The 57,076-nt window shown below is 68.0% G+C and carries 44 protein-coding genes and 2 tRNA genes; 27 read left to right on the top strand and 19 right to left on the bottom strand.

Annotated elements, in window-relative coordinates:
* Positions 1–187 precede the first annotated feature (187 nt).
* The gene (locus tag RIV14_RS04980) at positions 188–652 is read left to right on the top strand and encodes a CPBP family glutamic-type intramembrane protease (protein ID WP_309324959.1); all 465 of its coding nucleotides are present in this window, start codon (positions 188–190) and stop codon (positions 650–652) included.
* On the opposite strand, the gene RIV14_RS04975 is transcribed toward RIV14_RS04980, so the two are convergent.
* Positions 591–1,175: a methylated-DNA--[protein]-cysteine S-methyltransferase gene (locus RIV14_RS04975; RefSeq protein ID WP_309324957.1), complete on the bottom strand. Its 585-nt coding sequence runs from the start codon at positions 1,173–1,175 to the stop codon at positions 591–593. The genes RIV14_RS04980 and RIV14_RS04975 overlap by 62 nt on opposite strands.
* 193 nt (positions 1,176–1,368) lie before the next feature.
* On the opposite strand from RIV14_RS04975, the gene ettA reads away from it, so the two are divergent.
* Positions 1,369–3,051: an energy-dependent translational throttle protein EttA gene (gene ettA, locus RIV14_RS04970; RefSeq protein ID WP_075372533.1), complete on the top strand. Its 1,683-nt coding sequence runs from the start codon at positions 1,369–1,371 to the stop codon at positions 3,049–3,051.
* A gap of 145 nt (positions 3,052–3,196) precedes the next feature.
* Positions 3,197–3,901: a M23 family metallopeptidase gene (locus tag RIV14_RS04965; protein WP_075372532.1), complete on the top strand. Its 705-nt coding sequence runs from the start codon at positions 3,197–3,199 to the stop codon at positions 3,899–3,901.
* 341 nt (positions 3,902–4,242) lie between these two features.
* Here the strand turns inward: RIV14_RS04965 and RIV14_RS04960 are convergent, their stop codons facing one another.
* The gene (locus RIV14_RS04960; protein WP_075372531.1) at positions 4,243–5,223 is read right to left on the bottom strand and encodes an acyl-CoA thioesterase; all 981 of its coding nucleotides are present in this window, start codon (positions 5,221–5,223) and stop codon (positions 4,243–4,245) included.
* Positions 5,220–6,917: a phosphoenolpyruvate--protein phosphotransferase gene (gene ptsP / locus RIV14_RS04955; protein ID WP_075372530.1), complete on the bottom strand. Its 1,698-nt coding sequence runs from the start codon at positions 6,915–6,917 to the stop codon at positions 5,220–5,222. Before ptsP ends, RIV14_RS04960 begins: the two co-directional genes overlap by 4 nt.
* A 349-nt stretch (positions 6,918–7,266) precedes the next feature.
* Between ptsP and RIV14_RS04950 the strand changes: the two genes are divergently transcribed.
* Positions 7,267–7,527, top strand: a complete 261-nt coding sequence (locus tag RIV14_RS04950) for a PTS sugar transporter subunit IIB (RefSeq protein WP_256277323.1) — start codon at positions 7,267–7,269, stop codon at positions 7,525–7,527.
* 435 nt (positions 7,528–7,962) lie between these two features.
* A complete protein-coding gene (malQ, locus tag RIV14_RS04945) occupies positions 7,963–10,176 on the top strand; it encodes a 4-alpha-glucanotransferase (protein WP_075372529.1) in 2,214 nt (737 codons plus the stop codon).
* Positions 10,177–10,318: 142 nt separating this feature from the next.
* Here malQ and RIV14_RS04940 read toward each other — a convergent pair whose 3' ends face one another.
* The 3 genes from RIV14_RS04940 to RIV14_RS04930 all read right to left on the bottom strand — a co-directional run bounded on the left by RIV14_RS04940 (position 10,319) and on the right by RIV14_RS04930 (position 11,944).
* Positions 10,319–10,780 carry a PTS sugar transporter subunit IIA gene (locus tag RIV14_RS04940; RefSeq protein WP_075372528.1) on the bottom strand — a complete coding sequence of 154 codons (462 nt, stop codon included), beginning with the start codon at positions 10,778–10,780 and terminating at the stop codon, positions 10,319–10,321.
* Entirely contained in the window at positions 10,777–11,007 is a 231-nt protein-coding gene (locus tag RIV14_RS04935; protein ID WP_070659182.1) for a PTS sugar transporter subunit IIB, read from the bottom strand. Before RIV14_RS04935 ends, RIV14_RS04940 begins: the two co-directional genes overlap by 4 nt.
* A 193-nt stretch (positions 11,008–11,200) precedes the next feature.
* Positions 11,201–11,944 (bottom strand): GntR family transcriptional regulator, encoded by a 744-nt coding sequence (locus RIV14_RS04930; protein ID WP_075372527.1) that lies wholly within the window; start codon positions 11,942–11,944, stop codon positions 11,201–11,203.
* Between the two features lie 259 nt (positions 11,945–12,203).
* Here RIV14_RS04930 and RIV14_RS04925 point away from each other — a divergent pair, with 259 nt between their 5' ends.
* Complete coding sequence (locus RIV14_RS04925) at positions 12,204–13,652, top strand: PTS transporter subunit EIIC (protein ID WP_075372526.1); 1,449 nt, start codon at positions 12,204–12,206, stop codon at positions 13,650–13,652.
* 120 nt (positions 13,653–13,772) lie between these two features.
* Here the strand turns inward: RIV14_RS04925 and pepN are convergent, their stop codons facing one another.
* From pepN to RIV14_RS04900, 5 genes are all read right to left on the bottom strand, one after another.
* Positions 13,773–16,373: an aminopeptidase N gene (gene pepN, locus RIV14_RS04920; protein ID WP_075372525.1), complete on the bottom strand. Its 2,601-nt coding sequence runs from the start codon at positions 16,371–16,373 to the stop codon at positions 13,773–13,775.
* Positions 16,374–16,566: 193 nt separating this feature from the next.
* A complete protein-coding gene (locus tag RIV14_RS04915; protein WP_075372524.1) occupies positions 16,567–18,153 on the bottom strand; it encodes an LPXTG cell wall anchor domain-containing protein in 1,587 nt (528 codons plus the stop codon).
* 225 nt (positions 18,154–18,378) lie between these two features.
* Complete coding sequence (locus RIV14_RS04910; protein ID WP_075372537.1) at positions 18,379–19,482, bottom strand: LCP family protein; 1,104 nt, start codon at positions 19,480–19,482, stop codon at positions 18,379–18,381.
* A 157-nt stretch (positions 19,483–19,639) separates the two neighbouring features.
* The gene (locus RIV14_RS04905) at positions 19,640–20,590 is read right to left on the bottom strand and encodes an LPXTG cell wall anchor domain-containing protein (RefSeq protein ID WP_075372523.1); all 951 of its coding nucleotides are present in this window, start codon (positions 20,588–20,590) and stop codon (positions 19,640–19,642) included.
* Between the two features lie 208 nt (positions 20,591–20,798).
* Positions 20,799–22,982 (bottom strand): M13 family metallopeptidase, encoded by a 2,184-nt coding sequence (locus tag RIV14_RS04900; RefSeq protein ID WP_075372522.1) that lies wholly within the window; start codon positions 22,980–22,982, stop codon positions 20,799–20,801.
* 98 nt (positions 22,983–23,080) lie between these two features.
* Between RIV14_RS04900 and RIV14_RS04895 the strand changes: the two genes are divergently transcribed.
* The 3 genes from RIV14_RS04895 to RIV14_RS04885 are packed head-to-tail and all read left to right on the top strand — an operon-like array spanning position 23,081 to position 25,930.
* A complete protein-coding gene (locus RIV14_RS04895) occupies positions 23,081–23,587 on the top strand; it encodes a ribose-5-phosphate isomerase (protein ID WP_070659042.1) in 507 nt (168 codons plus the stop codon).
* A gap of 2 nt (positions 23,588–23,589) precedes the next feature.
* Entirely contained in the window at positions 23,590–24,591 is a 1,002-nt protein-coding gene (locus tag RIV14_RS04890; RefSeq protein WP_075372521.1) for an Fpg/Nei family DNA glycosylase, read from the top strand.
* Positions 24,592–24,631: 40 nt separating this feature from the next.
* Positions 24,632–25,930 carry an alpha/beta fold hydrolase gene (locus RIV14_RS04885; RefSeq protein WP_075372520.1) on the top strand — a complete coding sequence of 433 codons (1,299 nt, stop codon included), beginning with the start codon at positions 24,632–24,634 and terminating at the stop codon, positions 25,928–25,930.
* A 74-nt stretch (positions 25,931–26,004) separates the two neighbouring features.
* Here the strand turns inward: RIV14_RS04885 and epsC are convergent, their stop codons facing one another.
* The 3 genes from epsC to RIV14_RS04870 all read right to left on the bottom strand — a co-directional run bounded on the left by epsC (position 26,005) and on the right by RIV14_RS04870 (position 28,985).
* Positions 26,005–26,580 carry a serine O-acetyltransferase EpsC gene (epsC, locus tag RIV14_RS04880; protein WP_075372519.1) on the bottom strand — a complete coding sequence of 192 codons (576 nt, stop codon included), beginning with the start codon at positions 26,578–26,580 and terminating at the stop codon, positions 26,005–26,007.
* A gap of 126 nt (positions 26,581–26,706) precedes the next feature.
* A complete protein-coding gene (cysK, locus tag RIV14_RS04875) occupies positions 26,707–27,636 on the bottom strand; it encodes a cysteine synthase A (protein WP_070659046.1) in 930 nt (309 codons plus the stop codon).
* A gap of 560 nt (positions 27,637–28,196) precedes the next feature.
* Complete coding sequence (locus tag RIV14_RS04870; protein WP_075372518.1) at positions 28,197–28,985, bottom strand: IMPACT family protein; 789 nt, start codon at positions 28,983–28,985, stop codon at positions 28,197–28,199.
* A 155-nt stretch (positions 28,986–29,140) separates the two neighbouring features.
* Here RIV14_RS04870 and rpmF point away from each other — a divergent pair, with 155 nt between their 5' ends.
* From rpmF to tig, 4 genes are all read left to right on the top strand, one after another.
* Positions 29,141–29,305: a 50S ribosomal protein L32 gene (rpmF, locus tag RIV14_RS04865; protein ID WP_065362189.1), complete on the top strand. Its 165-nt coding sequence runs from the start codon at positions 29,141–29,143 to the stop codon at positions 29,303–29,305.
* Positions 29,306–29,339: 34 nt separating this feature from the next.
* Positions 29,340–29,410, top strand: a tRNA-Gly gene (locus RIV14_RS04860).
* Between the two features lie 48 nt (positions 29,411–29,458).
* Positions 29,459–29,532: transfer RNA gene (locus RIV14_RS04855), tRNA-Pro, on the top strand.
* 280 nt (positions 29,533–29,812) lie between these two features.
* Positions 29,813–31,177, top strand: a complete 1,365-nt coding sequence (gene tig / locus RIV14_RS04850; protein WP_075372517.1) for a trigger factor — start codon at positions 29,813–29,815, stop codon at positions 31,175–31,177.
* A 177-nt stretch (positions 31,178–31,354) separates the two neighbouring features.
* Here tig and RIV14_RS04845 read toward each other — a convergent pair whose 3' ends face one another.
* Together RIV14_RS04845 and RIV14_RS04840 are read right to left on the bottom strand one after the other, a co-directional pair.
* Positions 31,355–32,488, bottom strand: a complete 1,134-nt coding sequence (locus RIV14_RS04845; RefSeq protein WP_075372516.1) for a glycosyltransferase family 2 protein — start codon at positions 32,486–32,488, stop codon at positions 31,355–31,357.
* 576 nt (positions 32,489–33,064) lie between these two features.
* The gene (locus tag RIV14_RS04840; protein ID WP_075372515.1) at positions 33,065–33,433 is read right to left on the bottom strand and encodes a cupin domain-containing protein; all 369 of its coding nucleotides are present in this window, start codon (positions 33,431–33,433) and stop codon (positions 33,065–33,067) included.
* A gap of 326 nt (positions 33,434–33,759) precedes the next feature.
* Between RIV14_RS04840 and RIV14_RS04835 the strand changes: the two genes are divergently transcribed.
* The 4 genes from RIV14_RS04835 to RIV14_RS04820 all read left to right on the top strand — a co-directional run bounded on the left by RIV14_RS04835 (position 33,760) and on the right by RIV14_RS04820 (position 36,953).
* Positions 33,760–34,398, top strand: a complete 639-nt coding sequence (locus tag RIV14_RS04835) for an ATP-dependent Clp protease proteolytic subunit (protein ID WP_003786603.1) — start codon at positions 33,760–33,762, stop codon at positions 34,396–34,398.
* A gap of 1 nt (position 34,399) precedes the next feature.
* A complete protein-coding gene (locus tag RIV14_RS04830; protein ID WP_070659051.1) occupies positions 34,400–35,074 on the top strand; it encodes an ATP-dependent Clp protease proteolytic subunit in 675 nt (224 codons plus the stop codon).
* A 254-nt stretch (positions 35,075–35,328) separates the two neighbouring features.
* Positions 35,329–36,630 (top strand): ATP-dependent Clp protease ATP-binding subunit ClpX, encoded by a 1,302-nt coding sequence (gene clpX, locus RIV14_RS04825; RefSeq protein WP_070659092.1) that lies wholly within the window; start codon positions 35,329–35,331, stop codon positions 36,628–36,630.
* Positions 36,627–36,953 (top strand): chorismate mutase, encoded by a 327-nt coding sequence (locus RIV14_RS04820; protein ID WP_075372513.1) that lies wholly within the window; start codon positions 36,627–36,629, stop codon positions 36,951–36,953. Before clpX ends, RIV14_RS04820 begins: the two co-directional genes overlap by 4 nt.
* Before the next feature lie 379 nt (positions 36,954–37,332).
* Here the strand turns inward: RIV14_RS04820 and RIV14_RS04815 are convergent, their stop codons facing one another.
* Both RIV14_RS04815 and RIV14_RS04810 read right to left on the bottom strand, forming a co-directional pair.
* Positions 37,333–39,234 carry an AMP-dependent synthetase/ligase gene (locus RIV14_RS04815; protein WP_075372512.1) on the bottom strand — a complete coding sequence of 634 codons (1,902 nt, stop codon included), beginning with the start codon at positions 39,232–39,234 and terminating at the stop codon, positions 37,333–37,335.
* Positions 39,235–39,281: 47 nt separating this feature from the next.
* The gene (locus RIV14_RS04810) at positions 39,282–41,111 is read right to left on the bottom strand and encodes an AMP-dependent synthetase/ligase (RefSeq protein ID WP_256699294.1); all 1,830 of its coding nucleotides are present in this window, start codon (positions 41,109–41,111) and stop codon (positions 39,282–39,284) included.
* Between the two features lie 372 nt (positions 41,112–41,483).
* On the opposite strand from RIV14_RS04810, the gene RIV14_RS04805 reads away from it, so the two are divergent.
* From RIV14_RS04805 to RIV14_RS04780, 6 genes are all read left to right on the top strand, one after another.
* Entirely contained in the window at positions 41,484–42,776 is a 1,293-nt protein-coding gene (locus RIV14_RS04805) for an ABC transporter substrate-binding protein (RefSeq protein WP_075372510.1), read from the top strand.
* A gap of 105 nt (positions 42,777–42,881) precedes the next feature.
* Entirely contained in the window at positions 42,882–43,919 is a 1,038-nt protein-coding gene (locus tag RIV14_RS04800; protein ID WP_075372509.1) for a carbohydrate ABC transporter permease, read from the top strand.
* Positions 43,916–44,779 (top strand): carbohydrate ABC transporter permease, encoded by an 864-nt coding sequence (locus RIV14_RS04795; RefSeq protein WP_075372508.1) that lies wholly within the window; start codon positions 43,916–43,918, stop codon positions 44,777–44,779. Before RIV14_RS04800 ends, RIV14_RS04795 begins: the two co-directional genes overlap by 4 nt.
* A gap of 194 nt (positions 44,780–44,973) precedes the next feature.
* Entirely contained in the window at positions 44,974–46,758 is a 1,785-nt protein-coding gene (locus RIV14_RS04790) for a glycoside hydrolase family 13 protein (RefSeq protein ID WP_075372507.1), read from the top strand.
* Positions 46,739–47,752: a LacI family DNA-binding transcriptional regulator gene (locus tag RIV14_RS04785; protein WP_075372506.1), complete on the top strand. Its 1,014-nt coding sequence runs from the start codon at positions 46,739–46,741 to the stop codon at positions 47,750–47,752. Before RIV14_RS04790 ends, RIV14_RS04785 begins: the two co-directional genes overlap by 20 nt.
* A gap of 79 nt (positions 47,753–47,831) precedes the next feature.
* Positions 47,832–48,752, top strand: coding sequence for a hypothetical protein (locus RIV14_RS04780; protein WP_075372505.1), 921 nt, complete (start codon positions 47,832–47,834; stop codon positions 48,750–48,752).
* Positions 48,753–48,820: 68 nt separating this feature from the next.
* On the opposite strand, the gene valS is transcribed toward RIV14_RS04780, so the two are convergent.
* Positions 48,821–51,637 carry a valine--tRNA ligase gene (gene valS, locus RIV14_RS04775; protein ID WP_075372504.1) on the bottom strand — a complete coding sequence of 939 codons (2,817 nt, stop codon included), beginning with the start codon at positions 51,635–51,637 and terminating at the stop codon, positions 48,821–48,823.
* 192 nt (positions 51,638–51,829) lie between these two features.
* Between valS and arc the strand changes: the two genes are divergently transcribed.
* From arc to RIV14_RS04755, 4 genes are read left to right on the top strand one after another with little or no spacing between them, the layout of a single operon-like run.
* Positions 51,830–53,479: a proteasome ATPase gene (gene arc, locus RIV14_RS04770; protein ID WP_075372503.1), complete on the top strand. Its 1,650-nt coding sequence runs from the start codon at positions 51,830–51,832 to the stop codon at positions 53,477–53,479.
* Between the two features lie 5 nt (positions 53,480–53,484).
* Positions 53,485–55,260 carry a proteasome accessory factor PafA2 family protein gene (locus RIV14_RS04765; RefSeq protein WP_256699293.1) on the top strand — a complete coding sequence of 592 codons (1,776 nt, stop codon included), beginning with the start codon at positions 53,485–53,487 and terminating at the stop codon, positions 55,258–55,260.
* Positions 55,257–55,445, top strand: a complete 189-nt coding sequence (locus tag RIV14_RS04760) for a ubiquitin-like protein Pup (protein WP_003786115.1) — start codon at positions 55,257–55,259, stop codon at positions 55,443–55,445. The genes RIV14_RS04765 and RIV14_RS04760 overlap by 4 nt, the downstream gene beginning before the upstream one ends.
* Entirely contained in the window at positions 55,442–56,986 is a 1,545-nt protein-coding gene (locus tag RIV14_RS04755) for a proteasome accessory factor PafA2 family protein (RefSeq protein ID WP_075372502.1), read from the top strand. Before RIV14_RS04760 ends, RIV14_RS04755 begins: the two co-directional genes overlap by 4 nt.
* The last annotated feature ends 90 nt before the right edge of the window (positions 56,987–57,076 follow it).

The raw sequence follows: 57,076 nt of genomic DNA, 5'->3' as shown, positions 1-57,076 counted from the left end.
GGCACTCAGCCCGGTGGTACACTTCACGGCGATGGCTCGTTTCCATAGGGGTTTTGTCTGGCGACAAGAATTCTTCCACAGGAACGAGCCATCACCCCTGCGTAACACACCCACCCAAACCCCCAACACCCTCCCCTGAATAACCTTCATTGTCCGCGCCCTCGGTCTTGCTGGTGGGAATGAGGGGATGCCGAATAGGCCTTGGTGGTTTATTGCTGCGGCGATCTTCTCTCAGGCTTTTTTTCTGCAGGGTATTCCTGAAGAGATAATCTGGCGAGGCTGGCTCTTCTCCTCACTGGGTGAGACGCGTTTCGCGGCGGTATCCAGTGTCCTCGGATTTACCGTTCTTCATCTCTTATCCCAAGGAGGTCAGCAGAATCTCTTCGAGCACCTCACGTATCTCGCCTTGCCGTGCGGATTTGCGGTGACAGCATTGATTGTTCGAATGATCTCCGGGTCGACCTGGGCGGCCATCGGCGTGCACGGAGGAATTCATGTGGCGAACGACGTGTTGTCGGATCGGCTGCATCTCCCCGTCGGGTCGATCACCTGGATTCTCCAAGGCCTGCTCTGGGCCGCGGTCGGCCTTCTCATTCTTGCCTTCCACCGCCGTCGTCAGCGGCAGGTGGCGTTAACAGACTGGACACGTTGACCCCCTCCATCTCCAGGAGCCGTTCCTTACGGTCGACCCCTCCCGCGTATCCGCGCAGGCTTCCGTCGGAGGCGAGCACGCGGTGGCACGGCACAATGAGAACGATCGGATTGCGCCCGACCGCGCCACCCACGGCCTGGGCGGACATCTGCTTGCGGCCCATGTGATGCGCAACCTCGGCAGCGATACGGGCATAGGTGCTGGTGGCGCCGAAGGGGATGGAGAGCATGATGGAGGTGACCATCTTCTTGAAGTCGGAGCCCTCGACCCTGATCGGCGGGGTGAAACCCGGGTCGGCGCCCCCGAAGTAGGTGTCGAGCCACTGGGCCGTCTGTGTGAAGACGGGCAGGTGGGGCCGGAGTACCGCGTCGTCGCTGATCGTCGAGCGGTTGTACTTCTGACCGTCGAACCACAGACCCGTGAGGTACTCGCCGTCGCCGGCCATGGTCATGGCTCCCAACGGGGACTCGTAGCGGCTGAGGTAGTGCATTGATTCCTTCTTCTTGTTCCTCTTCCTGCTCATGGTGTCACGCCCGGGCACGGTTCTGCCTCTCACCGGCTCGCTGTGGAGCCGCGTGCACCGTCTCACCTCCGCCGTCGTCGCCATTGCTCCGGGGCTCCCTTAGGCTTGGCCACGGTGCGCAGGGCGGGACCGGTCGGTTGCCGTCGTCGCGCGGAACCTCCGCTCACACCCTGACGAAAGGCGCAGACGAGCAGTGGCTGAGTACATCTACCAGATGATCAAGGCGCGCAAGGCCCACGGTGACAAGGTCATCCTCGACGACGTCACCATGGCCTTCCTCCCCGGAGCCAAGATCGGCATGGTCGGCCCCAACGGTGCCGGCAAGTCCTCCATCCTCAAGATCATGGCCGGCATCGACCAGCCCTCCAACGGTGAGGCCCGCCTGACCCCCGGCTACAGTGTCGGCATCCTCCTGCAGGAACCCCCGCTCAACGAGGACAAGACGGTGCTCGGCAACGTCGAGGAGGGTGTGGCCGAGATCAAGTCCAAGCTGGACCGCTACAACGAGATCAGTGCCGCCATGGCGGATCCGGATGCCGACTTCGACGCCCTCATGGCGGAGATGGGCGCCCTGCAGGACGCCCTGGACGCCGCCAACGCCTGGGACCTTGACTCCCAGCTCGAGCAGGCCATGGACGCCCTGCGCTGCCCCCCGCCGAACGCCGAGGTCAAGCACCTCTCCGGTGGTGAGCGCCGCCGCGTCGCCCTGTGCAAGCTGCTCCTCGAGGCCCCCGACCTCCTCCTGCTGGACGAGCCCACCAACCACCTCGACGCCGAGTCCGTCCTCTGGCTCGAGCAGCACCTGGCCAGCTACCAGGGCGCCGTCATCGCCGTCACCCACGACCGCTACTTCCTCGACCACGTCGCCGAGTGGATCGCCGAGGTCGACCGCGGCCACCTCTACCCCTACGAGGGCAACTACTCCACCTACCTGGAGACCAAGGAGAAGCGCCTCGAGGTCCAGGGCAAGAAGGACGCCAAGCTCGCCAAGCGCCTCAAGGAGGAGCTTGAGTGGGTGCGCTCGTCGGCCAAGGGACGCCAGGCCAAGTCCAAGGCCCGTCTGGCCCGCTACGAGGAGATGGCCGCCGAGGCCGAGCGCACCCGCAAGCTCGACTTCGAGGAGATCCAGATCCCGCCGGGGCCCCGACTGGGCAGCCTGGTCCTGGAAGCCACCAACCTCAAGAAGGGCTTCGACGGGCGCACCCTCATCGACGGGCTCTCCTTCACCCTGCCGCGCAACGGCATCGTCGGGGTCGTCGGCCCCAACGGCGTCGGGAAGTCCACCCTGTTCAAGACCATCGTCGGCCTGGAGCCGCTCGACGGCGGAGACCTCAAGATCGGACAGACCGTCAAGCTCTCCTACGTCGACCAGTCCCGAGCCGGCATCGACCCCAAGAAGACCCTCTGGGAGGTCGTCTCCGACGGGCTGGACTACATCCAGGTCGGCAACGTGGAGATGCCCTCGCGCGCCTACGTCGCCTCCTTCGGCTTCAAGGGGGCCGACCAGCAGAAGCCGGCCGGCGTGCTCTCCGGCGGCGAGCGCAACCGCCTCAACCTGGCCCTGACCCTCAAGCAGGGCGGCAACCTCATCCTCCTGGACGAGCCCACCAACGACCTCGACGTCGAGACCCTGGGCTCCCTGGAGAACGCCCTGCTGGAGTTCCCCGGCTGCGCCGTGGTCATCACCCACGACCGCTGGTTCCTCGACCGTGTGGCCACCCACATCCTGGCCTGGGAGGGAACGGACAAGAACCCGGCCAGCTGGTACTGGTTCGAGGGGAACTTCGCCTCCTACGAGGAGAACAAGGTCGAGCGCCTCGGCCCCGAGGCGGCCCGCCCCCACCGGGTCACCTACCGCAAGCTGACCCGCGACTGAGCGGAGCCCGCCCGGTCGGCCGCATCAGAAGGAGAAGCGCCATTCCCCCAGCCATCTGGCTGGGGGAATGGCGCTTCTCGTCCTGCTTCAGACGGCGAGTTCACGCGTCTTGTCGGTTGGTGCCGATCGCACTTAAGGTGTTGTGATGAGTAGGAACACCCCAGGGCTCATCCCCGGAGGCGGCGTCATCGGGAGGCTCCCGTTCGAGGGTGAGTGGCTGACCGAGCGCAGTCCCACACGCCGCGTTCCCAGCCATGGGACTCACCTGTTCGCCACCACGTACGCGTTTGACTTCGTCGCCGTCGACGACGATGGTCTCACGGCTCCAGCACGCAGCCTGCGTGCGCTCTTCACCCCCGAACCGCCAGAGCTCTTCCACGCCTTCGGCCGTCCCCTCTACTCGCCCGTTGCGGGAACCGTGATCTCCGTTCACGACGGCGAGCCCGACCACGTGGCGCGCCGTTCCGTCCTGACTCGCATCCCGTACGGATTGAGTCAGCCCCAACGAATTCGGCAGGGACTTACCGCCATCCCTGGAAACCACATCATCATCCAGGTTGCCGAGGGGCCTCATTGCGTGGGACTCGTGCACCTTCAGCGAGGCTCCGTCCAGGTGTCGCCCGGCGACCGGGTGAGCGCAGGCGATCAGATCGGTCGATGCGGCAACTCTGGGAACTCCACGCAGCCCCACCTTCACATCCAAGCGATGGACAGCCCAGATCTCCGTACCGCGAAGGGGGTTCCGCTCCGTTTTGAGGAGTTCCGGCAACGCAGCCCGCAGCAGGGTGCTCCCTGGGCACTACGGCGACAGTCATGCCCCGAGCAGGGGGCGGTCGTCGCTCAACCTTGATATGACGTCATGGAATGAGCCTCAGAGCTGGCAAGCGGTGTCCCCTCGTCGGTCCGCGGCGACCCGATCGTGACGAGAAGCGGCTGGCCGAGATCAGCCCCACGCGCCGCGTCCCGAGCCACGGGACCGACCTGTTCGCCACTACCTACGCGTTTGACGTCGTCGCCGTCGACGACGACGGCCGCACGGATCCAGTGCGCTGCTCCTGCTCGGGGACGTACTTCTCCGGCGAGGACTGCGTTGTCCTGCAAACCTCAGAGATCCGGATGCAGTCGTTTGCAGGAGAAGTAAGTTCTGGACGGAGAACGCAGTCCTCGATCCGTGTCCTCAAGGGGCGGGCGTCAGCCGGGGATGGCGCTGCCGTCGTCGCCCTCTCCCATGCGGATCCGCCAACGTCCCGAACCACCGTCGGACTGAGAAGCAGCGGGCACGCGCACCATCCCCTCCTGGGCGATGGTTGACACCAGCCGGCCGGATGAGTCGAAGACCTGCGCGCGAGCCATGCCGCGGCCACCCTGTGAGGAGGGGGAGTCCTGCACGTAGAGCAGCCAGTCGCCCATGTTCACGTCCCGGTGGAACCACTGGGCGTGGTCGAGGGTCGCCAGGCTCATGCCCTCGCTGCGCCAGGACAGTCCCTGGCTTCGCAGGACCGGTTCCAGCATCACCTGATCACACACGTAGGCCAGCAGCGCCCGGTGCACGGTCTGGGAGGTCTGCTCCGGGATGCGGCTGCGCGAGCGCATCCACAGGTGCTGGCGACCGGTGCGCTCCTGGGCGGGGCGCAGGTAGAGATTGCCCTCCACATGCCTGAGGTCGAAGGCCGCCGTGCGCCCCAGGAAACGCGCCACCGGATGGTCGATGGTACGGAAGATCTCCAGTGCGCTCGTCAAGTCCTCAGGGCGCGGAACTGAGGGGGCTGCGACATGGAGGTCGGCCCCCTCCTGCTCCTCCTGGAAGGAGGTGAGCATCGTCAGGATCGGCGTGCCCTCCTGGGAGGCGGCAGTGCGACGTTGGGAGAAGGACCGCCCGTCGTGCAGGCGCTCGACGGTGAAGGTGATCGGCGTATCGGGCTGACCGCCCCGCATGAAAAAGGCGTGAACCGAGTGCGGCAGGCGCTCACCGTCGCCGTCGTCCTCCACCGTGGCGGCCGCGGCAAGCATGCCCTGGGCCACCACCTGACCTCCGTAGACCCGCCCCGAGAGCTGGGGCAAGGAGGCCCCGGAGAAGACATCCTCCCCGTCACCCGCCGCCAGGCTGAGGATTCGGGTCACCGACCCGAGGGGCTCCTCCGTGGCGACGGGGACGGGGTATGGGGTTGTCACAGACCGAGCTCCTCCAGGATCGGAAGCTTGGCGCGCACTGCTGCACGCGCGTCCTCGGCCGTCGCCGCGTCCAGGGCGATCCTCGCCAGCTCCTGGCACTCGGCGAGCGTGACGGACTTCAGGACGGCGTCGACATCCGGAAGCGCGCGTGCCGTCATCGACAGGGAGGCGACTCCCAGCCCCACGAGGACGGCGGCCAGTGCCGGGTCCGCCGCGGCCTCACCGCACACGCCCACCGGACGTCCCCTGTGGGAGGCCCCCTTGCACGCGGTACTGATCAGACGCAGAACGGCCGGCTGCCAGGCCGTGGACAGATCCGCCAGCGAGGACAGCAGGCGGTCTGCCGCCATGACGTACTGGGTGAGGTCGTTGGTGCCCACGGAGGCGAAGTCGGCGTGCTCGAAGAGCTTGTCGGCCATGAGTGCGGCCGAGGGCACCTCGATCATCATGCCGGCCGTCTTCAGACCGTAGGAGCGGGCCTTCTGCGTGAAGGCCTCGGCCTCCCCGGCCGTGGAGATCATCGGGGCCATGACCCACACCTTGGCCTCGGTGGCGGCCTCGGCCTTGGCCAGGGCCTCGAGCTGGTGATCCAGAACCTCGGGGTCGCGGCGCGTCGTACGGTAGGCGCGCACGCCGAGCGCCGGGTTGGCCTCGGTGGCGTCAGTCAGGAAGGGCAGCGGCTTGTCCGCGCCGGCGTCGAGAGTACGGACCACGACCTTCTTCCCGGGGAACGCCTCCAGGACTCCCTGGTAGGCCTCCACCTGAGCCTCCACCGTGGGCTCCTCAGGCTGGTCCAGGAAGCAGAACTCGGTGCGGAACAGGCCGATGCCCATGGCTCCGGCCTCCGCAGCGCTACGGGCGCCGGCTGCGTCACCGACATTGGCCAGCAGCTGGACCTCGTGGCCGTCCTTCGTGGCTCCGTCGCCGTTGAAGACGCGCACGCGGGAGGCAAGCTCCCGCGCCCGGCGCAGAGCGTCCTCGGAGGGGTTGATGGTGATGCTTCCCTTAGTGCCGTCAACCAGGACGATGTCGCCGTCGGACAGCGCGTCGGTGACCTTCTCGCCGGTGCCGACGATCGCCGGCATGCCCAGCGCGCGCGCCAGGATCGCGGTGTGGGAGGTGGGGCCGCCCTCGGAGGTGATGAAGGCGATGACCTTCTCAGGGTCCAGCAGCGCGGTGTCGGCCGGGGCGAGGTCGGCCGCCACGAGCACGAAGGGCTCAGGCAGGCGGGGGATCCCCGGCATTGGGGACTCGGTCAGGACGGCGACGATGCGGTCGCGGACGTCCTGGACGTCACGAGTGCGCTCGGCCATGTAGCCGCCCAGGGACTCCAGCATGGCGGCCAGCGTTCCCGCGGACTCCCACACGGCGCGCTCTGGGACCAGGCGCTTCTCGCGCACCATGGCCTGCGCCGTCGAGGTCAGGGTGGGGTCGGCGGCCATCTGCGCGGTGGTCTCAAGGAGGGTTCGGGCCTCGGCCTTGGCCTCGGCCGCGGACAGCTCCAGGCCTTTCTTGACCCGTTGGGCCGCCAGCGCGATGCGCTCGCACTCCTTCTCGATGTCGCGACTGGGCTCGAGGGTCGCGATCTCGGGCTCAGGAATGGGAGGTGCCATCCTGGCGACGGGGCCGGCCACAAGGCCAGGGCTCACACCGATGCCGGACAGGGTTGTGGAGGTGGTGTCGGACACTGTCATGTGGTGCTCCTCATCGGAGACGAATGGGGATCATCGCTCATTGTGCCCCGATTGTGGTCGGAAAGAGACATTTCCGCCAGGGGAATAACGATCTCCTCTGCGGCGGCGTCGAGGCATCTATCGCGTTCTCGTAAGGTTACGTGAGTGAGCGCCGTCATGCGAGGAAGATTCTCCGGCGCTGCCGTCCGCTGCCGTCTCCCGTGCGGCAGGCGCCCGCGGCTTCCGTCTCCGTACGCGTGCGTCTTCCTCCCGACCGGAGCTCTTCGCCGCGGATTCCGCGGAGGTGGGATAAAGTGATCGTGAGCACGAAGGACCTCAGCTGCCCGACCACGCGCATGACAGACGGGGATTGCACGAGGACGGGAACCGGGAAGGAGAAGCCATGAGTACTGCATCAGACATCGTCGCCGGTCTCGGCGGCCAGGAGAACATCACCGACCTCGAGCCGTGCATCACGCGCCTGCGCGTCGAGGTAACCGATCAGACGAAGGTTGATGAGGAGGCGCTGCGAGCGGCCGGTGCCTTCGGCGTGGTGCGTTCGGGCCGCGTCGTCCAGGTCGTCGTGGGGCCCACGGCGGACAACCTCGCCTCAGAGATCGCAGCTCTCTAACTGATCGCCTCCGTTCCCGGACGGTCTGCATGGTCGCCCGGCTCCAGTGCCTTCAGCATGGAGCCGGGCGATCTGCCTTCGCCCGCACGGCGGTCGGGCGCATGCCGGCAGCGGGACCCCGGTCTCGTCGCCTGCTCAGCCGCCTGCCGACCGGCTGTGGGGTCTTGGGCACGCGTTCCCCGAGCTGCTCATCGGTAGTGGCGCCATCGTGCGGCCTCATGGTGAAACAGTTGCAGCAAAACGTCAGGAGATACGGTGCGGCGGGTGCACAACCCTCAGCCGTTAGGGCACACTTGGACACTGCTAGTCCTGCTAGCGCCCGCGTTCCGATCCGACCCATCCATCCCCAGGGGTGATGGCGGAGGGCAACCCTGCTCCACGCCCGCTCCATGGCGCTCCATCGCACATCTGCTCACGCAAGGCTGACCCACGCACATGAACGAGTTCAACGACGACCTGTTACCTGCTTCCGAGAGCCTCAAGCAACTGGCTGAGGCGCACGGTGTCTCCACCGAGTACTGGGACTATCACGGCAACCTTGCCTCACCCTCAAGCGCCACTCTCAGGGCCGTACTAGCCGCGTTAGGGGTGAACACCCACTCCGAGGAGGAGATCGGGCGCGCTCTGCGAGAGGTCGAGGACGCCCCTTGGCGGCAGGCGCTTGCCCCCACAGTCGTCACGCGCGGCGGTGTGGAGTCCACCGTCCCCGTCTACGTGCCCGACGGCGCCAAGGTACGGGTGCGCGTCGAGCTCGAGGACGGGGAGGCCCGTGAGCTGACTCAGACTGAGGACTGGACCGTGCCCCGGGAGGTGGACGGCGTCAAGCGCGGCCGCGCCTCCTTCATTCTCGGAGCCGATCTGCCCCTGGGGTGGCACCGCCTCATCGCCGAGGTCAGCCCCGGCTCCACTGACCAGGCGGCCCCGCAGGGGGCTCATGCCGCGGCGCCCGCCGACGGCGAGGCGGAGACCATTACCGTGACCTCGGCGCTGGCGGTCACCCCCAATCACCTTGATCTGCCCGAGTCTCTCGGCGATCGAGGCTGGGGAGTCATGGCCCAGCTGTATTCGACCCGCTCGCGCGGGTCGTGGGGGACCGGTGACACCGACGACCTCACCGAGCTCGCCGCCTTCCTGGGGGACCAGGGGGCCGACTTCCTGCTCATCAACCCGCTGCACGCGGCTGAGCCGGTGGCGCCGATGACCTGCTCGCCCTACTTGCCGGTGACGCGCCGCTTCGTCAACCCCCTCTACATCCGGCCGGAGAACATCCCCGAAGTGGCCCGCCTATCCGGCCCCAAGCGCTCGCTGGTGCAGTGGGCCTTCGAGGAGGTCAAGGACAGTGACCTCAGCGCCGAGCCGATCGACCGCGACGCGGCGTGGAAGGCCAAGCGCGAGGCCCTCGAGGTCATCTTCGCGGCCGGTCGCTCCTACTCCCGCCAGCGGGACTTCGAGCGCTTCCGTGCCGAGCAGGGCGAGGGACTGGAGCGCTTCGCCCTGTGGAGCGCACTGGTGGAGAAGCACGGGCCCCTGGACACCTGGCCCGCCACGCTGCGGGAGGCGGACTCCGCCTACGTCGCCAACGAGGCGCACCAGCTGGCCGAGCGCATCGACTTCTTCGCCTGGCTGCAGTGGATCGTCGACGAGCAGCTGGCCCGTGCCCAGGCTGAGGCCCTGGCTTCGGGGATGGCCCTGGGCATCATGGATGACCTCGCGGTGGGAGTGCACTCGCAGGGAGCTGACGTGTGGTCCAACCCGGAGGCCTTCGCCTCCGGAGTCACCGTGGGGGCTCCGCCGGACATGTACAACCAGCAGGGGCAGAACTGGTCCCAGCCGCCGTGGAACCCTCAGTACCTGGCGCGCAGCGCCTACGCCCCCCTGCGTGACATGGTGCGCACAGTCCTGCGCCACGCCGGCGCGCTGCGCGTGGACCACATCATCGGCCTGTTCCGCCTGTGGTGGATCCCTGAGGGCATGGGGGCGGACCACGGCGCCTACGTGCGTTACGACCACGAGGCCATGCTCGGCGTCGTGCTCCTGGAGGCATACCGGGCCGGTGCCGTCGTCATCGGTGAGGACCTGGGAACCGTGGAGCCCTGGGCGCGCGACTACCTGGCCAGTCGTGGTGTGCTGGGAACCAGCGTCCTGTGGTTCGAGAAGCAGCACGACGGCTGGCCCCTCCAGCCTCAGGACTACCGCAGGCTCGCCCTGTCCACGGTCAACACCCATGATCTTCCTCCGACTGCCGGTTACCTGGCTGACGAGCACGTCGATCTGCGTGAGCGCCTCGGCCTGCTCACGGAGCCGGTCGAGCAGGTGCGCACCGAGGCGCGCATCGAGCGCGACCGGATGACCGCCCGGCTGCGCGAGCACGGCCTGCTGGGGGACGCCCCCACCGAGCGTCAGGTCGTGGAGGCCCTGCACCGTTACGTGGTGCGCACCCCCTCGGTCCTGGTCGGCGTCGCCCTGGTTGACGGCGTGGGGGAGCGGCGCGCTCAGAACCAGCCCGGCACCGACCAGGAGTACCCCAACTGGCGGATCCCTCTGGCCGACGGCGCGGGCGAGGTCGTCCTGGTCGACGACCTGCCCGAGAACGCACGCCTGGGCAGCCTGCTGAGCGCCGTGCGCGACGAGATGGCTTCTCAGGACTGATGTCACTCGGTCAGCGCCCGCCGGATCGGGCGGGCCGGAGTCGGGTGAACTGCTGAGATGCTGTGGTCCCGGCCGTCGTACTGGCGGCCGGGACCACACGTTGTTGCGGGCGAGGTCCGATGGGGCGGACCCGCGTTCGGGTCTACGCCCAGGTCATGAGCGTGTCGCCGGCTGCGACTGTGCGGTCGGGAGACACCGGCTCCAGGTCGGACTCATCGCCCTCCAGAGCGATGACCGGGACGATCGGGTTGAGCCCACCGGCCTCGATCTGAGCGGGGGACCAGCTGATGACGGGGCTGCCCGCTTCGACTCTCTGCCCCTCATCGGCCCGGAGAGTGAAACCGCTGCCCCCCAGACTCACGGTGTCCAGCCCCAGGTGGACCAGGACGCTGCGGCCGTCATCGTTGGTGATGACGTAGGCGTGGGGGTGAATCTTCATGACGGTTCCGCTGATCGGTGCCAGGGCGCTGACCTCGCCCCCGCCAGCGGGGTCCGGGGTGATAGCCACCCCGGGGCCGACGATCTTGCCGGAGAAGACGGGGTCGGGAACATCGCTGAGGGCGACGACGACGCCGGATACCGGCGACTGGACAGTCAGGCTCACCGCAGGTCCTCGATATCCTCTGCGATCGTGTCCGCGTTGGGGCCGACCACGACCTGCACGATATCGCCGAGCTTGACGACCCCGTGCGCTCCTGCGGCCTTCAGGGCCGCCTCGTCCACGAGGGAACCGTCCTCCAGCTCGCAGCGCAGCCGCGTGATGCAGGGCTCGATCTCCACGATGTTGTCGAATCCTCCGAGGGCGTCGACGATGCTCTGTGCCTGAGACATGGGTTCCTCCTGGGTCTGCCCGGGCGTGTGCCGGGTTCGGTGGGTGATGGTGCCGAGATGAGGCGTCAGGACGCGGGGGAGGTGCAGTCAGGTGCGGCACCTTCGCCGGTACCGGACTAATGGTCCATACCAGTACCCATGGTACAGGGCGCTTGGAGGTTGTCCAGTACTGACCTGCAACAGCCCGATAAGGCTACGAGCGGTCGGGGCGGAAGGCGGGTTTGGGGGTGGCCACCGGGACCCACAGGGTGTAGCGGTCGGCGCGGAACAGGGTGCGCGAGTAGTCGATGGCACAGTGCTCGTGGAAGGTGCGCCGGGTGATGTCCAGGGTCGGGGCTCCCTCCTGGACGGAGAGCAGCGCTGCTTCCTGGGCCGTGGCCGCGTGGGCCTCGATCACGTCCTCACCCCACTGCGGAGCCAGGTCGGCCTGGGTCAGTTCGGCGTAGACCGAGAAGTTAGGGTTGGTGCGCAACAGATTGGGTAGGAGTGCTGCGGGAATCCAGTTCTCCTCGATCGCCATGGGGATGGCGTTGGCTGTCAGTAGGCGACGCAGGTGATGGACCTCGGCCCCGGCCTCGAGCTCGAGCGCCTCCGCCACGGTCTCACTGGAGGTGATGGTCTCGGCCTGCAGCATGACGACGCCGGGCTCCATCCCACGGCGTTGCATCTCCTGGGTGAAGGAGGTCAGCCGGACCTGCAGGTCGAGCTTCGGGGGTGCCACGAACGTCCCCTTGCCCTGGTGGCGCTCCAGGACACCGTCAACGACGAGGGTGTCGATGGCTTGGCGCACGGTCATACGGGAAACCTCGAACTGTTCGCACAGCTCGCGCTCGGAGGGCACCGGGCTGCCGGTGGCGAGACCGTTCCTGATCAGGTCCAGCAGGTGATTGCGCACGATGACGTACTTGGCCTGCTTCTTACCTGCGTTCTTGGGCATGGGACTCCCCTGGTTGACAGCGGGTGGAGGCGGCCAGGAGAAGGGGTGTGCCTGCGACCGCTGCTTCCGCTCCGTCGTATCGATTTTCGTATCATTATGGCCGACGAGTGCGTCCCGCGCTTGACATTGAAGGGTCTATCGGTTTATCTGGTAGCGCTGGTCCAGACGTGTTCGGTGTCGATCCGTCCCGACTATTTTCGTCATATGGCTATCTCTGATGCGGCAGTGCAGCCGCGCGATCCTGAACTGGAGAACACTCATGTCAGACAAGAAGAAGACGGGCGGCGCCTTCGCCCTTGCTCAGCGTCTGGGGAGATCCCTGATGCTACCCATTGCCACGCTTCCGGCGGCGGGTCTGCTGCTGCGTCTGGGGCAGGCGGATATGCTGGGGGCCGAGGGGCTCGCCTCGAAGCTGTCCTGGTTGCAGCCTGTCGCAGACATCTTCGCCGCGGCCGGTGGGGCGGTCTTCGATAACCTGCCCCTCATCTTCGCCGTCGGTGTCGCCGTGGGTTTCGCCAAGAAGGCCGACGGCTCCACCGGAGTGGCCGCACTGTTCGGCTTCCTCGTCTACCGGGCAGTCACCTGGACCATGTCTCCCATCATCATGGGCGAGCCCGCGCCCCTGAGCAAGGAGGCCCTGGACTGCCTCCACTCCTTCGATCCCGCCAAGGGTGAGATCGCACAGGTCGGCCCCTGGAACCAGGGAGTCAAGCTCTGTGACATCCCCACCCAGACTCCCATCAACTACGGGGTCCTGGGCGGTATTGTCATCGGCATCGTCGCCGCTCTGCTCTGGCAGCGCTACTACCGAGTCAAGCTGCCCGACTGGCTGGCTTTCTTCGGCGGACGCCGCTTCGTCCCCATCGTCACCTCCGGCGCCGCGCTTGTCATCGCCCTGGTCATGTCGGCGCTCTACCCGGCCTTCAACTGGCTCATCAACGAACAGCTCGGCGGTTGGCTCATCAATGCCGGGAACTCCAAGGGCATCGCCGGCGCCCTGGCGGTCTTCGTGTTCGGTACCGTCAACCGGCTGCTCATCCCCTTCGGTCTGCACCACCTGCTCAACTCTGTGCCCTGGTTCCAGCTCGGCTCCTGCCAGACGGCCTCGGGCGGTACTGCGCACGGTGACCTCACCTGCTTCTTCCAGGGCGTGGACGGCTCGAACTCGTGGACCGGGGGCTTCATGACCGGATTCTTCCCGATCATGATGTTCGCGCTGCCCGCCGCCGCCCTGGCTATCTGGCACACGGCCAAGCCCGCCAAGCGCAAGGCGACCGGCGCCCTCATGATCTCGGTGGCCCTGACCGCCTTCATTACCGGCATCACCGAGCCCCTCGAGTACGCCTTCGCCTACGTGGCCTTCCCGATCTACGCCGTCCACGCGGTGCTGACCGGCTCCTCCCTGGCCGTCGCCAACCTGCTGGGCGCCAAGGACGGTTTCTCCTTCTCTGCCGGCGCGATCGACTACCTGCTCAACTTCGGCAAGTCCGCCGAGCTCTCCGGCGGGGTGGTCCGCGGCCCGCTCATGATCATCATCATGGGGCTGGTCTACGCCGTCATCTACTACTTCCTCTTCAGGTTCCTCATCGTCAAGTTCGACTTCAAGACCCCTGGGCGCGAGGACGACGACGTCGACGCCTTCGCCGCCGCGCAGGCCGCCGCCGCCAAGTCCACGGGCAAGAAGTCTGCGGAGTCATCCCGGCGCTGAGCGATGCCGGTGCCGGGATGTCGGAGCCGGCACCTCACGAGCTGGGGCCGAGCGCGTCATGCGCTCGGCCCCATTTCATTGCGTCATCCTGAGCCCGCTGAGGGCCGCAGTGCGGCGCGGCTACTGCCTGCTCTGGCTCTCAGCGGCCTGCGCCCTGGCCACACGCAGCGTGTCATCGAGGTTCTCGCGCACGATCCGTTGCAGCGCGGCCGGGGCCTGGGCGTGGGACTCCAACCAGCCCCTCAGGGCGGCGGCCGGGTCATCAGCGCCCTTCAGGCCCACCGTGGCGCAGGACCACAGCCCCGTCAGCAGGTTCTCGGCCATGTGGAAGGTGCGTGAGGACCACACCGAGTCGATGGCCTCCACATACGCCCCCACGAAGGGAGCCAGCAGCTCGGGGTGGCGCTCGACATTGGTCAGGCCCCGCAGGACGCGCACCTGGGTCTCATTGGGCATGGAGACGTCGTCGACGAGGGCCCGCCAGGTGGCCCGCTTGGCCTCCGGGGTCGGAATCGATGCGCGGGCCTCCGCGGCGCGCTCACGTCCTGTGGTGGTGCGGTCCCGGGCCTCCTCGGTGCGGATCTGCTCCTCCCCGCTGCGGCCGGCGGCCACCAGACCGATCAGCAGGTCCCAGCGCAGGTCCTGGTCGATGTCGAGACCGCCAAGAGTCTCGCTCCCCTCCAGAAGACCGGCGACGACGTCGAGCTGCTCATCGGTGACGGCGTGAGCGGCCAGCGCCCGAACCAGCTGGAGCTGCTTGTCGCTTCCAGCCTGGGCCGCCCGCGCCAGCTCCAGCAGCCGGTCGGCCGTTCCCGGAGCCAGATCCCGGCGCACGGCCGGGGGCAGGAAACCCGACAGGCAGGTCGTGACGCGCCCCAGCAGCCCCTGGACGACCGAGGAGTGCTCCTCCACGCCCAGTGCCCGCAGCGCCGCGTCGAGGAATCGGGAGGCGGCGAGCTCGCCGTCGCGCACCATGTCCCAGGCCGAGGCCAGGACGATCGAGCGCGGCAGGGACTCGGTGAAGGACTCGATGTGCTCGAGCCCGAAGGACAGTGAGGCCTCATCGAGGCGGACCTTGGCGTAGGTGAGGTCGTCGTCGTTGAGGACGAGGACATCCGCCCGCTTGGTGCCGACCAGTTCAGGCACTTCGGTCAGCTCGCCGTCGACGTCGAGCTCGATGCGGTTGGTGCGCTCCAGGCGCCCCTTCGCGCCCTGGCCGGTCAGGGTGTAGCAGCCGATCACCACCCGGTGCGGGCGCACAGAGGCCGGCGAATCGGCGGGGATCTCCTGGAGGACGGCCGCCTGGGTGATGAGGCCGTCGGCGTCGGTGGCCAGCTGCATGCGCAGGGTCGTCACGCCGGCCTCCTGGAGCCACAGGCGGGTCCAGGTACTCAGATCGCGTCCCGAGACCGCCTCCAGCTCACGGAGCAGGTCGCTCAGCTCGGCGTTGGCGTAGGCGTGCGCCGCCAGGTAGCGCTGGATGCCGGCGAAGAAGTTCTCCCTGCCCACGTAGCCCACGAGCGCGGCCAGGACCGAGGCCCCCTTGGCGTAGGTGATGCCGTCGAAGTTGACCTCGACGTCGTGAAGGTCGTGGATCTCCGCGGCCACGGGGTGGGTGGAGGACAGCTGGTCCTGGTTGTAGGCCCACCCCTTCTCCAGGGTCTGGAAGGTCGTCCAGGCCTGGTTCCAGCGGGTGATCTCGGCGGTGGCCAGGGTGGAGGTGTACTCGGCGAAGGACTCGTTGAGCCACAGGTCGTTCCACCAGGTCATGGTGACCATGTCCCCGAACCACATGTGGGCCAGCTCGTGCAGGATCGTCACGGCGCGCCGCTCCACGCGGGCCTCGACGGGCCTGGAACGGAAGATGTAGTCGTCACGGTGGGTGACGCAGCCGGCGTTCTCCATCGCTCCGGCGTTGAACTCGGGGACGAAGACCTGGTCATACTTGGTGAAGGCGTAGGGGGTGGCGAATAGGTCCTCGTAGTAGGCGAAGCCCCGTTTGGTCAGGTCCAGGATCTCTTCTGAGTCCATGTGCTCGACCAGGCTCTTACGGCAGTAGACCCCCAGTGGCACGGTGCGTCCGTCGCCGGCCACGTACTCGTCGGTCGCACCGACGTAAGGCCCGGCGACGATGGCCGTAACGTAGGAGCTCATCGGCTCGGTGGGGGCGAAGACGAAGGTGTGGGCGTCTCCTGAGCCGTCGGAGGCCTCGGCGGGAACCGGCTCAGGAGTGGGGGAGTTGGACAGCACCGTCCAGCTCGACGGCGCGGTGACCGTGAAGGTGAAGGAGGCCTTGAGATCGGGCTGCTCGAAGACCGCGAATACCCGCCGGGAGTCGGGGACCTCGAACTGGCTGTAGAGATAGGTCTCGCCGTCGGCCGGGTCGGTGAAGCGGTGCAGCCCCTCTCCGGTGTGCATGTAGGCGCAGTCGGCGACGACGACCAGCTCATTGTCCGCGGCCAGATCCTTCAATGCGATGCGCGAGTCCGTGTAAACCTCGGCGAGGTCAAGTGGGATCCCGTTGAGAGTGATGGAGTGGACCGTCGGTGCGACGAGGTCGATGAAGGTGGAGGAACCCGGTGTGGCCGTGAAGCGTGCCGTGGTGGTGGAGCCGAAGACCGTCTCACCGCGCGTGAGGTCGAGGACGACGTCGTAGCTCTGGGTCCGTACGGTTGCGCTGCGCTCGGCGGCCTCAAGGCGAGTCAGGTTCTGACCGGGCATAAGAACTCCTGTCTGAGAGGGATGCGCTGCCCAATGAGGGCGCGCCGGGTGATTGTCTCACCTTCGGATCGACACCGGCAGTGCCTGAAGCGCCGCACAACGGCGCCGGGGGACGACACGTCACGTGTCGTCCCCCGGCGCCGAGGCTGTTCCCGCGGCTTGGGGAACGTCAGCGGATCAGGTCACAACCGGTTCAGGCCTTGTTGCGCCGACGCAGCACCAGGGCAGCGCCTCCGGCTACGACCAGGAATGCGGCGATTCCGCCGAAGACCATGCCGTTGGCACCGGTGTGGGCCAGAGACTCGTCGCTGTCCTTGGTGGTCTCGCCGCCGGCCCGGTTGTCCGAGGAGGACTCCTTGGCGTTCGAGCTCAGGCTGCTGCCCTTGTCGGCCCCGGCCTTGTTGTCGCCGGCGTTGGCCTGCTTGTCGTCACCAGTCTGCTTGTTTCCGGCGTTGGCGTTGCTGTTGCTTCCGCCATTGCTGCTGCCGCCGCCGTTGTTCTCGGTGGTGTTGTGCTCAGTGTTCTGACGCTCGGTGGTCTTGTCGCCGCCACCGTTGTTCTCGGAAGTGTTCTGCTCAGTGGCCTTGTCACCTCCGGCCTGCTTGTCGCCGCCGCCGTTGTTGTCAGTGGTGTTGTGCTCAGTGTTCTGACGCTCGGTGGTCTTGTCGCCGCCACCGTTGTTCTCGGTGGTGTTGTGCTCAGTGTTCTGACGCTCGGTGGTCTTGTCGCCGCCACCGTTGTTCTCGGTGGTGTTCTGCTCGGTGGTCTTGTCGCCTCCGGCCTGCTTGTCGCTACCGCCGTTGTTCTCGGTGGTCTTGTCACCGCCGTTGTTGTTCTCAGTGGTCTCGGTCTCTGTGGTGGAGCGCTCGGTGCTTTCGACGGTGAAGGTGTGGTGGGAGACCGTGGTGACGGTCTGGCTGGTGGCCGTCTCGCTGTGGTGGGAGCCGGTCAGGACCAGGACGTACTCCCCGTCGGGGGCGTCAGCGGGAGCGGGCAGGCTGCCCGTGAGGTTGCCATTGGCGTCAACCGTCAGCTCTCCGAGGGTGTAGCAGATGCTGGAGTCGCTCTTGCTCTTGAGGAGAACAGTGACTCTCTCACTGGCATAGAAGCCCTGGGCGTTGAAGGTGAAGGTCTGGGACTGGCTCTCCGCGCGGGCGGAGACCTCATAGGAGCCGGAGATGCGTGTGTCGTCGAAGTAGATCTGCGTCTGCTGCTGCTTGGTCACCTGGGTCGTCTCAGTCTTGTCGCCGTAGGTCATGCAGCCGGCGCCAATGGTCCACCCGTCAGTAGTGGTGGCCGTGGTCGAGCCGATGGACTTGATGAGCGCAGCCAGATCGAGGTTTGACGTCCAGCTGCCGTCCGCAGCCGCCTTGGTCTTGACGACGTCGGACACGGTGCCGTCCGGTGCGTACAGCGCGATGCCGACGGTGGCCTGCTTCCCGGTGCAGCCGGTTCCCGAGACGGTGAAGGACGTGTTGGTGCTGGCCGACACGAAGGTCTTCTCCTGGGTGATCTTGAAGCTGCTGCCCTCACTGGTCTTGCCGGGAGCCGGGGTGGCCTCGCTGGTCTTGCCGGGAGTGGGGGTGGCCTTGCTGGTCTTGCCGGGAGCCGGGGTGGGCTGAGCAGGGCTGCCGGGGGGTGTAGTTGCCTCGGCGGTGCTGCTGGGGGTGCTCGGACTGTTGCTGTTGGAGCTGTTGGCGAGAACGGGGGAGGCAATGAGTGAGGCTCCGGTCATTGCGGCCACCGCGCTGGCTGTGGCCAAGGGACGTCCAAGACGCATGTGTCCTCCTAGGTCTGACGAGGGGAACGATGGCTGTCGGCGATCCGATTCTTCGTCGACTCGTTATCTACCGTAACGATGAATAGGGCGAGGGCGTGGGTCTCTGAAGTGATACCAGACACATGTGCGGGTGTCCTCTCTCACGTGAAAAAGTGGGGTGTTGAGCGAGGACGGCGACGAAAGGCTGATACGGCGGGGAAGGCTCGCAGTCTCGAAGGTTAGCGACTAGGAGCCTGCTGGCCGACAGGTTTTGGGGCTGTACCCATAGCGGGCCAGCAGGTCACGCGACTCCTGGTTGGGTGAGACGATGATCGACTCGTCCCGAGGTCCTGTCGGAAGGTCGACGATGGTCGTGGCTCCGGCCCGCCCGGCTTTTGAGGCACTGCGTCCCAGTGTGGCCAGGTCGCTGAGCCCGGTACCTGAGTCCAGGGTGATGTTCCCGGCCACGGTGTGTGCCAGCTGATGGAGTGAGACGGGATTACTGGCCTTCTGCCCGATGGCGGACAGCACGGCCTGCATGACGGTGGCTGTGGACTGGCTGCGGCGTTGGGCGCCATCGGCCTGGCTCATGGCCACCCATCTGCCGTCGCGCAGGATCTCCGGATGCCGTGAGCGGACGAGGGCCAGGGCGTCGATCCCGCTGAGCCGGTGGTGGCCGGCGGAGGTGAGGTTCAGTCCGGTGTAGGCGTCCCGAACCGGCTCGGGGACGTCCACCTCGATGCCTCCCAAGGAGTCGATGATGGTGGCGAACTGAGCCATGTCGATGGTCACCAGATGCGAGGTGGGGATTCCCAGGCCCGTGCACAGGGCGTTGACCGTGTTCTGCGGTCCCGGGACGTAGGTGGTGGCCAGGCGGTCCAGCTCCCTTCCCTTACTGTTGATGGTCAGGTCCCGGGGCAGGTTGATGACGGTGAGTCCCTCCTGAGAGGGGCGTACCAGGGCGATGACATCGGCGCGGGAGCCCTCCACCTCCTGAGTGGTTCCGTAGCGGTTCTGGTCTCCCGGCACGGTGGCGCGCGAGTCGGTTCCCAGGATCAGCCAAGTCTCGCCCGCCGTCGGGGAGGACGTGGAGGGCATGGCGATATCGACGCGTGCGGGGCGATGAACCAGGACGGCCACGTCGGTTCCCAGTGCAAGAGCGGTCGTCATGACCGCGGCGCTCAGGCCGACGACGATTCTGCGTCGCCTCGACCAGCGCTTGATGCTTGTGCCTCCCCGACGTCGACGGCCTCGCTGAGGCGGAGGGGAGGCGGCGTCGGGGAGGTCCCCGGTGGCGTCCGAGGCCTCCGAGGGGGCTGCGCTGTGCTCGTCGTGGGAGGTGGAGTCCATGGTCTCAGTGTCCACTTCGGGGCAGTGCTGTGCCGTCAGGCGCGGACGTGCGCGCCGCATGAGGGCTGCGGGATGGGACAAGGCCGCCGGGGAGACGGCACGCGGTGGTGCTGTCTCCCCGGCGGGACATGTTCCCAGTCAGACTGGAAGGAGACGATCAGGCCTTACGGCGACGCACGACGAGGACGCCGCCACCGATGGCCACGAGGGCCGCGGCAATGCCTCCGAAGAGCAGGCCGTTGGCACCGGTCTTGGCCAGAGGCTTGCCCGAGGTGGAGGCCGCAGGGGTGGCCGGGACGTTCACGCTGCCGTTGTTGGCGGGAGCGGTCGGGTTGGCGGTGGCGCCACCGTTGTCGCCGATGCTGTTGTTAGCGTCATCCGCGAGGTCGAAGCGGTGGCCCTTGACGACGACGGTCCTGGTGCTGCTGCCGCCCTCGCCGTATCGGTCGCCCTCAAAGGTCAGCGTGTACTCGCCGTCAGGCACATCCGAGGGGGCCGGCAGCTCACCCGTGACGTTGCCGTTGGCGTCAGCCTTCAGCTTGCCGACGGGGTAGGTCTTGGCGGGGTCGTTCTTGTTGACCAGGGTGAGGGTGACCTCCTCGTTGGGGGAGAAGCCCTTGACGTTCACCGTGATCTTCTGAGTGCCGTCCTGGTCGGTGGTGATCTTGTAGGTACCCTCCACCTTGGTGTCGTCGAAGGCGATGGCCTCCTGAACCTGGCCCTTCTTCTCGCCGTAGGCGACGCAGCCGGCTCCGATGGACCAGCCGTCGGCCGAGCCGTCCGTCTTGGCCTCAACGCCGGTGGACTTGACCAGCTCGGGGATGTTCAGGGTGGTGGACCAGTTGCCCTCGGCGTCGGGGGTAGCTGTCACGACGGTGGACATATCGCCCTTAGGGGTGTAAAGGGCGATACCGACTGCCGCGTCCTTGCCGGTGCAGCCGGTTCCCGACACCGTGAAGGCGGGGTCCGAGGGGCTGACGATGTTCTGCTGGTCCTCGGCGAACTTGAAGGCGAGAGAGTTGTCAGCCAGCGCGGGGGAGGCGGCGAGGGAGGCGCCGATGGCAGCGGCCATCACGCTTGCGGCGGCCAGGGGGCGTCCGAGACGCATGAGTACTCCTAGATAGATATGAGGGGGATGGGTGGCAACCGGTGAGTCGGGGTATCACCGCGTTGCCCCCACCTTAGCGCCCCTCAGGGCGAGGTTCCACGATTTTTTGTAGATGAGGTGTCGACCTCAGTGGTGGGTAGTTGTGGATTCGTCTAACTGGGGCAACGAGTTTTGGTTGCTTGAGCTTGATTCCGAGCATCCGGGCCATTTACCAAATAGAGACCCGTTCGTTGGGATCCAGCCACAAGGCGTCGTTGGGATCCACCTCAAAGGCCTGGTAGAAGGCATCCACGTTGCGCACGATTCCGTTACAACGGAACTCCGCCGGCGAGTGCGGGTCGACGGTCAGGAGCAGCTCGGCGTAGTCCGGGCGGCTCTTGGAGCGCCAGATCCGCGCCCAGGAGTAGAAGAAGCGCTGCAGGCCGGTGAGCCCGTCGATGACAGGAGCCTCATCCAGTGAGGGGATGCCGGAGTCGGCCAGGGCCAGGGAGTAGGCCTTGAGGGCGATGCCCAGACCACCCAGGTCGCCGATGTTCTCCCCGATGGTCAAGGCGCCGTTGACGTGCGGGATCTCTGCCTGCGCCGTGCCCGCGTCCCGGTGCTTGGTGACGACGACCTCGGGGGTGTAGGCGTCGTACTGGCTGATGAGCGCGCTCGTGCGCTCAGTGAAGGCCTCCCGGTCCTCCTGGGTCCACCAGTCGCTGACCTTTCCGGTGCCGTCGAAGGTGGAGCCCTGGTCGTCGAAGCCGTGGCCGATCTCGTGACCGATGACGGCGCCGATGCCCGCGTAGTTCACGGCGTCGTCGGCCTGCGGGTCGAAGAAGGGAGGCTGAAGGATCGCCGCGGGGAAGACGATCTCGTTCATGGTGGGGTTGTAGTAGGCGTTGACCGTCTGGGGGGTCATGTGCCACTCGTCGTGGTCCACCGGCTTGGTCAGCTTGTTCAGCGAGTAGGCCATATCGGCCCGCTCCACGCTGCGCACCGAGGCCAGCACGTCCCCGGGGACGACCTCCACGGCCGAGTAGTCGCGCCAGCGCACCGGATAGCCGATCTTGGGGGTGAACAGCGCCAGCTTCTCCAGGGCCCGCTCCCGCGTGGCCGGACTCATCCACTCCAGCGAGGAGATGGACTGGTGGTAGGCCTCAATGAGGCGGCCCACCAGGGCCTCCATCGCCGACTTGTGCGACGGCGGGAAGTGATGCTCCACGTAGATCTCGCCCAGTGCCTCGCCCAGGCAGGACTCCACCAGGCCGACGCCGCGCTTCCAGCGGGGCCGCAGCTCGTCGGTCCCCTGGAGCGTGCGGCCGTAGAAGTCGAAGTTCTCCTCCACGAAGGCGCCTGACAGCAGGGTGGCGCGTCCGTGAACGACGTGCCAGGCGGCCCAGGCCTTGAGGTCCTCCAGGTCGGTCTGTCGCCAGATGCCTGCCGCGTGGGGGAGGTAGTCGGGCTGGGTGACGATGGCCTCCTCGAGGAAGGTGGTCTGCTCGATGCCGGCGGTCCGGGCGGCCGCGCGGATCCCCTCGCGCCACTCGTGCCAGGGCAGGCCCGGGGCCGAGTCCACGATCTGCCGCCAGGACATCGGGTTGTTCATCTTCTCCACGTCACGGCAGGTGACGCGGTCCCAGTGCCCCTTGGCCAGGGCGGTCTCCACGGCCATGACCCGCTCGGCCAGCTCCTCACCCGAGGCGCCGAAGGACTCCGTCAGGCCCGCCAGAGCCAGCATCCTGGCCACGTGCTCCACATAGGCCTGGCGCAGCGGGGCCTGAGCCTCCTCGCGGTAGTAGGACTCGTCCGGCAGCCCCAGCCCTGACTGGCCTATCCAGCTCGTGTAGCGCTCCGGGTCGTTGATGTCCACCTCGACATCGGCACCGACCACGCCCATAAAGCCGATGGGCGTTATCTCTCCCAGTGCTCGGCCCAGATCCTCCTTGGAGGAGGCGCCCAGCACCGGCGCCAGCTCCCCAGCCAGCGGCTCGGCCCCCAGCTCCTCCAGGCGGGACTCGTCCATGAAGGCCTCGTAGAGGGCGCCGACTCGGCCCCGGTTGGTGGCCAGGACCTCTGAGACCTCCTCGGGCGCCACGGAGGAGAGCTGCTCGGCGAGCTCCTCAACGATCTGGCGGCAGGCGGCCTCGGCCTCGTCACGCAACGTCGTGAAGGCTCCGGTGCTGGGACGGTCCGCCGGGATCTCGGCGGTCGCGAGCCACTGGCCGTTGACGAATCGGAACAGGTCGTCCTGGGGGCGCACGGAGGTGTCGGTGTGCGCCGTCTCCAGCACGCCGGCGAGGACCGCGTCGACGGTGGGGCCGGGGGAACCCGCTGGCTGAGAGCGGTGGGCCGGTGAGTCCGATGCAGGGCCGGTGGAAGTCGGTGAGGTCGCGCAGGCGTCAGTCATAGCGGACACGCTAACCCGCTCCGCTGCTCTCAGGTGCTCTGACAGCGCCCGTTGCCTCATGGTGCGAAGCGCTGTTCGCGTGAGGCACAATTCTGCCCATGCGCATCCATATCGCCTCCGACCACGCCGGTTTCGAGCTCAAGAGCGCCGTGATCGAGCACTTGAGGGAGCAGGGGCACGCCGTCGTCGACCACGGAGCCCACTCCTACGACCCGGATGACGACTACCCCGCCTTCTGTCTGGCCTGTGGGGAGGCCGTCGTGGCCGACGCCGGGAGCCTAGGCATTGTTCTCGGGGGCAGTGGAAACGGGGAGCAGATCGCTGCCAACAAGGTTGACGGGGTGCGCGCCGCCCTGGCCTGGTCGATCGAGACCGCCCGACTTGCCCGCCAGCACAACAACGCCAACGTCGTCGCCCTGGGTGGACGCATGCATGATCTGGGGGCGGGCCTGGCCATCATCGATGCTTTCCTCACCGAGCCCTTCAGCGGCGATGAGCGCCACGTGCGTCGCATCGCCCAGCTCGCCGACTACGAGAGCCGCGTTCATGACGCCGCCGCTCCAGCGGCTGATCCCACCGACGACTCCACCTCCACCGGGGCCTGAGCATGCCGGAGGGGCACACCATCCACCGGCTCGCCGCCGCCCTTGACGAGCTCTACGGTGGCCAGAGCCTGCGCGTGTGCTCACCGCAGGGGCGTTTCGCCGACGGGGCGAGCCGTCTGGACGGCCAGGTCCTCCTGGGTAGCCAGGCCCACGGCAAGCACCTCTTCCTGCCCTTCGGTCCCCGCGCCGACATGTCCCTCGACGACGCCTCCGTCACCTGGCTGCGGATCCACCTGGGCCTCTACGGGGCGTGGACCTTCGACGGCGACCGTGAGTTCACGGCGCCCCACGCCATCGGAGCGCCGCGTCGGCGCGTCGGGGAGCGCGGCGAGCACGCCCTCAAGGGCGGAGGAGGATCGGCCCTGAGCGGACTGAACGGCGGGAGCCTCGAACCCGGGCACCAGGGCGCTGGCGCGCACGGGCCCGCCCCCGAGGAGTGGGAGCCGCCCGAGCCGCGCGGTGCGGTGCGGCTTCGGCTGCTCGGCGAGCACGGGGTAGCCGACCTGACCGGACCGGCGGCCTGCGAGCTGCTGGACGCCGAGGGCGTGGCCACCGTGCGCCGCCGCCTCGGCCCGGACCCGCTGCGCGCCGACGCCGACGTGGAGGCCTTCGTGGCCAAGGCGCGCTCGCGGCGCAAGAGCATCGGGGAGCTCCTCATGGACCAGGCCGTCATCTCCGGGGCCGGCAACATCTACCGGGCTGAGACGCTCTTCCGGGTCGGGGTCTCGCCCTTCCAGGCGGGCAACCGCATCAGCCAGGAGCGGCTGCGGGCTATCTGGGAGGACCTGCGCCCCCTCATGGAGTACGGGGTGGCCACCGGCTTCATCACCACCGTCGACCTCGACGACGTCCCCGACCCCCTGCCGCCCCACGACCCTGAGGCCGGCCGGTGGTACGTCTACCACCGCACCGGCCGTCCCTGCCTGCGCTGTGGGACCCCGGTGGCCGAGCGGGAGGTAGCGTCCCGCCGGCTCTTCTGGTGCCCGACCTGCCAGGCCCGCTGAAACCGGCTGGAGTCCCGCCGATCACCATTAAGGTGGCGGCATGTCGAACGCCTCGCCCGCCCTGCACTCCTCGAGCTGGTCCTCCTCGACTGCCGGCCTGCTGACCCGCGACCACCACCTGACCGTTCCCCTGGACCGCAGCGGGCAGGGGGACTCAGCCCCCGACGGGACGGAGTCCATCACCGTTTACGCCCGTGAGATCTCAGTCGCCGGCATCGACCCGCTCTCCAGGCCCCCGCTGGTCTTCCTCCAGGGCGGGCCGGGCTGCGAGGCGCCGCGCCCCAGCGCCGACTCCGGGCTCGGCTGGATCGGTGCGATCCTGGAGCACCACCGACTCATCCTTGTCGACCAGCGCGGCACCGGCGCCTCCAGCCCGGTGGACCGGCCCGATGCCGCCGGCGCTCCCGCAGACACCGCCCGGCTGCTCACTCACCTGCGCGCCGACGAGATCGTCGAGGACTGTGAGGACCTGCGCCGCGCCCTGGGCCTGGAGCGCTGGAGCCTGCTGGGCCAGTCCTTCGGGGGGTTCTGCGTCACCCGGTACCTCTCCGAGCACGCCCAGAGCCTGGAGAAGGTCTACATCACCGGTGGCCTGCCCGCCGTCGGGCACAGCATTGACGAGGTCTACGCCCTCAGCTACGAGGCGATGCGCGTCAAGAGCGAGGAGTACTACGCCCGCTTCCCCCAGGACCGCGACCACATGGCGTCTCTGGCCGAGAAGGCCGGTCGGGGTGAGCTGAGGACGGCAGGAGGGGACCTCGTCGGACCTGAGCGCCTGCGCTCGCTCGGTGCCCTGCTGGGCGGGGCCGGGGGAGCAGACACGATCCACTACCTCCTGGAGCGCGACCCCGACTCCTGGGCCTTCCGCTATGACCTGGGGCAGTGCCTGCCCTTCGGCGGCAGGTTCCCGCTCTACGCCGTCATCCACGAGTCCTGCTGGGCCGACACCGGCACCACCGACTGGGCCGCCCAGCGGGTGCGCCCCGCGGTCTTCGACGACGATCCCACCCTGCTGACAGGTGAGCACGTGCGCCGTGAGGTCTTCGTCGAGGACGCCGGTCTGCGCCCCTGGCTGGAGGTGGCCGACCTCCTGGCCGCGCACGAGTGGCCGGCGCTCTACGACCCGGCCCGCCTCAGGTCCACGACGACGCCCGGGGCGGCCGCCGTCTACGCCCGCGACGTGTTCGTGCCGATGACCACCTCCCTGGAGACGGCCGCGCTCATCCCCGGCCTGCGCACCTGGATCACCAGCGAGTACGAGCACGACGGCTCACGCGCCTCCAGCGGCCGGGTTTTCAAGCGCCTGCGCGACCTGGCCGCCGGAGTGATCGCCCGCTGACCGCGTGCGCGGGCGGCTTCATCGGGCGACGTGAGGTGGCCTGTGAGGCGCTTGCTGGGATGCCGTGAGACGGCTCAGATATAGATGGTCGGGTCCATCATGAGCTCGGGGTCGGTGCGGGGGTCGCGGGCCCGGCTGGGCACGCCCACGGCGACATGACCCTGCGGGAGGTTCTTCACCAGGACCGCGTTGGCCCCCACCTTGGCCCCGTCCTCGACAGTGACCGGTCCCAGGACCTTGGCGCCGGCTCCGATCTGCACGTTGTTGCCGATGGTGGGATGACGCTTGCCCGGACTCATCGACACCCCGCCCAGAGTCACTCCGTGGAACAGCAGGACGTCGTCGCCGACCTCCGCGGTCTCACCGATGACCACGCCCATGCCGTGGTCGATGAAGAAGCGCTCACCGATCTTCGCGGCCGGGTGGATCTCGATACCGGTGAAGTTGCGGGCCGCCTGAGACAGGGCGCGCGCCGCGAAGCGGTGCCCCTTGTGCCACAGCTTGTGAGCCGCACGGTGCGCCCACAGGGCGTGGACACCCGGGTAGAGGAGGGCCACCTCTAAGCTGGAGCGGGCGGCGGGGTCGCGTCTGCGCGCCGTGGCCAGGTCCTCACGGGCCAGGTCCAGAAAGGACCGTTTGGAGTTGTGCATGGTGTGCTCCTCTGATGGGTGACGGTGCGGCCCAGGTCGGCATGTGAGCCTTCACCTCACCCGCTGCGCCGGTGACAACACCGACGGCGGCTCGCCTGTTCCCAGGTTCGCCGCCGTCGGGGAGTGTCAGTCGAGGAAGTCCTTGAACAAAGGCGTGGACAGGTAGCGTTCACCGGTGTCGGGCAGGACGGTGACGATGGTCTTGCCCTCAAACTCAGGGCGCCTGGCCAGCTCGCTGGCGGCGGCCAGAGCGGCGCCCGAGGAGATCCCCACCAGGAGGCCCTCCTCGGCCGCGGCGCGACGCGCGTAGGTGATGGCGACGTCGGACTCGATGTGGAGCAGCTCGTCCCAGATGCCCTGGTCGAGAATCTCAGGAACGACGTTGGGGCCCAGGCCCTGGATCTTGTGGGGGGCGGCCTGGCCCTCACTCAGCAGCGGGGACTCGGAGGGCTCGACGCCGTAGATCCGCACCCCGGGCTTCTCCTGACGCAGTACCTGGCCCACGCCGGTCAGCGTGCCCCCGGTGCCGATACCGGCCACGAAGACGTCGATGTCGCCCCCGGTCTGCTCCAGGATCTCCCGGGCCGTCGTCTCGCGATGGATCTTGGGGTTGGCGGGGTTGGTGAACTGGGAGGCGAGGATCGAGTTGGGGGTGGCGGCCTGGATCTCTTCGGCCCGCTTGACTGCTCCGGCCACGCCGCCCTCGGTGGTCAGCACCAGCTGCGCACCGAAGGCGCGCATGATCGCCCGGCGCTCCTTGGACATCGTCTCGGGCATGGTGATGATGACCTTGTAGCCCAGGGCCGCTCCCACCATGGCTAGGCCGACTCCGGTGTTCCCGGAGGTCGCCTCCACGATGGTGCCGCCGGGCTTGAGGTCACCGGAGGCCTCCGCGGCGCGCACGATGGACAGGGCGATGCGGTCCTTGACCGAGGCGGCCGGCTCGAAGGCCTCCACCTTGGCCAGGACGGTGGCGGGGGCGCCGTCGGTGACGCGGTTGATGCGGACCAGGGGAGTGTTGCCGACCAGGGCGGTTGCGTCGGGTGCGTACGTCATAGTGATGTCCTTCGGATGTGGGTTGGGTGAGCTCTGTGGTGACGGCGACCGGCGGAGCCGTGTGATGTGGCGACGTCGGGCCCGCAAGAGCTCGTGAAAGAAAAGTGAAGTGGGGACGGTCCGCGTCCGTCAGGGGTGGCCACGTCGTAGGGAGTGGCTCAAACAGCAGGGGTGACCGCCTGCTTCGGGAGCGCCGGGCATGCGCGCAGCGGTACGCGCACAGATGTCGTGGCCTGGCGCTCTACCGACACCGGCAGCAGCACATGGGCGCAATGGGCATGGAGGCCATGGAGGACATGGCGGACACGGTGCACATGACGGCCTTAACCATCATGGGTCCTCCTCTGTTCCTCACGGCGACTGAAATGCGCCTGCCCGGGCGTGAACTGCTTATCAGCTTATCTGGGGCGTGGTGCCCGCTGCTGGTGAAACCCTACCCCGCCTCAGACGGTGATCGCCACATCCGTCCGGCATCTGTTCGCATGTGGTCGCGAACGCGACCGATCCCGTGCGTGTCGGGTGGCCGCCGCGCCGGAGGGTCACAATGCCGGCCTTGGGTATCAGGCCGAAGGCGCAGGGATCTCAACCAGTCGGCTGCCGGCCGGTTCTGCCACCCCCTCGCCCCGAGTCAGGGCTGCCAGTGGGGCGTGCAGGAGCTCAGGGTCGGCGCAGGACGTGGCCAGCACGAGGACGGCGTGGGTCGGCCCCCAGATCGTCTCCTCGACGTGAATGATCGAGGCGGCGGCGACCGCGCCGCCCTCCACCGTCGGCCCCGATGTCGCGGTGGGATTGCGGGAGCGCAGCTCCGCCTCGATCCTGCCTGCCTGAGCCACCGGAACGCGCAGGTCCCACAGATGAAGCCGGGTCAGGGTGACACGCGTGGCCGCCTGAAGCGCCTGAGCGGTCGCCTCGGAGTAGGCACGTACCAGTCCGCCGGTTCCCAGGAGCGTTCCGCCGAAGTAGCGGGTGACGACGACGGTCGTGTTGGCCAGCCCCGTTCCCCGCAGCACGTCGAGCATGGGCTGGCCGGCCGTACCGGAGGGCTCGCCGTCGTCGTTGGAACGCTCGGTGGGTGGGGGAGGGGCGGCCAGGGTGTGCTCCTCGGAGAGGTCGGTGAGCGTCAGCGCCGAGCAGTGGTGGCGCGCGTCGGGGTAGGTGGAGCGCACGCTCGCGATGAAGCTGCGGGCCTCGTCCATGGAGTCCGTGCGGCAGGCACGTGCCAGGAAGTGGGACTTCCTGATCTCCAGGTCGATCTCGGGCTGCTCGCCGTGGATCAGCGTGATGAGCCCGGGGGATCCGTGCTCCTGAGACGGCTGGTGCGATGGTGTGCGAGGGGCGTGCGAGGCCATGGCAGGATCCTCGCACGGGGCGGGTGCGGGACCGATGTCACACGCCTTGAGGCGGTCTTGGACTGGAAGCGGTCCCGGCGATGTCGTTATGGTGTCCCTCGGTCCAGTTTCGAGGGGTCGTCCGATCCCCAGGTTCATGAGAGAGGAGCGGGCCCATGGCAGTGCCGAAGCGGAAGATGTCCCGCAGCAACACCCGCAACCGCCGCTCACAGTGGAAGGCCAAGCTCACCGAGCTCACCACCATCCGCGTCCAGGGCCGCGAGATCTCCGTGCCTCGCCGTCTGGCGCGGGCCTACAAGGAAGGCCTCATCGAGCAGTGAGGCTGCTGGTGGAGGGGTGAAACCCTTCATCCACGCGGGTGTAGCTCAATGGTAGAGCCTCTGCCTTCCAAGCAGATTGCGCGGGTTCGATTCCCGTCACCCGCTCTGTGAGCCGAAAGGGGCCGCTCCTCGGCGGTCCCTTTCGTCACGTCACGGGCTGTGGCGCAGTTTGGTAGCGCACCTGCTTTGGGAGCAGGGGGCCGCGGGTTCAAATCCCGCCAGCCCGACTCCTCGTCCTGTGGGCGCGACCCACGAGCAGACTGCATCAGGAGCGCGTCAATGCCGGATGCGTGGCCCGTGAATATGCCGGTGCGTCCGATAGCGATGACGCACCCTGTACGGCGCCTCCTCCTGTGTCCAGACTCATGTGCCAGGGACGGGCGCAGCGTCGATCCCACTGTCCGTTTGCCCTAAGATGGCACGGATTGACGCCACAGACGCGCGTCCGCCGAGCGCCTTCGAGCGCGTCGGTGTTACCGCAGAACTCAGACCTTGGGAGCAACCCCCGTGAAGACCACAGTCGAGAATCTTGACCCCAGTCGCATCAAGCTGACCGTTGAGGTCCCCTATGAGGAGCTCAAGCCCAGCCTGGATGCCGCCTACAAGGAGATCGGCTCCCAGATCCAGGTCCCCGGCTTCCGTCGCGGTCACGTCCCCAACCGGGTCATCGACCAGCGCGTCGGCCGCGGGGCCGTCATTCAGGAGGCCGTCAACAACAAGCTCTCCGACTTCTACCGGGATGCCATCACCGAGGCTGAGCGGGTCCCCATGCTCCAGCCCGAGGTTGACGTCGTCGAGCTGCCCAACGCCACCGGAGAGAACGGCGGTCAGCTGGCCTTCACCGCTGAGGTCACTGTTCGCCCCGTTATCGAGCTGCCGGACCTGAGCAAGGCCAAGCTGACCGTGGACGCCGTCGAGGTCACCGATGAGGACGTCGACACCGAGCTGGACAGCCTGCGTGCCCGCTTCGGCTCCCTGAAGTCCGTGGGCCGCAAGGCCAAGACCGGTGACTTCGTCACCATTGACCTCAAGGCTGTCATCGACGGCGAGGAGGTCGACTCCATCTCCGGCGTCTCCTACGAGATCGGCAAGGGCAACATGCTCAAGGGCCTGGACACCGCCCTGCGCGGTCTGAAGACCGACGAGTCCGCCACCTTCACCACCGAGCTGGCCGGCGGGGAGCACGCCGGTGAGCAGGCCGAGGTCACGGTGACCGCCACTGCCGTCAAGCAGCGTGAGCTGCCCACGGTCGATGACGAGTTCGCCCAGATCGCCTCCGAATTCGACACCGTCGAGGAGCTGCGCGAGGATCTCGTCAAGCAGGTCACCGAGCGCAAGACCGGTGAGCAGGCAGTCGCTGCCCGCGACGCCCTTCTCGAGCACCTGCGCAGCGAGGTCTCCTTCGATGTCCCCGAGGCCGTCGTTGAGGCCGAGGTCGCCCAGCACCTGCAGGCCGAGGGCAAGGACGGCGACGAGGAGCACGCCAAGGAGATCCGCGAGGACATCGTCACCGGTGTGCGCGACCAGATCATCCTCGATGTCCTGGCTGAGGACCTCAAGGTCGGTGTGGCGCAGGACGAGCTGCTGGAGTTCCTCTTCCAGACCGCTCAGCAGTACGGCATGGAGCCCGCCCAGTTCCTCCAGGGCGCTCAGCAGGCCGGCCAGATCCCTGCCTTCGTCTCCGAGGTCGCCCGCAACAAGTCGCTGGCCATGGCGCTGCGTCAGGTCGCGGTGGTTGATTCCAAGGGCGAGTCCGTGGACCTGTCCGCCTTCATCGGTTCCGACGAGGACGCCGCCGCCGCGGCAGCCCAGGCCGCAGCCGTTGCCACTGAGCAGGACACCGACTCCGCTGAGGACGAGGACGCCGAGTGAGCTCACGGCCGCTGAGGCGCATGAGCTGACATAGGCTCCCACGTAAGCGGGATGCCTCGCGTCAAGCAAGCGGGCCCACCTTCCAGGAGAAGGCGGGCCCGCTGTGCTGTGCGGGGTAGTCCGCTGGGACGGGAGCGCCCACGTTGGCTGGACGGGACGACGCGTCCCGGTCGAGGATCAGCCCGCTGTGACAAGCTCCTTGCGCTTGGGACGAATGACCCCGAAGTTACGCTCAGGAATGGCCATCTTGAAATAGTAGGCGACACCGATGGGAACTACGATGAGACTGACGAAGAGGCAGTAGAAGGGTTGGAAGATCAGCCACTTGTTGCCGTGGTCCCAGTGAAGCCACACGATAGCGGCGTAGTAGATGAACAGTGCCAGCAGAAGTGTCCATCCGGGATTCACGACGGCTATCCACCTGAGCACGAACATGCTGATAACCACAATACCGCTGTACAGCCACAAGAAGGGGTGCTGGAAGACGAATCTGAAGTTGATGATGAAAAGTCTAAAGGAACCGCCGCTCCAGGCGATCCGCTGGCGCCACCAGGAGTAGAGGGTGTCGGGTGCGTTGGTGTTGACGTGGGCAAGAATGTGAACGGCTTTGTAGCCCAGTGCGTCCCCGATAATCCCGGACTCGATGTCATTGCCCTGGAAGAACAGTGAGTGGCGGGCCATGATCTGGCGCATGACGTCGGTTTTGCCAATGTGAAGGGCGCCGCTGAGCAGCCACGGCATGATTCTGCGGGCTCGCATTGAGACCACGTACTCGTGGCGCTGCATCTGGACGATGAAGGGGCCCTTCTTCTGGGGCACGATGGTGACCGAGGCGAAGTCGGCCTTGTTGGCCACCAGGGCGCCGATGATGTGGGTCAGTGGCTCCTGTGCCGTGGTATCGGCGTCTAGGCAGACGATGTAGGAGTTGAGGGGGGCGGCCAGCAGCGCGTCGCGGACAACCGTGTCCCGGGTGATTCCCGAGGTGCTCCGCTTGCGGCCCACCTTGCGCGGGACGTAGTTGCTGCGGAAGATTCTGAACCCGTAGCGAATGGCGATGTCCTCAAGGTCGCGGTAGAACTCCTCAGACTCACCAGAGGTGGTGCACAGGACTACTCGATCTCCATAGGGGTGCAGGTAATCCGCGTTCTGCAAGTACTTGACATTGCCGTAGATCGGTACCAGGACGCTGAAGTCGTCTGAGGTGATGCTCGGATTCAGCTCCACGGCTTTATACCACTTTGAGGTAATGCCGGCCCAGATATCAATTCCGATCCAGAACAGGATTCCCACCAGCAGGGTAATGACGATCATGCGGAGGTCCTCTCTGGTTCATGGAGTTGTGTGAGCGTGCTGAACACGGGTGGCCCCTTACTGGGTGGTGCGGCAGGCGGGAAAGACGTGCTGTTCGAGCGGGGACGGGGTTATTGAATCGTAAAAGAATGTGGCCGGCTGACGGTGGTGAGAAGCCCGGGCTAGAGGGCTTTGGTGTCGTCAGGCAGGCGGGCACTCCAATGTTATCGGTTGGATAAAATCGATGGTGCCACGCCGTCCTCGTCGATGCCACGGTGTGGGGAGCGGGTCACGTCAAGATCTCGGGCGCCCACAATCTCACTCATGGAAGGTTTAGGTTTCCTACAAGGAAGCGTGAGTTGGCTTACCGAGGCCTCATGCCTTGGGGTTCGAGTGAGCCGCAACACTGCGCCCGATACCTCAGGTGGCGTCTGGTCGTCCGGGCTCTGCTGCGTACGTGGAGGAGGCGCTTGGTTTAGTGGAATTCACAAGGAAGTGGGGTGAGGGCGAAGACCTCAGCGCTTCGCGCCCCACCCCACGCGGCGGTATCGTCCGCCGGTCGGCTGCTGACAGGTGGCGGTTGCCCGTTGCCCGGGGCTACTTCTCGTTCGCCGCCCTGGCCTTGTCGACGTCGACCATGACCAGCTGCATGCGGCACGGCGTCACGGCCGTCAGTGCGTGACGGTCGCCGGGTGCCAGGTAGATGACATCCCCGGCGCCCATCCTCTCGGTGCGCTCGCCGATGGAGAAGTCCATCTCGCCCTCCAGGAGCGTGACGATCACTGCCCGGGGGGAGGAGTGCTCGGTGAGGACCTGGCCGGCGTCGAAGGTGAAGACGACCGTGCGCAGGATGTCGTTGTTGACGACGACCCGCGAGGTGGTCGCCTCCTCGGAGATGGGGAGGGCGGCGTTGAGGCCGAGCCGGAACAGGGACTCGGTGGAGGGGGTGCTGGGTGAGGGGGACATGTGTTCTCCTATGGTTCCTATGGTGTTGGTGGTGAGGGCGGTGAAGGTTACGGGGCTGCAAGGGCCGGGCCGACCGTGCCAAGAGGCGTGGGTGCGTCGAGCGCCGGATGATGCTGTCAGGGCAGACAGTACTGGCGATGAGGCCGAGGGGTGCGATCTGCCGGGACGCTGAGCGTCGAGGAAGGTGTCGTGATTGCGAGGATGCTCGACGTAGGCCACGGCTTTGATCGCCGCACCTGCGCCGTGGGCGAAAAGGGCGCGACGGCGGGCATGGTGGCCGGGGGCATCGCGTTAGCGTTGGCGACACCGACCATGAGAGGACTGACGTGAGCGAGCTCTATACACCCGCTGCGGTCGCCCCTCCCCAGGCAGCCGACGCCGCAGGCGCGGGTCTGGGGTTGACCGACTCCATCTACAACCGCCTCCTCAAGGAGCGCATCATCTGGCTCGGCTCCGAGGTGCGTGACGACAACGCCAACGCCATCTGCGCCCAGATGCTGCTGCTGGCCGCCGAGGATCCCGAGCGGGACATCTACCTCTACATCAACAGCCCCGGCGGCTCGGTGACCGCCGGCATGGCCATCTACGACACCATGCAGTACGTCCAGCCCGATGTCGCCACCGTGGCCACGGGCCTGGCCGCCTCCATGGGGCAGCACCTGCTGTCGGCCGGCGCCAAGGGCAAGCGCTACCTCACACCTCACGCCCGCGTGCTCATGCACCAGCCCTCCGGCGGCGCAGGGGGCTCGGCCACTGACATCCGTATCAACGCCGACCTCATCATCAAGATGAAGCAGGAGCTCGCGGAGATCACCGCGGCCAACACCGGACACACCGTGGAGGAGATCATCGCCGATTCCGACCGCGACCACTGGTTCTCGGCCCAGGAGGCCCTGGAGTACGGATTCGTCGATCACATCGTGCGCTCCAGTCGGGAGATCGGCAAGCAGAACGGAGACAACTGACATGTCCTCGACCCGTCCCTACTTCGAGGCCGTCGCCCGCCAGGCCGGTGCCATGCCGCAGGCCCGTTACGTGCTGCCCCAGTTCGAGGAGCGCACCGCCTACGGCTTCAAGCGTCAGGACCCCTACGCCAAGCTCTTCGAGGACCGCATCGTCTTCATGGGCGTCCAGGTCGACGACGCCTCCGCCGACGACATCATGGCCCAGCTCCTGGTCCTGGAGTCCCAGGACCCCGACGGCCTCATCACCATGTACATCAACAGCCCCGGCGGATCCTTCACGGCGCTGACGGCCATCTACGACACCATGCAGTACATCAAGCCGCAGGTGCAGACCGTCTGCCTGGGGCAGGCGGCCTCCGCCGCGGCCGTGCTCCTGGCCGCCGGTAGCGAGGGCAAGCGCCTGGCCCTGCCCAATGCGCGCGTCCTCATCCACCAGCCCGCCATGGAGGGGATGCAGGGGCAGGCCAGCGACATCGAGATCGTTGCCAACGAGATCGACCGCATGCGCTCCTGGCTGGAGGACACCCTGGCCGCGCACACCGGCCAGGACCGCGAGAAGATCCACGCCGACCTCGAGCGCGACAAGATTCTCACGGCCGCAGCCGCCAAGGAGTACGGGATCGTGGACCAGGTGCTCACTTCTCGCAAGGCGCCGGCCTCCCCGCACTCCTCCTGAGGAGACGCTGGGATGCCGACCGGGTCGTCGACGCCGTGCTGACGCTGCGTGCAGTGCTCCTTCCAGCAACCGGCTGGAGCACTGCACGTGCAGCCGGTGGAAATCAGACCCGCAAACGCTGGCAGCATGATGCCCAACGTGGCATATTGCGGACTGGACACGCCGCCATGCCCTCGGCGCACCTGCCGTCTCAGCCCGTAGGCTGACGCAGGACCGCCCGGGCTCGGGGGCCGATGACGAACCTGGAGGAAACTGTGGCACGTAACGCTGAGAGTGTGGATCTGCTGAAGTGCTCCTTCTGCGGCAAGAGCCAGAAGCAGGTCAAGAAGCTCATCGCCGGGCCCGGTGTCTACATCTGTGACGAGTGCATCGAGCTGTGCAACGAGATCGTTGACGAGGAGCTGAGCGACTCCGGTGCCGGCGTACCTCTTGAGCTGCCCAAGCCCCAGGAGATCTTCGACTTCCTCAACCAGTACGTCATCGGTCAGGAGGCCGCCAAGCGCGCCATGAGCGTGGCGGTCTACAACCACTATAAGCGTGTCCAGGTCAAGGAGCGCTCCGTGGCCGAGGGGGACGGCCTGGAGCTGGGCAAGTCCAACATCCTCCTGCTGGGGCCCACCGGAACCGGTAAGACTCACCTGGCCCGAACCCTGGCTCGCCTCCTCGACGTCCCCTTCGCCATCGTCGACGCTACGGCGCTGACCGAGGCGGGATACGTCGGCGAGGACGTGGAGAACATCCTCCTCAAGCTCATCCAGGCCGCTGACGGCGACGTCAAGCGCGCTGAGAAGGGCATCATCTACATCGATGAGATCGACAAGATCGGCCGCAAGGCAGAGAACCCCTCAATCACCCGTGACGTCTCGGGTGAGGGCGTGCAGCAGGCACTGCTCAAGATCATCGAGGGGACAACGGCCTCCGTGCCTCCCGGCGGCGGGCGCAAGCACCCGCACCAGGAGTTCCTGGAGATCGACACCACCAATATTCTCTTCATCGCCGCAGGCGCCTTCGCCGGTATCGAGGAGATCGTGCGCCAGCGTCAGCGCAAGGAGTCCGGTGCCCAGATGGTGGGTTTCGGGGCGCAGCTGACCGGCAGCACGGGGGCGAAAGACGTCTTCACCTCACCGGTGCGCCCCGAGGACCTTCACAAGTTCGGTCTGATCCCCGAGTTCATCGGCCGCCTGCCCGTCATCGCGACGGTCCAGGACCTGGGGGTGCGCGAGCTCGTGCGCGTCATGACCGAGCCCAAGAACGCTCTGGTCTCCCAGTACCAGTACCTCTTCAGTCTTGACGGCGTCGAGCTGGAGCTGACCGACGCGGCCATCGAGGCGGTGGCCTCTCTCGCCCTGGAGCGCAAGACCGGAGCCCGGGGGCTGACCTCCATCGTCGAGGAGGTCCTGGGGCAGGCCATGTTCGAGGTTCCCTCCCTGCCTGAGGTCGGGCGCGTCGTTGTCGACGCCGATGCCGTCAGGGGCACCGGGAAGCCCCGCTATCAGTCCGGGTCGGGCACGCTGCGCTCGACGAACAAGGTGGGGGAGCGGAGCCGGACCGCATGAGCGAGGGGCAGGCGGGAGTTCCCCCGCAGCTGGCCGTTTACCGGGACACCATCGACAACCTCGACGCCGCCCTCGTCCATCTCCTGGCAGAGCGCTTCCGCTGCACCCAGCAGGTGGGCCTGCTCAAGGCCAGGCTGGACCTGCCGCCGGCCGACCCAGGGCGCGAGCGGCAGCAGGTGGCGCGTCTGCGGGCACTGGCCGAGGAGTCCGGCCTGGACCCGGTCTTCGCCGAGAAGTTCTTCACCTTCATCGTCGCCGAGGTCATCCAGCACCACGAGGAGATCCGCGACGACCACGAGGCCGAGCGCGCCAAGCAGCCATAGCCGCAGAAGCCACCGGGCGCAGCTGTTCGGGTGAGTTTTCCGTGACTCCCTGCGACATAAGCCATTGAGGCCGGGGCGAGTACGAGGGCAGTTGTGGAGCAGCCGGCGCGCCCGGAGCCGCTACGTGGCCCAGGCTCTGATCGGGAACGTACTTCGTACTCGAGGACTGCGTTGTCCCACAGCTGACTGCGGGCGGATGACAGTCGTTTGCCGGACAAGTACGTTCTGGACGGACAACGCAGTCCTCGATTCGTGAGCCAGTCGTTGAGCCGCCATGGAGCGTGGCCGGTTCAGGACACAACGGTCGATCCTGGTTCCGTACTCATCGACTTCCGGTAGTGATGGCCGACGATGTCGCAGCGGGATCGTGCGGCAGCCTCTAGCCCTGCGACGGCGAGACAGTGGCGTTGGGGACGAGTGGCGTGCGCGTGTAGAGAGCCTCGATCTCGGCCGAGAAACGCCTCTCCGCCTCAGCGCGGCGCACCTTGAGCGAGGGGGTCAGCAGGCCGTTGGCCACGGTGAAGTCCGTGGGCAGCACCTCGAAGGTACGGATCGACTCCGCCCGTGAGACCGCTTCATTGGCCCGGGCCACGGCCCGCTCCAGGGCGGCGCGCACCCGCGGGTCCCGGGCGGCGTCGACGACCGTCATCTCCTCCAGCCCGTGGGAGGACAGCCACAGCGGCAGCATCTCGGCATCCAGGGTGAGGAGCGCGCCGATGCAGGGGCGGTTCTCACCGACGACGAGCACCTGGCTGACCAACGGATGACCACGCAGTCGGTCCTCCAGAGGGGCGGGGGCGACGTTCTTGCCTCCGGCGGTGACGATGAGCTCCTTCTTACGCCCGGTGATCCTCAGGAAGCCCTCAGCGCCTTCGAAGGAGCCGATGTCCCCGGTGCGCAGCCAGCCGTCGGCGGTGAAGGCCTCGGCCGTGGCCTCAGGGTTGTTGTGGTAGCCGGTGAAGGTGCCGATGCCCCGGACCAGGATCTCCCCGTCGTCGTCCAAACGGAGCGCGCAGCCGGGCAGCGGGGTGCCGACGGTCCCGATCCGGGTGGCCCGGGGCAGGTTGACGCTGCACGGCCCCATGGTCTCGGTCAGGCCGTAGCCCTCCAGGACGGTGACCCCGGCACCGCGGAAGAAGTGCCCCAGGCGCTCGCCCAGAGGCCCGCCCCCGGAGATCACGTGGGTGACCTGCCCGCCCAGCACGGAGCGCAGGGTGGAGAAGACGAGCTTGTCGAAGGCGGCGCGCTGAGCCTTGAGACGGCGCGACGGGCCCTGCGGGGTGTCCAGAGCGCGTGAGTAGGCGATCGCCGTCTTGGCCGCCAGGCGGAAGACCTTCTGCTTGGCACCGGTCGCCTTGGCGTCCGCGGCGTTGTAGATCTTCTCGAAGACGCGGGGCACGGCCAGGACCGCCGTGGGCCGGAAGGAACCCAGGTCGTTGAGGAGATTCCGCACGTCGGGCACGTGCCCCAGCACGCCCGCGCGCGAGCAGACGACCGCAATCTCCATGAACCGGCCGAGCACGTGGGCCAGGGGCAGGAACAGCAGGAAACGGACCTCGGCCCCGCCCAGGACCTCGGGCACGTGCGGGCAGACGTTGACGCACAGGTGCACGAGGTTGCCGTGGCTGAGCTCGACGCCCTTGGGACGGCCGGTGGTGCCGGAGGTGTAGACGATGGTGGCCAGGGACTGTGAGGTCAGGGCCGCGCTGCGCCGGTCGAGCTCGCTGGCGTCCACGCCTCGACCTGCCCTGATGAGCCCCAGCACGTCCTCACGCTCGACGCACATCACCTGCAGACTCTCCAGCTCGGGCACGGAGGAGGCCAGTGCACCCACCATGGAGGCCATGGCCTCGTTCTCCACGACGATGAGCTTCACACTGGCGTCGGTGAGGATCCACTGGGCCTGCTCGGCCGAGGAGGTCTCATAGACGGGGACGACGACGAGGCCCGCCTCCCAGGCGGCGAAGTCCAGAAGCGTCCACTCGTATGACGTGTGCGACATGATGCCGACGGCATCTCCGGGCTGAAGTCCTCGGGCCACCAGGCCCGCGGCCACTTCACGCACCTGGGTGCGGAAGGCACTGGCGCTCATCTCCCGCCAGCGCCGCCCCAAGGGGGACTTGCGGGCGATGAGCCCGCCGTCGGGATTGCGGCGCACACGCTCGGCCAGAGCCCAGGGCGTCGTCATGCCGTTGTGAACCGGGACCAGGAGATCGGTGGCGTGCTCCTCTAACGAGGCGGAGGGGCCGGAGTCGGCCGGTCGGGCGGAGGCGTCGGTCATGGTGGCAAGTATGCCCGCCCGAGGCCGCCGGCGACGTTTGCTCCCGTTTACTCCTGTGGTCCTTTGCGGGTGGAGCCGTAAATGTCCGCGATGACGTCGGCGTGGGCCTCCATGACCGGGCCGCGCTTGACCTTCAGCGACGGGGTGAGCAGGCCGTTGGCCTCGGTGAAGTCTGTGGCCAGCACCCGGAAGGTGCGGATCGACTCGGCCCGGGAGACCGCGCGGTTCGTGCGCGCCACGGCCCGGTCCAGGGCGGCGAGCACCTGCGGGTGGGAGGAGGCCTCGACCACGTCCATGGCCGGCAGCCCGTGGTTGCGCAGCCACTGGGGGAGCATGTCCTTGTCCAGTGTGATGAGTGCGGAGATGAAGGGCTCCCCGTCCCCGATGACGAGCACCTGGCTGATGAGCGGGTGGCCGCGCAGGCGGTCCTCAAGCTGGGCGGGGGCGACGTTCTTGCCTCCGGCGGTGACGATGAGCTCCTTCTTGCGTCCGGTGATGCGCAGGTAGCCGTCGTCATCAAGGGCGCCGATGTCGCCGGTGCAAAACCAGCCGTCGGCGGTGAAGGCCTCGGCGGTGGCCGAGGGGTTGTTGTGGTAGGTGGAGAAGACGCCCAGGCCGCGGACCTGGATCTCGTCGTCCTCACCGATGCGGATCTCGTTGCCGCAGACGGGCGGGCCGACAGTGCCGATCTTGTTGAGCCAGTCTGTGTTGACGCTGACCGGGCCGATGGTCTCGGTCAGGCCGTAGCCCTCCAGGATGACCAGTCCCAGCCCGCGGTAGAAGTGGCCCAGACGCTGTCCCAGCGGCCCCCCGCCGGAGATGATGAAGCGGGCGTTGGGGCCCATGAGTCCCCGGATCTTGCGGAAGACGAGACGGTCGGCCACGGCGTGCGCCCGACGGAGGCTGCCGGAGGGGCCTTGTGGGGTGTCCAGGGCGCGGGAGTAGGCGATGGCGACCTTGGCGGCCCAACGGAACAGCTTGAGCTTGGCGCCGCTGCCGGCCTTGGCGTCGGCGGCGTTGTAGATCTTCTCCAGGACGCGCGGGACGGCCAGGATGTAGGAGGGGGCGAAGGACTGCAGGTCGGGCAGAAGGGTCCTGGCGTCGGGGGTGTGGCCCAGCACGCCCTCGCCGGCCAGGGACAGCAGCTGGAGGCAGCGGGCGTAGACGTGGGCCAGCGGCAGGAACAGCAGCAGGCGCACGTTGTCGCCCCACAGGACTCCGGGCAGGTAGCGCACCCCGTGATAGGGGATGCCGACGGCGTTGCGGTGGGTGAGCTCGACGCCCTTGGGACGGCCCGTGGTGCCGGAGGTGTAGATGATGGAGTAGACGTCGTCGACCGTGAGGGCGTTGGTGCGCTGGTCGACCTGGGAGGGGCTGACGCCCGAGCCCGCCTGGACGATGGTGGTGATGGCGTCGGAGTCCAGGGCGAGGACCCTCACCGTGTGCCCGATACCGGCGACGGCGCCGCGTACGAGCTCGGCCAGCGTGCCGCTCTCGGTGATGACCACTCGCACGTCGGAGTCGGTGACGATCCACTCGACCTGCTCGGCTGAGCTCGTCTCGTAGATGGGCACGGAGATGAGGCCCGCGCGGGCGATGGCCATGTCCAGGAGGAACCAGTCGTAGGAGGTGTGCGCCATGATGCCGACGGTGGCGCCGGCCTCGAGCCCCATGCCGATGAGACCCGCGGCCACATGGGCCACCTCCTCACCGAAGGCTCGGGCCGAGACCTCCTGCCAGTCCCCCGACAGGGACGACTTGCGGGCCACGAGTGGCCGGTCGCCACTGCGGGCGATGCGGTCGGCGAGCAGCCACGGAACCGACCAGTGCTCCTCGGGCTGGAAGGGGATCTCGGTGCTGGAGACCCCGTCGGTCATATGGCCGGGATAGCGTGGTGGCCTGGTGCTGGTGGCCTGGGGCGAGGAGTGGTGAGAGCTCACGGCCTCATTGTGTCAGGCGGTGGTCAGGGCGGCGCACCGTTGAGGTGAGAGAAGGAGAGCGACGCTGTGGAGGTTTTCACAGGTGGTGCGCAGTGGTCTCATGGAGATCACGGGATGTGGGTGATGGGAGGGGAGTCTGCGGCTCGGAGGTTCCTCTCAAGGCGCCTGAGGAAACGAGAGCGATAGGTTTGACCGCTTGGTTGCATATGTGTAACGTGCCTCTCAGCCCTAGTCGACGCGCGTCGACAATGTGGGTCCTTCCGGAACGGAGCCGGTGGGCTCCGCAACAGTTTCAAGGAGGAAACACGCATGACACCCCTACCCCGTCGTCAGTTCATCCAGGGCTCGGCCCTGGCGGCGGCGCTGGCCTCAATGGCGGCCTGCTCCACGTCCCGCGGAGACGACGACGGCCCCGTCACCTTTGAAGGCACCGGACCAATCACCTGGGTCCAGGGCAAGGACAACTCGGGCGGCAAGGTCCAGGCCCGGATCGATGAGTGGAACAAGGCCCACCCTGGCGAGGAGGTCAAGCTCATCGAGCTCTCCGCCGAGGCCGACCAGCAGCGCACCTCCCTCATCAACGCCGCCAGAATCAACTCCAAGGCCTACGACGTCGTCTCCCTGGACAACGTCTGGGTCTCCGAGTTCGCCGCCAACCGGTGGGTGGTCGAGCTGCCCCAGGATGAGCTCAAGAACGACGACATCCTCGAACCCGTGTGGAAGACGGGCCTCTACAAGGACAAGCTCTTCGCGGTCCCCTTCGTCACTGACGCCCCGATGATGTTCTACCGCAAGGACTTCCTGGCGAAGGCCGGCGTCGCGGTTCCCAAGACCTGGGACGAGGTCAAGGCCGCCATCGACAAGGTGCGGGCCCTGCCCGGCCACGAGAACATCGGAGGGTTCGGCGGTCAGTTCGCCAAGTACGAGGGCCTGACCTGCTGCGCCTCGGAGTTCATCCACACCGCAGGCGGCGGCTTCTACGACGACGATGCCCAGGTCATCGTCGACTCCGCCGAGTCGGTTACCGGTCTGCAGTGGCTCATTGACGGCTTCTCCAAGAACTACATCCCCAAGGAGTCCCTGGAGTGGAAGGAGGAGGACGGGCGTAACGCCTTCGAGGCGGGCGACCTCCTGTTCCTCCGTCAGTGGCCCTATCAGTACGCCAACAACAAGGAGTCCCTGGGGACGGACAAGTTCGACGTCGCCGCCCTGCCGAGCATCGATGGCAAGTCATTCGTGCCGACCCTGGGCGGGCACAACTGCGCCATCACCAAGGGGTCGAAGAACAAGGCCACTGCCTTGAAATTCGTCAAGTGGTGGATCAACGAGGACTCCCAGCGTTATCAGCTCAAGACCCAGACGCTCGCCCCGATCCTCGGATCCCTCTACGACGACCCCGAGCTTCTCAAGGACTTCCCCTACCTGCCGATTCTCAAGCAGAGTCTTGAGAACGCCAAGAGCCGTCCTCAGGCCGTCTACTACGGTGACGTCACCGCCAAGATCCAGGACAGCATCTATCCCGCGATCCAGCAGCCGGGGAGCAGGACAGCCAAGGACGTTATCGCCGGCCTGAGCAGCAGCCTGAAGAAGCTGGAGGGCTAAGAGCCTCGATACGGTGACCGCCTTATGGCGGAGCCCCTCGTGAACCCGGTCATGTCATCTAGGACAGTCAGCAAGGACAGTCAAAAGGACGGTCAAAGGACAGTCATGAGTACAACGACGCACTCCGAACAAGTCGTCAACCGCCAGTCCAAGAGCTCCAAGGCCCAGGCCCGTCTGGCCTGGCTGCTCATCTCGCCCACGGTGCTGGTACTGACGATCGTCATCCTCATCCCCATCGCCCAGTCCCTCTACCAGTCGCTCTTCGGGCGGCCCAGCCTGGAGGACAACGGCTTCTTCTCCACCACTGAGCCCTTCGTGGGTCTGAAGAACTACACCGACATCTTCTCCAGCGCCGGGGAGAGGTTCTGGGTGGCCTTCTACAACACGACCCTCTTCGGCGTGGTCACCGTGGTCCTGGAGACCATCCTGGGCGTTGCCATGGCGCTCATCATGCACAAGGCGATGAAGGGACGCGGCATCGTGCGCGCCTCGATCCTCGTGCCCTGGGCGATCCCCACCGCGGTCTCCGCCATCCTGTGGGGCTGGATCTTCAACCAGAACGGTGTCGCCAACGCCATTCTGGGCCGGCACGTCATGTGGGCCTCAGGGGACCTGAGCGCCAAGGCGGCCATCATTATCGCCGACGTGTGGAAGACGGCGCCCTACATCGGGCTGCTTACCCTGGCCGGACTCCAGCTCATCCCCGATGAGGTCTACGAGGCCGCCAAGATCGACGGCGCCAGCGCCTGGAAGCGCTTCACCTCCATCACCCTGCCGCTGGTCAAGCCCGCGCTCGTCGTGGCCGTGGTCTTCCGGGCCCTGGACGCCCTGCGCATGTTCGACCTGCCCTACATCCTCATCGGCCCCAGGAAGGGCAGCGTGGAGACCCTCTCCATGCTGGTCCAGGACGAGAGCTCCAACTCCCGCTACGGCAGTGCCGCGGCCTACGCCCTCATCCTGTTCCTCTACGTCTTCGTCTTCGCCGTCGCGTTCTTGAAGATCACCAACACCGACATCAGTGGTAACGACGAGGCCCGACGCAAGCGCAATGAGCGCAAGCTGCCGGTCAGCGCCTTCTTCAAGCGCTCCGGCTCCTCCACCCCGGCCTCCCAGACGGCTACTGAAAGGAGCCAGCAGGCATGAGCACCTCCACCGCCGCACCTGTCCGCAAGACCAAGAGGGACTGGGGAAGCCTCTTCTCCACCGTCGGAATCGTCCTCATCGTCATCTACTGCCTGGCGCCCTTCTACTGGATGCTGGTCTCCTCACTGCGCCCCGACAGTGAGATCTTCGAGAACAGCTGGTGGCCCCGCCACCCCTCCTTCGAGAACTACAAGGCGGTCTTCTCCGAGAAGAACGACTTCGCCAACGGCCTCATCAACTCCCTGGTCGTCTCGATCGTCGTGACGGTCGTGGCGCTGGCGGTGGCGACCTTCACCGCCTACGCCCTGGCGCGCCTCGACTTCCGGGGCAAGGGCCTGCTGATGCTCCTCATCATCGCCACCTCGATGTTCCCACTCGTGGCCATCATCGTGCCCCTGCTGAAGAACTTCGCCGCCTGGGGCTGGACGGACACCTACCAGGCGATGATCGTCCCGGACCTGTCCTTCTCACTGCCACTGGCGGTGTGGAACCTGACGAGCTTCTTCCGGCAGATGCCCCAGGAGCTCGAGCAGTCCGCCATGGTCGACGGATGCACCCCCGGCCAGGCCTTCCGCAAGGTCATCCTCCCACTGGCCGCGCCGGGAATCTTCACCACCGCCATCATCATCTTCATCGGCGCCTGGAACGAGTTCCTCGTGGCCGTCACGATGATCATCAACCCCTCGATGCAGCCGGCCACGGTGCTGCTGTCGAAGTTCACCGGGGACTCCCAGTTCAACACGCCCTTCGGCTCCCAGATGGCGGCCGGTGTCATCATGACGCTGCCGCTGGTCATCATGGTGCTGCTCTTCCAGCGGCGGATCGTGGCCGGACTGGCCGCAGGAGGGCTCAAGCAGTAGACAGACGCAAGCCCGGGCCCGGCTCCCTGGAGAAGCCCGCCCGCCCATCACCCGTTCGTCTCTGTGGGGCGGCACCACCGCACCGCCCCACAGGGATCGTTCGGGGCGACGCTGGTTGCCTCCGCCCCCCCCTCCCTCATCCCTCGTCTTCATTCACCTGGCCGCAGCGCAGCGGCCTGACATAGGACCCGTCCATGACCTTGACCAGTGCCCGCCCGCAGGGCCTCGTATCGCGCACCGACACCGACGCCTGGTGGCGCGATGCCGTCATCTACCAGATCTACCCCCGCTCCTTCGCCGATGCCAACGGTGACGGCATCGGCGATATTCAGGGGATCCGGGAGCACATCGACCACCTGGTGGCACTCGGCGTGGATGCCGTGTGGCTCTCGCCCTTCTACCCCTCGCCCCAGGTCGACGCCGGCTACGACGTCTCGGACTACTTCGACCTGGCCCCCGAGTACGGTTCCCTGCAGGACCTCGATGCCCTCATCGCCGACCTCCACGAGGCCGGTATCCGCGTCATCATCGACCTGGTCCCCAACCACTCCTCCGACCAGCACAAGTGGTTCCGCGCCGCTCTGGAGGCCGGGCCCGGTTCGCCCGAGCGCGACCGCTATATCTTCCGCCACAGCACCGACGGCGCCCCGAACAACTGGGGCTCGCTCTTCGGAGGACCCGCCTGGCAGCCGGTCGAGCCGCTTACCGGTCGCAGCGAGGACCAGGGCTGGTACTACCTTCACCTGTTCGCAGCCGAGCAACCCGACTTCAACTGGTCCAACGAGGACGTTCACGAACACTTTCGCACCTTCCTGCGCTTCTGGGTGGAGCGCGGCATCGACGGGTTCCGCGTCGACGTCGCCCACGGGCTGGTCAAGGCCGAGGGGCTGCCCGACGACGATCTCGGTCCGGACCGGTGGAATGTCGTCGCCGTAGAAGGCGAGGACGCTGCCGCCGCCCGCGAGAAGCTGCCCGACGTTGGGCCGGCCTTCAACCAGCCCGGGGTCCACGACATCTACCGTGAGTGGCGCCGCGTCCTGGACGAGGTCGGCGAGGACATCCTCCTGGTCGCCGAGGCCTGGGTGCCCACGGAGGCCGATGTCGCCCTGTACGTGCGTGCCGACGAGATGAGCCAGGCCTTCAACTTCCCTTTCCTGACCGCAGGCTGGGACGCGGATGGGCTGCGCCGCGTCATCGACGTCTCCCTGAGCGAGTACGGTGCTGTCGGGGCGCCAGCCACCTGGGTGCTGTCCAACCACGACGTCGTGCGCCACGCCTCCCGCCTGGCCTACCCCGCCGACATGGACACCAACCCCGGGATCGGCCCCAAGGATCCCCAGCCCGACGCCGAGCTCGGCCTGGCCCGGGCGCGCGCCGCCACCCTATTCATGCTGGGCCTGCCCGGCAGCGCCTACCTCTACCAGGGTGAGGAGCTGGGACTGCCCGAGCACACCACCATGGAGGACGAGGCCCGCCAGGACCCCCTGTGGGAGCGCACCGACCACCTCGTACCGGGGCGCGACGGCTGCCGGGTCCCCCTGCCCTGGACGCGGGACGGAGCCTCCTACGGCTACAACGCCACCGGCCGCACCTGGCTGCCCCAACCCGAGGGGTGGGGCGAGTACTCGCCTCAGGTCCAGGAGGGGCGCGAGGGCTCCACCCTCAGCCTGTACCGGCGGGCCATCGCCCTGCGCCGCGAGCTCCGACTGGGGCGCGGCTCGGTGGAGTGGCTGGACAGTGAACCCGGGATCCTGCTCCTGCGCAACGGCACCACAGGGATCGTCCTCAACACCACCGAGCAGCCGGTGGCGATCAAGGCAGCCGGCAGGCCCCTCATCACCTCCTGGCACCGAAGCGAGGTGGACGGGGCGGATTCGGCGGATACCGTGGATGCCGCGGACGCCGTCGTCGTACCACCCAACGGTGCCTGCTGGCTGGGTCTTTCCGCCGGAGGAACCGATGGCGGCGACCCGCGCTGACGTGGCCCGGGCGGCGGGGGTGTCGCCCTCGACCGTCACCTACGTCCTGAGCGGCCAGCGCTCGACGCGCTCGAGCACCCGGGAGCGGGTCATGCGGGCCGTGCGCGAGCTCGACTACCACCCCAACACCGCCGCGCGCTCACTGGCCTCGCCGGTGCTGCGTACCGTGGGGGTCCTGTTCCGGCGCCAGCGCTCCACCATTGACGCCAATGACCTGGACTACGTCGATGGGGTGTGCCGCGCACTGGCGCCCAGCGGAATCCAGGCCGTCATCCCGGTCATGACCTCTTCGACGCCGCTGATCGAGCTGCGCTCGCTCGTGCGCTCCGGCGCCCTGGGCGGGGTGGTTCTCATGGATGTGGCCGACGGCGATGAGCGCGAGGCGATGCTGCTGGAGGAGAAGGTCCCCACCGTCCTCATCGGCTCCTCCGATCGCGCCGGTGGGGCGCCCGGCATCGACGCGGACTTCGCTCAAATGGCGCACGCCGGCGTCGAGCACCTGACCGGGCTCGGGCACCGCCGCATCATCGCACTCATGCGGGAGACCGCCTCCGACGACGCTCACGCCCGCCAGGACCACACCCACGAGCTCCTGCGCGCCGCGCAGAAGCTGGGGGTGGAGGTCTTGGTGCGCCAGGTCCCGGAGGCGGCGCTGGCCGGCGCCGACATCGTGCGGTCCGGCGGCCTCATCGAGGGGTGTAGCGCAGTCCTGTCCAACAACCCCGCCGCTGTGGTGGGACTTGCCTGCGCGGCGCAGGCCCACGGGCTGTCCGTTCCCGCCGACCTGTCCGTGCTCACCCTCGGGATCACGCAGGACAGCGTCCGCCGGGGGGAAGCCTTCAGCGAGCTCAGCGTCAACCGTGAGACCATGGGGGCCGAGGCGGGCTCGCTCCTGCTGAGGCGCCTCAGAAGAGAACCGGACCCGTCCCAGCACCGTGGGCTCATGCCCGCCGTCCTCACTGACCGCGGCTCCACGGCGCTCTGCCGGAGCTGAGGAGCGGACGTGAAAGCGCCCGGATTGCTGCAATGTCTGCCAGACTCGATGATGAATGTGAGACGTTGAAGGAGAAAGGATGACGCTGAGCAGAACCCGCATAATCAACACTCTCATCGGCCTGCTGATCCTGGCCGTGGCGGCTCTCGCCGCTGTCCCGTGGCTGGTTCCCAGGATCCAGGAGGCAGCACGGGACGAACCCGACTCCGACCTCGTCCTGGCCGCGGTCAAGAAGCATCAAACGCTGCTGGACGCCGAATGGACCAATCCCGAGGCCTCCACCGGAGCCGCCCCACCTATGCAGGCCGAGCTGATGATCCGAGATGCGCGCAAACAGCTGACCCAGGACGGTATCCCGGTGACCTCCGCGACGAGCGAGGTCAAGCGCATCAGGCCCACCTACCAGGGTGACGGCAATGTTCATGTGATAGCCGAGGTCTCCACCTCCAAGACCTACGCAAACGTTTCCAGCACGAACAGCGTGGAGACGAACCGCCACAGTCTCGTCCTCACTGGGAACGATGACCGCGGGTACTCGGTGGTGAGCGACGAGGTCGTTGATCCGGCGCGGCCCAGTCCTCCCATGAGCATCCGGCACCGCGCCGACCTCATGGGGCTGGGAGTGAGCATCGTGTTCGCCTCCATCGCCGTCGTCGCGGTGGTGCTGTCCCGGCGGAATCGAGCCCACCTGCCCCGTGGCTTCTCCTGGCTACCATTCGGCGGCACCTTCGCACTGACGATCGGGGTCGCCTGGGGCTACACGGTCGGCAGCGCCAGCACTCGGGATGACTTCGGGGACACGATGAGCTGCCTCGGGGAGCGCCTGACCTCGCTTGACTCCCGACTCATTCCCTTCCTCAGCCGCGACTGCGTGACTCACAGCCGCATCGACGTGCTTACGGCCCTGCTGGCCGCCGTGGTCATCGTCCTCATCGAGTACCGGATCCTCCTGAGCCTCCGGCAGAGAACCGACCGCGTGAACCTGCCCGGCAGGCCCTAGAACGACGACGGTGGCGCCGCCCGAGGGGGCGGGCGCCGCCGTTCGTCACAGGACCGGGTGCTCGCGGCTCACTTCTTCTTGGCCGGGGCCTGGCCGAGCTCGGCGGCGGTCACGGTCACCGGGGAGGCGCCTTCGGCCGAGTCGGCTGCCGGGGCGGCCTGCTCCACGGTGAAGGGTCCGGTGACCTTGGCGGCCTCGGTCAGGTCCGCACGCACCGCCTCGATGGCCTCGGCGTACTCGGGACGGTCTGCCGCAACGGCCAGCGTCACCGAGAGGATCGGCGTCTTCTGGCTCGTCTTGGCCTCCGACTTCACCTTGCGCAGCGCCGCCAGAGCGGCCCCGGCGCGGGCCACCAGCTCGGCGTCGGCCCCGGCGGAGGCCTCCCGCAGACCATCGGACTGCGGCCAGGCGGCCCGGTGCACCGAGCCGGTGCGGTACCAGCTCCACACCTCCTCGGTGGCGAACGGCAGGAAGGGGGCCAGCAGGCGCACGAAGGTGTCAACGGCGATCGCCAGCGTCGCCCGCGCCGAGCGGACAGCAGCGGCGTCGTGAGAGCCGTCGAAGTCATTGGCCCGGTCCTTGACCAGCTCGATGTAGTCATCGCAGAAGGTCCAGAAGAAGGACTCGGTGACTTCCAGGGCCCGGGCGTGACCGAAGTCCTCGAAAGCCGCCGTGGCGGCGTCGACGACGTTGGCCAGAGCCGCCAGGACCGCGCGGTCGATCGGCTCACTGACCACCGAGGCGTCCAGGCAGGGGGCGGGGGCCGCGGCCACGGTGGCCTCGTCGGCGTCCCAGGGGATCCCCATGGACAGGGCGAACTTGGAGGCGTTGAGGACCTTGATGGCCAGGCGACGGCCGATCTTGATCTGGGTCTCCTCGAAGGCCGCGTCCAGGCCCAGGCGGGCCGAGCTGGCCCAGTAGCGCACGGCGTCGGAGCCGTACTGCTCCAGCAGGCCCATGGGGGTGACGACATTGCCCTTCGACTTGGACATCTTCTTGTGGTCGGAGTCCAGGATCCAGCCCGACAGGCCGGCATTCGTCCACGGCAGGGCCGCGAACTCCAGGTCCGCGCGCACCACCGTGGTGAACAGCCAGGTGCGGATGATGTCCTGACCCTGCGGGCGCAGGTCCATCGGGTAGACCCGGCCGAAGAGGTCCTCGTCGCTCAGCCAGCCCGAGGCCAGCTGGGGCGACAGGGAGGAGGTGGCCCAGGTGTCCATGATGTCGAGCTCACCGACGAAACCACCGGGCTCGCCGCGCTGGTCCTCGGTGTAGCCGGCCGGGACGTCGGAGGAGGGGTCCACGGGCAGCTCGGACTCGGCCGGGGTCAGGATCGCGTCGTAGTCGACCTCGCCGTCGGCCCCGACCTTGTACCACAGCGGGAAGGGGACGCCGAAGAAGCGCTGACGTGAGACCAGCCAGTCGTTGTTGAGGCCACGCACCCAGTTCTCGTAGCGCACGCGCATGAAGTCGGGGTGGAACTCCAGCTGGCGGCCGCGCTCGAGCAGCTCCTCGCGCAGGTCGGTGCCGGAGGCCGGGTTCGTCCACTCCTTGCCGCCGTTGCGGATGTACCACTGGCGGGAGGTGACGATCTCCAGGGGCTTGTCGCCCTTCTCGAAGAAGTTCGTCTGACGCACCGTCTTGACGGGCTCACCGCGCATCTCACCGGTCTGGGCCAGGCGGGCAACGAGGGCCTCGCGGGCCGAGAAGGTGGTCTTGCCGGCCATGGCCTCGTACATCTCGCGGCCGGCCTCGGAGGTGATCCACTCGGGGGTCTCCGTCTCGATGCGCCCGTCCTTGCGCAGGATCGCGCGCAGCGGCAGCTGCAGGTCGCGCCACCAGTCGATGTCCGTGGTGTCACCGAAGGTGCAGCACATGGCGATGCCGGCGCCCTTGTCCTTCTCCGCAGCCGGGTGCGGCAGGACCGGCACCTCGACGCCGAAGACGGGGGAGGACACGGTGGTGCCGAACAGGGGCTGGTAGCGCTCGTCGTCGGGGTGGGCCACCAGGGCCACGCAGGCCGGCAGCAGCTCGGGGCGGGTGGTCTCGATGCACACGTCGACGCCGCCCTCCACCGGGGCGCCGGCGGCCTCGGCCTTGGCAGCGGCCGCCTCATCGACGATGTGGAAGGCCAGGCGGTGGTAGAAGCCGGGGTACTCGCGGGACTCCAGCTCTGCCTGGGCCACCGCCGTCTGGAAGGTGACGTCCCACAGACCCGGCGCCGCCGCCTGGTAGGCCTCCCCGCGCTCAAGGTTGTGCAGGAAGGCGGTCTGGGCGACCTTGCGGGCCCGCTCGCCGATGGTCTGGTAGGTGTGCGACCAGTCCACGCTCAGGCCGAGGCGGCGCCACAGGGCCTCGAACTGCTTCTCGTCCTCCACCGTGAGGCGCTCGCACAGCTCGACGAAGTTGCGACGCGAGACCGGCACCTGGTCGCGGGCCTTGATCGACTTGCCCTCCCCGCCGGTGTGCGGAGGAGTGAAGTCCGGGTCATAGGGCAGTGAGGGGTCGCAGCGCACCCCGAAGTAGTTCTGGACGCGACGCTCGGTGGGCAGGCCGTTGTCGTCCCAGCCCATGGGGTAGAACACCGCCTTACCGCGCATGCGCTGGAAGCGAGCCACGGTGTCGGTGTGGGTGTAGGAGAAGACGTGCCCCACGTGCAGGGAGCCGGAGACCGTCGGCGGCGGGGTGTCGATGGAGAAGACCTCGGCGCGCTCGGCGCTGCGGTCGAAGGCGTAGGTCCCCTCGGACTCCCAGCGCTCGCCCCAGGTGGTCTCCAGGCCGTCGGTCGACACCTTGGCCGGCACTCGCGGGCTGTGGGGCTCGGAGGGCAGCAGGCGGCTGGACGATGACGGGGGAGCGGTGTGGCTCGTGGGGGTCTCAGACATGAGGTCGATTCTGTCACGGTGCGGCCCGGACCCTCGACACGGCCAGGTGTGAGGTCGGTGGGCGTCGGCGCCGCCCCAGCTGCCTCATAGATATGGATCCGGGTTACGAAACGGGCGCTGATTGGTACGATTGTACCAATACGGGTCGAGGGGGCACGCAGCGGCCCCGGGCCGCGGTCGAGGAGGACGCGCATGGATGAGGAGCCGGTGGAGCACAAGGACCCAGCCGCACAGGCGTCGTCGGGCGTTTCCCGGGACCCGTCAGCGCAGGGAGGCAGCCAGGCCGGAGGGGACGCCACCGACCGCCTGCGGGAGCTCAGCGAGCACGCCGGCGTCCTCAGCCGCAAGAACACCCACCTGGCCAATGCCCTCAGGGCGGCGCGCCAGGAGCTGGCGGCCCTCCATGAGGACGTCAAGGCCCTTCAGCTCCCGCCCCTGGCGCACGCCACCGTCCTGGCCGTGGACGTAGGCGCGCGCACCGCCGACGTCTCCATCGCCGGGCGACGCCACCGGGTGGGTGTGGGACCCGCCGTCGTGTCCTCCTCCCTCCACCCGGGTGACGACGTCGTCCTCAACGAGCACCTCGTCATCACCGCCACCTGCCCCTCGCCGCGCTTCGGGGAGGTCGTCACCGTCAAGGAGACCTACGACGACGACACCGTCCTGGTCCTGGCCCGCCACGACGAGGAGCAGGTCCTCAGCCTCTCGGAGACCCTGAGCGACCACCGCCCCCGGGTCGGTGACGCCCTTGTGGCCGACCTGGCCGTGCGCATGGCGCTACGACCCGTGGTGCGATCCGAGGTCGAGGAGCTCGTCCTGGAGGAGGTGCCCGACGTCGGGTACGGCGACATCGGGGGACTGGGCGAGCAGATCGAGCTCATCCGCGACGCCGTCGAGCTGCCCTTCCTCCACCCCGACCTCTACCGCGAGCACCGGCTCACCCCTCCGCGCGGAGTGCTGCTCTACGGTCCGCCCGGATGCGGCAAGACCCTCATCGCCAAGGCCGTCGCCGCCTCCCTGGGGGCCGGCCGGCGCGGCGAGGCCTACTTCCTCAACATCAAGGGCCCCCAGCTGCTGGACAAGTACGTGGGGGAGACCGAGCGGCGCATCCGTGTCATCTTCGCCCGCGCCAGGGAGAAGGCGGCCACCGGGGTGCCCGTCGTCGTCTTCTTCGACGAGATGGACTCCCTGTTCCGCACCCGCGGGTCCGGGCGCTCCTCGGACGTGGAGACCACCGTGGTCCCGCAGATGCTCGCCGAGATCGACGGCGTCGACGAGCTCGACAACGTCGTGGTCATTGGTGCCACCAACCGTGAGGACATGATCGACCCGGCGATCCTGCGGCCGGGCCGCCTCGACGTCAAGATCCGCATCGGGCGGCCGGACCGGCGCGGCGCCGCCGAGATCCTGGCGACCTACCTGACCCCCGACCTGCCCATCAGCGAGGAGCTCCTGGCCGCTCACGGCGACGCGCAGGGGGCGGTGGACGCCCTCATCGAGCAGGTGATCGAGGCCCTCTACACCCGTCGCCGCGCCACCGAGATGGTCGAGCTCACCCGCTCCGACGGGCAGGCCGAGATCCTCCACGTCGCCGACCTCGTCAGCGGCGCCATGCTCGCCAACATCGTCGACCGCGCCAAGAAGGCGGCCGTCAAGGACCTGGTCACCAACGGCAGGCGCGGCCTGACGTCAGAGCACCTGCGCCGCGCCGTCATCGAGGAGATCATGGAGAACGAGGGCCTGCCCGCCACCGTCCACCCCGACGACTGGGCCCGCGTCAGCGGGCGGCGCGGCACCCCCGTGGTCTCCATGAGCGTGCTCCAGCGCTCGCGCGAGGAGTGAGAGCAGTGGCGCCGGAGAGTACCCAGTGGGTCCCCGGCCGTGAGGTCACGGTCATGGGCCTGGAGACCGAGTACGGCATCCTCGGGGCCGAGCCCGAGGACGTCGTGGCCGCCTGCCTGGACGCCGAGGGTGAGGCGGGGCGCAGTCGAGGCGTGCGTTGGGACTACTCCGGGGAGTACCCCCTGCGTGACGCCCGCGGCTTCGAGATGGACCGCGCAGCGGCCGACCCCTCCATGCTCACCGACATCCCCGGAGCCGCCTCCGTCGAGGCCCCCGTCCCCGGGCGGGTGCGCACCACCGCCGTCGTGCGCCTGACCGCCCAGGAGGAGGCCTGGCAGCGCGGCACCGCCACCTGCGTGGGCACCGGCGGGCGCCTTTACGTGGACCACGGACACCCCGAGTACGCCACCCCCGAGTGCACCGGTGCCGCCCAGGCTGTCCTGGCCGACCGGGCGGGGGACCTCCTGGTGGCCAGGGGTGCCGAGCAGCTGCGCCGGCGCGGCGTGAAGGCGCGTCTGTTCAAGAACAACGTCGACGGTAAGGGAGCCACCTACGGCACCCACGAGAACTACCTCGTGCCCCGCGCCCTTGACTTCAACGACCTTGTCCAGGCCCTGGTTCCTCTGCTCGTGGTCCGCCCGCTCCTGGTGGGCTCGGGCCGGGTCGGCACCGGCGCCGTCGCCCAGGGCACCGACTTCCAGATCAGCCAGCGGGCCGACTACCTGGAGAGGATCGTCGGTCTGGGCACCACCGTGGACCGCCCCCTGGTCAACACCCGCGACGAGCCTCACGCCGACCCCCAGCGCTGGCGCCGTCTCCACCTCGTTGCAGGCGACGCCAACTGCTTCGGCACCATCGCCTGGCTCAAGCTCGGCATGACCGCCCTCGTCCTCCAGGTGCTGGCCGACGGCGTCCCCGCCGCCTGGCGCCACCTGCGCCTGGCCGACCCCGTGGCCCAGGCCCGGGACGTCTCCCGCGACACCCGCCTTCAAGGCATGCTGGAGCTGGCCGACGGGCGGCGCCTGAGCGCCCTGGAGATCCTGGAGCACTACCTGCAGACGGTGCGCAGCCATCTGAAGGATCGCTGCCGCCCCGCGCTGGCGCCACCAGGCGACCCCCTGCGCCCGGACCTGGCCGCGCTGGCTGACGGCGCCGACACCGACGGCGCCGAGACCGGAGCGATCCTCGCCTTCTGGGAGGCCTCACTGGCCTCACTGCGCGAGCTGCAGGCCCAGGGCGCCGGCGGCCACGAGCCGGGGGAGTCGCAAGGAGCGGCCGGGCACCTGGAGTGGGTCGCCAAGAAGCAGCTCCTGGACGCCACCGCCCGCCGCCATCCCGGCACCGGCGGACACGACGTCCTCCACGCCGTCGACCTGGCCTGGTCCGAGCTCTCCCCGACCGGGAGGGGCCTGGCCGAGCAGGTGCCCGCCGGCGTCGACGCGCGCGGCGGGCTCAGTGACGAGGCGGTGGAGGCGGCCCTCGGTCAGCCGCCCACCACGACCCGGGCCTGGCTCAGAGGTAGGCTCGTGAGCGACTTCCCCGGGCAGGTGGTCGCCGCCGGTTGGCACTCCATGGTCCTGGAGACCGGTGAGAGGGCCCAGCGCCGCCTGCCCCTGACCGACACCCTGGCCTTCACCCGCACCGCCACGGCACCGGCCCTCAAGGACGCCGCCGACGTCGTCGAGGTCTTGACGCGCCTGACGGGCGAGCGCCCCGGCGACCCCGGGCGGGCTGCCGAAGCAGTGACCACATCCGCCACCCTGTCAGGAGAGCAGACATGAGTGAGTTCGCCCAGCCGTCCCGCAGCCGCCAGGACGACCCCGCCCCCGATGACGACCCGACACCCGCCCCCGCCGGCCCCGCCCGGGGCCAGGGCCTGGACTCGGTGCTGGACATGATCGATGACGTCCTGGCCGTTGACGCCCAGGAGTTCGTGCGCGGCTTCGTCCAGAAGGGCGGCCAGTGAGCACCAGCGCCCCGGGGCCGCGCGTCACCGGCCTGGAGACCGAGTTCGGCCTCCTGTGCGCCCCGACCGGGCCGCAGGACGCGGCGAAGGCGGACCTGCCGGACGTCGAGCGGGCGGCGGCGCTCATCTTCCGTCACCGGCCGACCGGCTACCGCAGCACCAACCTCTTCCTGCCCAACGGCGGTCGCCTCTACCTCGACATCGGAGCCCACCCCGAGTACGCCACCGCCGAGTGCGTGAGCGTGCGCGACCTCGTCGCCCAGGACCAGGCCGGCCGGGCGATCCTGGCCGCCATGGCGCAGCGCGCCGCCGAGGGCCTCGCCCAGGAGGGGACCGCGGTCCGTTTCCACCTCCTGGCCAACAACACCGATTCGGCCGGCCACACCTACGGCTGCCACGAGAGCTACTCCGTGCCCCGCAGCCTGCTTGACGCCCCCGACGACGCAACGCGAGCCAGCAGTGAGACCACCATGGCGGTCCTCACCTCCTTCCTGGCCACGCGCCCCGTCCTGGTCGGCTCCGGGCGCCCACTGGCAGACGGCCCGACGGAGCCGCACGACGGCAGCAGCGGTGCAGGGGAGGAGGCCGCCTGGGGCCTGTCACCGCGCGCCCCCCACCTGCAGGCCCTGACCTCGGCCGACACCACCGGGCAGCGCGCCCTGGTCAACACCCGCGACGAGCCCCACGCCGACGCCACCCGCCTGCGCCGCCTGCACGTCACCTGCGCCGACACCACCATGGCCGAGCCGACAACGGGCCTGCGCAGCGCCGTGACCCTCCTGCTCCTGGACGCCCTCGAGGCCGGCTGGGACTTCACCGACCTGACCCTGGTCGACCCTTTGGTCACGCTGTCCGCACTGGGGGAGAGCCCCTGGGGGGACGTGCCCGCCACCACCGTCCAGGGCCGGAGACTGAGCGCCGTCGACATCCAGGAGGCCTTTCTGGAGCGACTGACCGCCTACCTGGACGGCGCCGGAGTACCGGACTTCCTGCGCGGCGCCGAGCACCTGCTCACTGACCTGGCGCCCCGCGTCATCTCCGCGCTGCGCCGCCACGACGACGGCGCCATCGACACCGAGATCGACTGGGCCATCAAGCGCCGCCTCATGCGCGCCCAGCGCGAGCGCCACCCCCAGCTGGGTGGCCAGGCCCTGGAGATGCTGCGCTCGCGGGTGGACCTGGCCTACCACGACCTCAACGCCGAGACCGGGCTGGTGCCGCGCCTGAACGCCCAGGGGGCAATGGCGCACCTGTGCGAGCCGGAGGAGATCGAGCGCGCCCGCCAGACGCCCCCGGCCACGCGCGCCGCCCTGCGGGGAGCCTTCGTGGCGGCCTGCCTGGAGGTGGGCGCCGACTTCTCCGTGTCCTGGGAGAGCCTGCGCCTGGACTCGCCGCCCACCGCGCCCGTGGACCTGCCGGACCCGCTGCAGACGGCCCATGAGGCCGCTGAGTCCCTGACGGGGCGGGTGCTGGGCCTGCGCCCCGAGGAGATGCACCGCATCGACCTCGTGGGCCGCGGCGGCCTGGGCGCGCCGGGCTAGACTCCTCCGTCCGCCGTGCCGGACTCCGCCATCGTCAACCCACCATCCGGTTTTCCCGTCTTTTCAACGGTTAGTTCTGTGTGCCCTAGT

The organism is Actinomyces acetigenes, from assembly GCF_031296635.1.
GTDB lineage: Bacteria > Actinomycetota > Actinomycetes > Actinomycetales > Actinomycetaceae > Actinomyces > Actinomyces acetigenes.
This window is presented reverse-complemented; position numbering and strand designations above follow the sequence as displayed.

Coding starts and splice junctions, on each gene's coding strand:
- RIV14_RS04930 (WP_075372527.1), bottom strand. CDS start 11,944: ATGCCCAAGAACGCAGGTAAGAAGCAGGCCAAGTACGTCATCGTGCGC.
- pepN (WP_075372525.1), bottom strand. CDS start 16,373: ATGCCCGGTCAGAACCTGACTCGCCTTGAGGCCGCCGAGCGCAGCGCA.
- RIV14_RS04895 (WP_070659042.1), top strand. CDS start 23,081: ATGCGCATCCATATCGCCTCCGACCACGCCGGTTTCGAGCTCAAGAGC.
- rpmF (WP_065362189.1), top strand. CDS start 29,141: ATGGCAGTGCCGAAGCGGAAGATGTCCCGCAGCAACACCCGCAACCGC.
- RIV14_RS04840 (WP_075372515.1), bottom strand. CDS start 33,433: ATGTCCCCCTCACCCAGCACCCCCTCCACCGAGTCCCTGTTCCGGCTC.
- RIV14_RS04870 (WP_075372518.1), bottom strand. CDS start 28,985: ATGGCCTCGCACGCCCCTCGCACACCATCGCACCAGCCGTCTCAGGAG.
- RIV14_RS04885 (WP_075372520.1), top strand. CDS start 24,632: ATGTCGAACGCCTCGCCCGCCCTGCACTCCTCGAGCTGGTCCTCCTCG.
- RIV14_RS04910 (WP_075372537.1), bottom strand. CDS start 19,482: ATGGACTCCACCTCCCACGACGAGCACAGCGCAGCCCCCTCGGAGGCC.
- RIV14_RS04780 (WP_075372505.1), top strand. CDS start 47,832: ATGACGCTGAGCAGAACCCGCATAATCAACACTCTCATCGGCCTGCTG.
- RIV14_RS04980 (WP_309324959.1), top strand. CDS start 188: ATGCCGAATAGGCCTTGGTGGTTTATTGCTGCGGCGATCTTCTCTCAG.
- arc (WP_075372503.1), top strand. CDS start 51,830: ATGGATGAGGAGCCGGTGGAGCACAAGGACCCAGCCGCACAGGCGTCG.
- RIV14_RS04785 (WP_075372506.1), top strand. CDS start 46,739: ATGGCGGCGACCCGCGCTGACGTGGCCCGGGCGGCGGGGGTGTCGCCC.
- RIV14_RS04800 (WP_075372509.1), top strand. CDS start 42,882: ATGAGTACAACGACGCACTCCGAACAAGTCGTCAACCGCCAGTCCAAG.
- cysK (WP_070659046.1), bottom strand. CDS start 27,636: ATGACGTACGCACCCGACGCAACCGCCCTGGTCGGCAACACTCCCCTG.
- RIV14_RS04820 (WP_075372513.1), top strand. CDS start 36,627: ATGAGCGAGGGGCAGGCGGGAGTTCCCCCGCAGCTGGCCGTTTACCGG.
- RIV14_RS04915 (WP_075372524.1), bottom strand. CDS start 18,153: ATGCGTCTTGGACGTCCCTTGGCCACAGCCAGCGCGGTGGCCGCAATG.
- RIV14_RS04810 (WP_256699294.1), bottom strand. CDS start 41,111: ATGACCGACGGGGTCTCCAGCACCGAGATCCCCTTCCAGCCCGAGGAG.
- RIV14_RS04760 (WP_003786115.1), top strand. CDS start 55,257: ATGAGTGAGTTCGCCCAGCCGTCCCGCAGCCGCCAGGACGACCCCGCC.
- RIV14_RS04890 (WP_075372521.1), top strand. CDS start 23,590: ATGCCGGAGGGGCACACCATCCACCGGCTCGCCGCCGCCCTTGACGAG.
- RIV14_RS04925 (WP_075372526.1), top strand. CDS start 12,204: ATGTCAGACAAGAAGAAGACGGGCGGCGCCTTCGCCCTTGCTCAGCGT.
- RIV14_RS04905 (WP_075372523.1), bottom strand. CDS start 20,590: ATGCGTCTCGGACGCCCCCTGGCCGCCGCAAGCGTGATGGCCGCTGCC.
- RIV14_RS04845 (WP_075372516.1), bottom strand. CDS start 32,488: ATGATCGTCATTACCCTGCTGGTGGGAATCCTGTTCTGGATCGGAATT.
- ptsP (WP_075372530.1), bottom strand. CDS start 6,917: ATGACAGTGTCCGACACCACCTCCACAACCCTGTCCGGCATCGGTGTG.
- epsC (WP_075372519.1), bottom strand. CDS start 26,580: ATGCACAACTCCAAACGGTCCTTTCTGGACCTGGCCCGTGAGGACCTG.
- RIV14_RS04790 (WP_075372507.1), top strand. CDS start 44,974: ATGACCTTGACCAGTGCCCGCCCGCAGGGCCTCGTATCGCGCACCGAC.
- RIV14_RS04830 (WP_070659051.1), top strand. CDS start 34,400: ATGTCCTCGACCCGTCCCTACTTCGAGGCCGTCGCCCGCCAGGCCGGT.
- RIV14_RS04900 (WP_075372522.1), bottom strand. CDS start 22,982: ATGACTGACGCCTGCGCGACCTCACCGACTTCCACCGGCCCTGCATCG.
- RIV14_RS04935 (WP_070659182.1), bottom strand. CDS start 11,007: ATGTCTCAGGCACAGAGCATCGTCGACGCCCTCGGAGGATTCGACAAC.
- RIV14_RS04975 (WP_309324957.1), bottom strand. CDS start 1,175: ATGAGCAGGAAGAGGAACAAGAAGAAGGAATCAATGCACTACCTCAGC.
- RIV14_RS04815 (WP_075372512.1), bottom strand. CDS start 39,234: ATGACCGACGCCTCCGCCCGACCGGCCGACTCCGGCCCCTCCGCCTCG.
- RIV14_RS04795 (WP_075372508.1), top strand. CDS start 43,916: ATGAGCACCTCCACCGCCGCACCTGTCCGCAAGACCAAGAGGGACTGG.
- RIV14_RS04965 (WP_075372532.1), top strand. CDS start 3,197: ATGAGTAGGAACACCCCAGGGCTCATCCCCGGAGGCGGCGTCATCGGG.
- malQ (WP_075372529.1), top strand. CDS start 7,963: ATGAACGAGTTCAACGACGACCTGTTACCTGCTTCCGAGAGCCTCAAG.
- RIV14_RS04805 (WP_075372510.1), top strand. CDS start 41,484: ATGACACCCCTACCCCGTCGTCAGTTCATCCAGGGCTCGGCCCTGGCG.
- valS (WP_075372504.1), bottom strand. CDS start 51,637: ATGTCTGAGACCCCCACGAGCCACACCGCTCCCCCGTCATCGTCCAGC.